Below are 57,671 nucleotides of genomic sequence, written 5' to 3'. Positions count from 1 at the left end.
CTCAACCTCTTCGTCTACGGAACCTGCAACCCGCAGGACACACAGGCCTGCAGCCTGTCCGCGGGCGCATGCAGCATCGACGCCGGTGCGGATGATTTCGGTTCGGCGCTCGGCAAGGGGGACGTCATCGGCGCGTTCGCCGCCGAGTTCCGCTCGCTCGGCAAGACCTTCGACGCGCTTCCGAGCCGGTTGAAGGACTGGGATGCGCGGGAGTACCTCCCCGAGGCGGCGAGCTACGCCGGCGGATACCGCGACGGGCTTCCGGTGGCGCTCGAGGTGATCGACCCGGGCTGCCGCTTCTGCGCCGAACTCTTCCGCAACATCGAGAGCGCGGGCTTCGCCGACGGACAGAACCTCGCCTACCTCCCATACCCCATCGGACCGGACGCCGCCCCGAAGTTCACGAACTCGCCGCTGATCACCGACTACCTCACCGCCATCCGCCTCACGGAGCAGGCCGACGTCCCCGCACGGGGAGGAACGGACTGGCAGATCCTCGAGCACATCTTCACGGGGGAGCGTTCCGACGGCGTCGCCTGGCAGACGTGGTTCAACGAGCAGGCGTCGGCGGAGCAGGCCGAGGCCCAGCTGCAGGAGTGGCTCGCGGATGCCGGCTACGACGCCGCTGGCATCCAGGACATCGCGCGGCTCGCCGCATCCGATCGGGTGCACGACATCGTCGCCGAGGGCAAGCGGATCGTCGAGGAGGAGATCCGCACGGCGACCGTCCCCACCCTCATCGCCGACGGCGCCCTGCACCCCGGTGTCGTGCCGGTCGACCAGCTCCAGGGGATGCGGTGAGCCGGACGCATTAGTCACGGCCGCCGCGTCTCGCGAGTCGGACCCCTCGCGCGCACACTGAGCGCATGAGCGTTCCCACCGCGCCCCCTTCTCGCGCGCTCGCCGTCTTCTGGATCATCGCCGGCCTCCTCGGCTGGGCGGTCTCGTTCCTGCTGTACCTGGAGTACATCGGGCAGCTGCGGGGCGTCGATCCGCTCGTGTCGTGCCAGCTGAGCGTGATCGTGACGTGCGGGCCCAACCTGCTCTCGCCCGGCGGCAACCTTCTCGGCTTCAGCAACTCGCTCATCGGGGTCGTGCTGTTCCTGGGGCCGATCTACGCCGGTGTGACGGCGCTCGCCGGTGCGACGGGCCTGAAGAGCTGGTACTGGCGCACCTACCTGGCCTTCATCGCCGGGGCGTTCGTGTTCGTGCACTTCCTGGCCTACCGGAGCGTCTTCGAGTACGGCTCGCTCTGCCCGTGGTGCATGGTCGTGTGGCTCGTCACCATTCCGCTCTTCTGGGTCACGCTCGGCTGGACGGCCCGCGCGGGGCTCTGGGGCAGCCGGATGCGGCCGGTCGGTCGATGGCTGGCGAGCTGGGCGCCGTTGGTCGCCATCCTCGACGTCGCGCTCATCGCCGTCGTCGCCCAGCTCAGACTGGACGTCCTGGGCTCGCTGTTCTGAGCGGCCCGCGTGCGTCGCGCGCTGTCCGCGTCGCGTTACAAACCTGTGAATTGTCTAAGCGATCGCGGCCGAATCCGGCTAGCGTCGGGCGCACCGGGGAAACGCGAGAGGACACCAGGTGACCACATCACGGCCACGAGCCACCCGTATCGGAATCGGAATCGGAATCGGCGCGGCTCTGGCGGTGACCGCAGGCATCGCGCCTGCGGCCGCCGTCGACCCCGCGGATCTGGAGGAGCGGGTGACGGTGGACGCCGTCGTCGGCCACCTGCAGCAGCTGCAGGACATCGCCGACGCCAACGGCGGCAATCGGGCGGCGGGCACCAGCGGCTATGAAGCCAGCGCGGTCTACATCGAGCAGACGCTGAGGGCCGCCGGATACGCGCCTGAGCGCCAGTACTTCGACGCGGACCTGCAGACGATCGACGCGTACACGCTGACGGTGGACGGGTACAGCGTCGCCGATCCCTTCGGCATCCCGATGGAGTTCACGCCGGGCACGCCCACGGGCGGACTCACCGACCTGCCGCTGATCGCACCCACCACGCCGCTGGGATGCACCGCGGACGACTGGGCAGGCACCGACGCCGCCGGCGCCATCGCTCTCGTCTCGCGCGGCAGCTGTTCCTTCGCGGAGAAGTCGGCGGCGGCCGCTGCCGCCGGCGCGGAGGCCGTGATCATCTACAACAACGAGGCAGGGCCCTTGGAGGGCACCCTCGGCGCGCAGACGCCCGACCTCGCACCGACGGTCGGCATCCTGCAGAGCGAGGGGCAGGACCTCCTCGCCGCGCTCGCCGACGGACCCGTCCTTGCGGATCTCGATCTGCAGCAGCACATCGACTCCGTCGAGACGTTCAACATCATCGCCGACACGCCCACCGGCCGCGACGACAACGTCGTCATGCTCGGTGCGCACCTGGACTCGGTCGAGGACGGCCCCGGTATCAACGACAACGGCTCGGGCTCGGCGGCGATCCTGGAGGTCGCGCTCCAGCTGGCCGCATCCGGTGAGCTGGAGAACACGGTCCGCTTCGCGTGGTGGGGCGCCGAGGAGATCGGCCTGCTGGGATCGGCCCACTATGTAGACGAGCTGTCGGACGCCGACGCCGATGCCATCGCGACGTATCTCAACTTCGACATGGTCGCCTCTCCCAACTACGTGATCGCCGTTTACGACGCCGACCAGTCCACGTACGAGGCGCCGGTCGAGGTCCCCGAGGGGTCGATCGCGACGGAGGCCGCGTTCACGAGGTACTTCGATGCGATCGGACAGCCCTGGGTGGACACCGCCTTCGACGCCCGCAGCGACTACAACGCCTTCATCCTGGCGGGCATCCCCGCATCCGGGCTGTTCACGGGAGCCGACGACGTCAAGACGGCGGATCAGGTCGCCCTGTTCGGCGGCACCGAGGGCATCATCATGGACCCGAACTATCACACGCCGGCCGATGACATGTCGAACATCAACACCGAGGCGCTCGGCATCATGCTCGGCGCGATGGCCAGCGTCACCGCGACGCTCGCGAACGATACGTCCGCCGTCAACGGCGTCGCGCCCATCGTCGACCCCGTCGCCCCGGCGCCCGAAGTGACCGAGGAGGGCGACCACCTGCTGGCCGCCTCCGGCTCGGAGATCTCCGGCGTGTGGCTCGGCGGCGGCGTCCTGGCACTGATCGCGGGTGCCGTCGTGCTGACCGCTGCCGCACATCGCCGGCACACCGTGTGAGTGCGGTTCGGGGAGGGGGCTCGGTGCGCCCTCCCCGAACCCGCCGCCTGCCGTCGCTAGAATCGATCGAACGACCAAGCAGAGCGGGAGTACGGTGGCGGAGCGCGCAGTGAAGCAGGCGGGTAAAGGCACGAAGGGCGATGTGCCCCTCGGCCCGACCGGTCGCCCCTATCAGGGGTTCGCGACACCGCCGGCGCTCGCCGCCCACGGCCCCGCGCGCATCATCGCCCTGTGCAATCAGAAGGGCGGGGTCGGCAAGACGACCACGACCATCAACCTGGCCGCATCCCTTGCGCACTACGGCCGTAAGGTGCTGGCGGTCGACTTCGACCCGCAGGGCGCGCTGTCTGCAGGCCTGGGCATCACCACGCACGACGTGCCCACGATCTACGACCTCCTGCTGGACACCAAGCGCGACCCGCGCGAAGTCATCGTGAAGACCTCGGTCGACGGTCTCGACGTGCTCCCGGCGAACATCGACCTCTCCGCCGCCGAGGTGCACCTCGTCAACGAGGTGGCGCGCGAGACGATCCTCGCGCGCGTGCTCCGTCACGTGGCGGGGGAGTACGACGTCATCCTCATCGACTGCCAGCCCTCGCTGGGTCTGCTCACGGTCAACGCCCTGACGGCGAGTCACGGCGTGCTGATCCCGCTCGAGTGCGAATTCTTCGCCCTGCGTGGCGTCGCCCTGCTGATCGAGACCATCGACAAGGTGCGCGACCGGCTGAACCCCTCGATCACGCTCGACGGGGTGCTCGCCACGATGTACGACCCGCGCACGCTCCACTCGCGCGAGGTGCTGGAGCGCGTGGTCGAGGCGTTCGGCGACGATGTGCTGGAGACCGTGATCGGGCGCACCGTGAAGTTCCCCGACGCGTCGGTGTCGGGGATGCCCATCACCGAGTTCGCTCCCGAGCATGCCGCGGCGCAGGCCTACCTGCGTCTCGCGCGGGAGCTGGTCGCCCGTGGCGCCGTCGCCTGAGCCGCAGGACGCGGCCACCGACGGATTCCGGGTATCGCTGGGCGTCTTCGACGGCCCGTTCGACCTGCTGCTGACTCTCATCTCGCAGCACGAGCTCGACATCACGGATGTGGCGCTCAGCGTCGTCACCGACGAGTTCATCGCCTACCTGCGCCAGCTCGGGCCGGATGCGGAGCTCGATGAGGCGTCGGAGTTCCTCGTGGTCGCGGCCACCCTGCTCGACATGAAAGTGGCGGGGCTGCTCCCGCAGGGCGAGCTCGTGGATGCGGAGGCCGTGGCTCTGCTCGAAGCGCGCGACCTGCTGTTCGCCCGGCTGCTGCAGTACCGGGCCTTCAAGGAGGTGTCCGCCTGGTTCGCGCGCTCGCTGGAGCGCGAAGAGAGACGGCATGCGCGCAGCGTCCGCATCGACGAGCGGTACCGCCAGGCTGCGCCGGAGCTGGTCTGGACGCTCAGCACCGAGGATTTCGCCGCGCTCGCCATGCTGGCGATGGCGCCGAAGGAGATCCCGACGGTCGGACTCGATCACCTGCACGCGCCGCTGGTCAGCATCCGCGAGCAGGCCGCGATCGTCGTGACCCTGCTGCGCCAGCGCGGCACGCTGACCTTCCGCGAACTGATCGCCGGAGTGGACGCCTCCGGCATCGTCGTCGCACGATTCCTCTCCATCCTCGAGCTGTACCGCCACGCGGCGCTGTCGTTCGAGCAGCTGGAGCCCCTCGGCGAGCTGACCCTGCGCTGGAGCGCGGAACGCTGGTCCGAGGAGAACCTCGCCACCCTGGGAGCCGACTATGACCGATGACATCCGCACCGAGGAATCGGAGACCACGGCCTGGCCGCAGGACGTGGGCTCTGTCGCGCGCCGTCTCGAGGCCGTGCTGCTGATCCTGGACGAGCCGCACAGCGTCGTCGCGCTCGCGGCCGCGGTCAGCGCGCCCGTCCCGGCGGTACGCAAGGCGATCGCGGCGCTCGTGGCCGACTACGACGGCGAGGACGGCGGCCCGCGCCGCGGGTTCGAACTGCGCGAGGTCGGCGGGGGATGGCGGCTTTATGTGCGCGAAGAGTACGACCGCGTCATCACCGAGTTCCTCGGCACCCAGCAGCCCGCTCGCCTCTCGCAGGCGGCGCTGGAGACCCTCGCGGTCATCGCCTACAAGCAGCCCGTGACCCGCGGGCAGGTCGCATCGATCCGCGCCGTCAACGTCGACTCGGTCGTGCGCACGCTCGTGGGCCGCGGCCTCATCACCGAGGTCGGCCACGACGGGGAGACCGGCGCCATCCTGTACGGCACGACCGATGCGCTGCTCGAGAAGCTCGGCATCAACACGATCGACGAGCTTCCCCACATCTCACCGCTGCTCGATGACGGCAGCACCGGCTTCGAGGAGATCGCACGATGACCGACACCGAGGGCGTCCGCCTGCAGAAGGCGCTCGCGAACGCGGGCGTCGCCTCCCGCCGCGTGGCGGAGCAGTACATCGTCGAGGGCCGGGTGCGGGTGAACGGCACCGTCGTGACCGAGCTCGGCAGCCGGATCGATCCCGAGGTCGACCTCGTCGACGTCGACGGCGTCGCGGTCGAGTTCGACCAGTCCAAGCGGTATGTCATGCTCAACAAGCCCACCGGCGTCGTCAGCTCGATGGGCGACGACCGCGGGCGCCGCGACCTCCGCGAGTTCACACGCGACTTCGAGGAGCGCCTCTACAACGTCGGTCGCCTGGACGCCGACACGTCGGGCCTGCTCCTGCTGACCAACGACGGGGAGCTGGCGCACGTGCTGGCACACCCCTCGTTCGGTGTCACGAAGGTGTACATCGCGAAGGTCGACGGCCGGGTGTCGGCGCAGACGATCTCAGCGCTCACGCGCGGTTTCGAGCTGGAGGACGGCTTCATCCGGGCGGACAAGGCGCGCCTGCTCGACGCCTCCGCCACGAGCAGCCTCGTGGAGCTGACACTCCACTCCGGCCGCAATCGCATCGTGCGGCGCATGATGGCCTCGGTCGGGCATCCCGTCCTCGAACTCGTGCGTCGGCAGTTCGGTCCTCTCCACCTGGGAACACTCCCGGCGGGGCGGATGCGGGAGTTGACTAAGATCGAGCGGGGTGCGCTTCTCACGCTCGCGCGCCGCGACCAGGTGTCCGACCCGCCCGGAGAGCAGGAGAACCAGTGAGCGAGTCGAACGGCACCAGCGCGCCCGCGCGGGTCGCCGCGCGCACCTCGGGCACGGTTCGTGTCGTCGGCGCGGGCCTGCTGGGCGCCAGCATCGGTCATGCCCTCCGTGCCCTGGACGTCGACGTCGTGCTCGACGACACCTCACCCGCCCAGCTCCGCCTGGCGATCGACTACGGCGCCGGTCGTGCCGCGGCGCCCGGCGACGCCCCCCGCCTCATCGTGGTCGCCGTGCCGCCGGATGTGATCGCCGACGTCGTCGAGCGAGAACTGGCGGCCTACCCCGATGCCGTCGTGACGGATGTCGCGAGCGTCAAGGGGCAGCCGCTGCGCGCGCTTCGTGCCCGCGACGTGGACCTCACGCGGTACATCGGCTCGCATCCCATGGCGGGTCGCGAACGCGGCGGCGCGATCGCGGCGCGCGCCGACCTGTTCGTCGGACGGCCGTGGGTGGTGTGTCGCGACGAGGAGACCGCCGCCGCCGATCTGGCGCTCGTGGAGGGCCTCGCACTCGACCTGGGTGCCACGCCGATCGAGATGGCACCCGAGGAGCACGACCGCTCGGTCGCCCTCGTCTCGCACGTGCCGCAGCTCGTGTCGAGCCTGCTCGCCGCGCGGCTCACGGCAGCGCCCGAGGACGCCCTGCGCCTGGCCGGGCAGGGCGTTCGCGATACGACCCGGCTCGCCGCATCCGCACCCGAGCTCTGGGTGCAGATCCTCGGCGCCAACGCCGCTCCGGTCGTCGATGTGCTCGACGCGTTCGCTGCGGATCTCGCCGCCGTCGCCGACGCGCTGCGGGAGCCGGATGCGCCGGGAGCACGTCGCGGTGTCGCCGATACGATCCTGCGCGGCAACCAGGGCGTCGAGCGCCTGCCCGGCAAGCACGGGCAGAACCGTCGCTTCGAGACCATCGTCGTGATGGTGGACGACACTCCGGGCCAGCTCGGTCGCCTGTTCGGCGAGCTCGGGGAGCTCGGGGTGAACGTCGAGGACCTGCGTCTGGAGCATTCGCCCGGCGCCCAGTTCGGTCTGGCAGAGATCAGTGTGGTTCCCGCGATCGCCGCACCCGCCGTGGCGGGCCTCGAGGCGCGCGGGTGGAGGATTGCGAGCAGTGCCAATGAGTGATTCCGACGTCGCCATCGTCGCCGTCGACGGACCCGCCGGCAGCGGCAAGTCCTCGGTCTCCAAAGAGGTCGCCCGCCGCCTCGGCTACGGCTACCTCGACACGGGCGCGGTGTACCGCTCGCTCGCGTGGCACGCCCTCGACCGCTCCGTCGACACCTCCGACGCCACCGCGGTGCTCGAGGCGATGGGCGACTTCGACGGCAGCATCTCGCTCGACCCGGACGACTACTGGGTGCGGGTCGGCGACACCGACGTCACCGAGGCGATCCGCGAGACCCGCGTGACCGAGGCGGTCAGCGGCGTCGCCCGCGTCCCCGTCGTGCGCCACACGGTGAACGCCCGCTTCCGTGCCCTCGTCGCCGAGTCGGGGCGCCCCGGTGTCGTCGTCGAGGGCCGCGACATCACCACGGTCGTCGCCCCCGATGCGCCGGTGCGCATCCTCCTCACGGCGGCACCCGAGGTGCGCGCCGCCCGGCGCAGCGCCGAGGTGAGCGGTCAGGATGCGGCGGCCGTCGCCGATTCGCTGCGGCGCCGGGACGCATCAGATTCCACCGTCGTCGACTTCATGTCGGCGGCTGAAGGGGTCGAGGTCGTGGATTCCACGCACCTCGACTTCGATGAGACAGTGGCGGCCGTTCTCGCGGTCGCAGAGAAAATGCAGGAGGTGCGCGATGCGCGCTGAGGACGAGTACGAAGCCGGACCAGATCAGCTCGAGGAGACCCTCGCCGGAATCGACGACACGCTCGCCGAGCAGCGCGCGATCGCGCTGCGGGCGTCGCTCGAGGATTACGACCTCGATGACGACGACGCCGAGGTGCTCGCGGGGCTCGTCGGCTCCGGCGACGGCATCGAGTACCTGCCGGCGCTGCCGGTGGTCGCGATCGTCGGTCGCCCGAACGTCGGCAAGTCCGCGCTCGTGAACCGCATCCTCGGGCGTCGTGAGGCCGTCGTCGAGGACACCCCCGGGGTGACCCGCGACCGCGTGACGTACAAGGCGGAGTGGCTCGACCGCCGATTCTCGCTCGTCGACACCGGCGGTTGGGAGCCCGACGCCAAGGGCATCGACCGGTCGGTCGCGGCCCAGGCCGAGGTCGCGATCGATCTCGCCGACGTCGTGCTGTTCGTGGTCGACGCGATGGTGGGCGCCACCTCGACCGACGAGCACGTGGTCAAGCTCCTGCGTCGCAGCGGCAAGCCCGTCATGCTCGTCGCCAATAAGATCGACGACGCGCGCCAGGAGCCGGAAGCGGCGGCGCTGTGGAACCTCGGGCTCGGGGAGCCGCATCCGGTCTCCGCCATCCACGGCCGCGGTGTCGCGGACCTCCTCGACGAGCTCGTGAAGGTGCTGCCGGACGTCTCCGCCGTCGCCAAGCACGAGATCGGCGGCCCGCGCCGCGTCGCGATCCTGGGCCGCCCGAACGTGGGCAAGTCGTCGCTGCTGAACAAGGCGGCCGGCGAGGAGCGCGTCGTCGTCAACGAGCTCGCCGGCACCACCCGCGACCCGGTCGACGAGATCGTCGAGCTCGGCGGCAAGCTGTGGCGTCTGGTCGACACCGCCGGCATCCGCCGCCGCGTGCACCTGCAGCAGGGCGCGGACTTCTACGCGTCGCTGCGCACCTCGGCCGCCCTCGAGAAGGCCGAGGTCGCCGTCGTCGTGCTGGATGTCTCCGCGCCGCTCAGTGAGCAGGACGTGCGCATCATCGACATGGTGCTCGAGTCGGGTCGCGCGCTCGTGCTCGCCTTCAACAAGTGGGACCGTCTGAACGACGACGACATGGCGAACATCGACCGTCGCCGGTACCTCGAACGAGAGATCGAGCAGGACCTCGCCCATGTCGCGTGGGCACCGCGCGTCAACATCTCCGCCCGCACCGGCCGCCACCTCGAGAAGCTCGTCCCGGCGCTCGAGACGGCCCTCGAGTCGTGGGATCAGCGCATCTCGACGGGCAAGTTCAATGCCTTCCTCTCCGAACTCGTCGCCGAGCACCCGCACCCCGTGCGCGGCGGCAAGCAGCCCCGCATCCTGTTCGGCACGCAGGCGGGCACGCGTCCGCCGACCTTCGTGCTGTTCACGACGGGCTTCCTGGACCCCGGCTACCGTCGGTTCATCCAGCGCCGCCTGCGTGAGCTGTACGGCTTCGAGGGCACGCCCATCGTCATCAACATGCGGGTGCGCGAGCGCCGCCAGCGCTGAACTCAGCGAACGGCGAACCGCGCGAACCGCTCACCCGGCACCGTGTCGAGCGAGACCTCGTAGGAGGCCTCGCCGACGCGGGGCAGGGGGATGCGGGTCCCTTCGCTGCGGAAGCGCTGGAGCGCCCAGCACGTGACGCCGGCGTCGGCGAGCCGGTGACCGAGAACAGCGAGCTCGGCCGCATCCGCCGCCTCGGGGTGCACCGTCGTGCGCACTTCGTAGTCGAGCGGGCGGTTCGTGCCGGCGCGCGCCGCGGACTCTGCCAGCACGACCGACAGTGACCCCCAGGAGCGCTCGGCGCTGTTCGAGTAGCCGGTGACCTTCTCGTAGAGCCGCTTGCTCGTCTTGATGTCCAGGCCCACCCAGTCGACGTAGGGCAGGATGCGGGCGAGTGCCGCCGGGTAGATCCCCGCCGTGTGGAGTCCCACCGCGAATCCGAGCTGCCGCACGGCCGCGATCGCCGCCGGCAGTGCGGGCTGCATGGTGGGCTCGCCGCCCGAGAACACGACGCCGTCGAGCAGGCCACGCCGTCTCTTCAGGAACGCCCGCAGCGTCTGCCAGCTCATCGCCGCGGGTGCGCGGGGAGCGCGCAACGCGGGATTGTGGCAGTAGAAGCAGTCCCACGGGCATCCCTGCAGGAAGACGGTCGCGACGAGCTTGTCGGGCCAGTCGACCGTGGAGAGGCGTGTGAGGCCGGCGATGCGCAGGGTGGCGGGGTCGATCGCGGCGGGGATCACCTCACACCGCCGCCGAGGCGAGGGAGCGCGACTCGGCGAACGCGACGCGCTCGGCGGCCTCGCCCTTCTTGCCCACGTTGAAGGACGACACCGGGCGGAAGTAGCCCATGACCCGCGTCCACACCTCGCAGTCGGCCCCGCACTCGGGGCACACGGTGTGCTCGCCCGAGCGGTATCCGTGGCGCGGGCAGATCGAGAAGGTCGGCGTGATGGTGATGTACGGCAGCCGGAACTTCTCGAGCGCGCGACGCACGAGCGTGCGGCAGGCCGCCGCGGAGGAGACGGCTTCGCCCATGTAGAGATGCAGCACCGTGCCGCCCGTGTACTTCTGCTGCAGGTCCTCCTGCAGCGAGAGCGCCTCGAACGCGTCGTCGGTGTAGCCCACGGGCAGCTGCGAGGAGTTCGTGTAGTACGGGTTGTCGTCGGTGCCCGCGTGGTGGATGCCCTCGTAGCGGGCGAGGTCGCTCTTCGCGAACCGGTATGTGGCGCCCTCTGCGGGCGTCGCCTCGAGGTTGTACATCGTGCCGGTCGTCTCCTGGAACTCCACCATCCGGTCGCGGATGTGATCCAGGATGCGGGCGACGAGGGCGTGTCCCGCATCCGAGGTGATGTCGTCGGCGTCGCCGGTGAAGTTGCGCACGAGCTCGTTGAGCCCGTTGACGCCGATCGTGGAGAAGTGGTTGTCGAGCGTTCCGAGGTAGCGCTTCGTGTAAGGGAAGAGTCCGCCGTCGATGTGGCGCTGGATCACCACGCGCTTGGCTTCGAGGGTGTCGCGGGCGATCTCGAGCAGCTCGTCGAGGCGTGCGATGAGACCCGCTTCGTCTGCCGGGTGCAGGTAGCCGAGGCGCGCGCAGTTGACGGTGACGACCCCGAGGGATCCGGTCTGCTCCGCCGACCCGAACAGGCCGTTGCCGCGCGCGAGCAGCTGGGTCAGGTCGAGCTGGAGGCGGCAGCACATCGACCGGATCATGTGCGGATCGAGGTCGGAGTTCACGAAGTTCTGGAAGTACGGCAGACCGTACTTGGCGGTCATCGCGAACAGGGCGTCGACGGCGGGGTCGTCCCAGTCGAAGTCCTTCGTGATGTTGTAGGTCGGGATGGGGAAGGTGAAGGCCCGTCCGTCGGCGTCGCCCGCGGTCATGACGTCGATGAACGCCCGGTTGATGATCGCCATCTCGGGCGCGAGGTCGCCGTAGGTGAAGTCGCACACCTGGCCGCCGATCAACGGTCGCTGGTCGGCGAGGTCGTCGGGGCACGTCCAGTCGAGGGTGAGGTTGGTGAACGGGGTCTGGGTGCCCCACCGGGAGGGGACGTTGAGGTTGAAGACGAACTCCTCGATCGCCTGCCGGACGGCCTCGGCGTCGAGGGCATCGAGGCGCACGAAGGGTGCGAGGTACGTGTCGAACGAGCTGAACGCCTGTGCCCCCGCCCACTCGTTCTGAAGCGTGCCGAGGAAGTTCACCATCTGCCCGAGAGCGCTCGACAGGTGCCGAGGCGGGGCGGATGACACCTTGCCCGGCACGCCGTTGAAGCCTTGCTCGAGCAGGGTGCGCAGCGACCAGCCGGCGCAGTAGCCGGCGAACATGTCCAGGTCGTGGATGTGGATGTCGCCGTCGCGATGCGCGGCGCCCGCCTCGGGGGCGTAGACCTGGTCGAGCCAGTAGTTCGCGATGACCTTGCCCGAGGTGTTGAGCATCATGCCGCCGAGGGAGTATCCCTGGTTGGCGTTGGCGTTGACGCGCCAGTCTCCGCGGGAGAGGTACTCGTCGATCGTGGGGGCGACGGGGATCGAGCGGGCGGTGGTGGACGTGGACATGCAGGCTCCTTCTAGCCGTGGGGTGAAGGTGATCTGCGGTGGTGTGACCACTGTATGTAGGGGTGTGGCACGGTGTCGAACCCATATGTTGTGGAATAACAGTGCTCGCCGGATTCCTTCACGACGGGCGTTGTGGGTGCTCACAGTCGCGCGCGTCGGTCCCGGAAACGACCCCGCTGCGGGTGTAGGAAGCGGGTCGACTGTGCCGAATATGTCGACGGGCGCGTCGGCGTCCTCACGGTGTGCGAGGCTGTCAGCGTGACGATCGAACCCCCCGCCCCCGGAGAGCCGCGCCGGCCGCTGGGCCCGCGGGATCCGGGGGATGCCTGGGTCGTCGCGCCGTCGGGGGAGCGCTACTGGGGCCGCTTCGGAGCCGCGGGGCTGCTCGCGGTCGACCCGGTGCGTGGCGTGCTGCTGCAGCACCGCGTGTCGTGGAGTCACCACGGCGGCACGTGGGCGCTGCCCGGAGGTGCGCGCCACGAGGGGGAGTCCGCTCTGGACGGTGCCCTGCGCGAGGCGGCGGAGGAGGCCGGCGTGCCGGACGGCGCCGTCAGGCCCCGGCTCATGAGTGTGTTCGACCTCGGCTACTGGTCGTATGCGACGGTCGTCGCGGATGTGGTGGACGCGTTCGATCCGGTTATCAGCGACCCCGAGAGCGTGGAGCTGTCGTGGGTGCCCGTCGCCGACGTCGACGAGTACCCCCTGCACCCCGGCTTCGCCGCATCCTGGCCTCGGCTGCGCGAGCTGCTGGCGGTGCGGCCGAAGATCGTGGTGGATGCGGCGAACGTCGTCGGCTCGGTGCCGGACGGCTGGTGGAAGGACCGCGCGGGCGCGGCCCAGCGGCTCGTCGAGCGGCTTCGTGACCTGGCCGTGCGCGGCATTTCCGGCGGTGCCCTGGGACTCGCGGAGGACCGCTGGTATCCGGAGATCAAGGTCGTGCTCGAGGGGAAGGCCCGCGAGGCCGCTCCGGGCGCCGAGGTGTTCTCCGCCGCCTCCTACCGGACGCCGGACGTGCTGGTGATCCGTGCCGAGGCCGCGGGCGACGACGCGATCGTCTGGACGGTGCGCGAGGAAGCGGAGTGGGGCGCCCGCGTCACGGTGGTGACGAGCGATCGCGAGCTCGCCGCGCGGTGCGAGGCGGTCGGTGCCTCCGTCCGCGGTGCGCGCTGGCTGCGGGACCTCCTCGAGGACTGAGCGCCGGTGAGTGCTCCGCGGGACTCGGTCTCCGTCGCACACGTCGTTGCGGCCGCGCCGGACGTCGTCTGGCGCGCACTCACCGTCGATCGGGCGGCGTGGTGGCCGGATCTGCGCTTCGACGCGGTGGTCGGCGCGCCGGTCCTCGAGACCTGGATCGAGGCGGGGCAGCAGCGGCAGGCTCACGGGCTCATCACGCGCTGCGAGGAGCCGGGGCTTCTTGCGTTCCGCTGGCGAGAGGACGGTTGGTCGGCGTCGCTCGAGGTGACATTCCGACTGGAGGCGCATGACTCGGCGACCTCCGTCACGATCGCGGAGACGGGCTTTCGTCACGCTGGTGTGCCGCCGACGCTCGCGGATGAGCACGAGGAGGGATGGCGCTACCACCTCACCCGGCTGGCGCGGGCGTGCGGAACCGGGTGATCGCGCCAGGCGCTGGCTGCGGGACCTCCCCGAAGACTGAGCGACTGCGGGCGCGGACTATGTCACCGTCGCTCGCAGCCGCCCACGCTCACGCGTTGTGTCGCAGAGCGGTCGCCGTGATGACCTCCGCCAGTTCGCGCGGCCGGCTCCACATCGGCCAGTGCCCGGTGGGAAGGTCGACCCACTCCGCATCCGTCACCTCGCCCACGGCGGCGAACATCGGGTGCCCGGCGCTGACGAGCTCCCGCACCTGCGCGGACGAGAGGGAGCAGCACACCATCGTCGTCGGTACGGCGTGACGCGCGGGGTTGCGGAGCGACGCCGGAGCGGTGAGCACGCCCGCCGGCTCCGACAGCGCCCTCGCGCGGAGCCTGTCCAGGACGTCCGGAGTGAGTCCCTCCAGACTCGCCTGCTGCGCGAGCTGTTCGAACGGAGGCAGCGGAAGCTCCTGCTGCGTCGGGGGAAGATCCGGAGCGAAGACGCTGCCGTCGCCGATCGGCCCCGAGTCGACCCAGATCACGCGCCGCACGAGCTCCGGGTGCCGGTCGAGAACGAGGGTGACGGGCGCGTTCGCGCCGCTGTGCGCGACGACCACGGCGGGTGCGTCCACGCGGGAGAGCGCGTCGGCGATCGAACGAGTCTGGTCCTCCAGCGTCCGCCGCAGGCGATCCGGGTCGGCGTCGTCGAGTCCGGGGAGCGTCAGGGCGGTTGGGTGGATGCCGGTCTCGCGCAGGTGGCTCAGGACGTCGTCCCAGGCCCACGCGCCCAGCCAATGGCCCGCGATGAGGAGGACGGGGGTGTGAATCTCGTTGGTCATGGGACGACTGTCGCAGCATGATCGGTCAACGGGATGTCACCGTTTCTGTCACGATTATGATTCGATCATGCGGGTGGCCGGGAGTGTCGGATGAGGCGGGCTGAGAGGCTCCATGCCATCTCCGAGATGCTGCGGCGGAGCGGAACGCGCGGCCGCACGGCGTCCTGGCTGGCGAGCGAGTTCGAGGTCTCGGAGCGCACGATCAAGCGGGATCTCGATGCGTTGGAGCGTAGCGGCGCCCCGCTCTGGTCGCGCCCGGGGCCCGGTGGCGGCTACGGGATGCTCGCGGGGAGTTCGTTGCCGCCCGTGACGTTGTCGCCGGCGCAGGCGGTGGCGTTGATGTCGGCTGTCGCCGCCGCATCCGATGCTCCGTTCTCGGATCTCGCGGCGGCAGGCATCCGCAAGATCGTCGACGTGCTGGACCCGGTGACACGCGCGCGAGCCACCGACCTGGCAGGCCGCGTCTGGGTCGACCGACCGCCGCGACCCTCTCGGGCCACCCGATCTGCGATCGAGGAGGCGATGGCTGAGCAGCGAGTCGTGCGTTTTCGCTACACGGCCGGAGACGGTGCGACGACGACACGTGATGTCGAACCGATCCTCTTCGCGTCGCGCGACGGCCGGTGGTATCTCGTCGGGTGGTGTCTTCTGCGCGACGCGGTGCGGTGGTTCACCATCTCGCGCATCGAGAACGCGCGCGTGACGCGGACGCCGTGCAGCGGGCGCAGCATCGCCGAGGTGGGTGAGCCTCCGGAGACCGCGAGCTCCGTGCATGCGTGACCCTCGCTAGAAGGGCGGGTCGGCCGCATCCGTGAAGACGACGCGGGATGCGGGGGAGTCGCGGTGGTGTCGGCCCTGTGGGCTGGTCCACTCGAGCACGCCGTCGGGCCCGAGCCTGACGCGCCACGGTGTGGCGTGTTTGAGCGAGTGATGTCGGCGGCACAGGTGCGCGAGATTGTCGACGTGCGTGGTTCCGCCGTGCGCCCAGTCGACCGTGTGGTCGATATCGCAGCGATGGGTGGGCATGCGGCATCCGGGGAAGCGGCACCGCTCGTCGCGCACCCGCAGCAGGCGCCGCTGGTCTTCGCTGGGTCGGTACCGGTCGACGCCCACGACGTTGCCGGTGACCGGATGGGTCAGCACGCGCGTCCACGCGACGGAGCCCCCGGCGAGGCGGCGGGCGGTCTCGGCGTCGACGGGGCTGACGCCGATGAGTTCGGCGCCCGCATCCGTCGTGCCGAGCAGCGTGGTGGCGGGGATCGTGACGCGCACGTGCGCGTGCACGGCGTCGATCCCCGCGTGCGGGGCGTCGGCGGTGTCGGCGGTGGTAGAGGTGAGCAGGAGATCGCTGAGGACGTCGGCGCGCAGTTGGTCGATCGTGCGCGGATCGGTCTCGGCGTCGTGGGCGTCTCGAACGAGGCGTGCCATCCGCGTGAGCCGGTCGTGTGCGCCGTGAGCTTCGATGACGGGAAGCACGGCCGTGAGCTCGGCCATGCCGTCGGGCAGGTCGCGCACGAAGACGCCGCGGTGCGTGCGGGCCTCGCGGTGGCGTTCGGTGAGCGGACGCTGCTGAGCCTGCTCGGCGAGCCGGCGGAGGACCGGGCGCAGACGGTTGACGGACATCTCAGAGGCGGCCGCCGCGGCACGCTCGTCGTAGGCAGTGAGCTCGGGGTCGCCGACCCCGGCGGACGCCTCATGGATCGCGCGCAGGTGGCGGCGCGAGATGCGGCCCTCGGCCAGGACGGCGAGGGAGCGCGGCAGCCGACGGGCGATGTCGGCGGCGTCGTGTAGCTCGTTCTGCATGCCGCGGTCGTTCGCGTGCAGGGCGGTCGCGAACTCCGCAGCGATGTCGCGCAGCGGCATCTCGTGCGCCCGGGCGGACGGATCGGACAGGCGGGAGGTGCGGTCGGCGGCGATCTGCCGGGCGGTCGCGAGCAGGTTGAGCTCGAGCGCTTCGAGGGCGGCGATGGAGGCGCGGGTCTTCTCGACGCCGGCGAGCAGGCCCTCGAGCATCGCCGCTTCGGCGTCCTCGGGGCTCATCGCCGCTGCATCCTTCATGCCTGAAGTCTGGCACCCACCTCCGACATCGCCGGGGTCCGATCAGTCGTCGGCGGAACGCCCCCGCAGCCGGTCGATATCGCGCCGTTCGCGCTTGGTCGGACGCCCCGCGCCGCGGTCTCGGACCGGCACGAAAGCGGTCAGCTCGCGAGGCGGAGGCGGGGGAGTCTTGTCTTCCGCGGCGAGGGCGGCGAGCGGTGCGCTGACGCGCTTCACGATGGTCTGGCGCACGACGAGGATGCGGTCGAAACCGGCGATCCGTATGCGCACCTCGTCGCCGGGGCGCACGAGCTGAGCCGCCTTCGCGCGGTCGCCGCCGATGCGGACGTGCCCGGCGCGGCAGGCGGTCGTGGCGGCGGATCGTGTCTTGTAGACGCGGACGGCCCAGAGCCACGAGTCGACCCGAACGGGGGATGCCGCATCCGTCATCCCTCCATCCTGGCGGATGCGGGCTCAGCCGAGGTCGAGTGCCACGATCGGCCGGTCGGCGCGGGGCCGCGCGGTCTCGACGAATCCCGCGTCGAGGAAGGTCGTGAGCGCGCCGTGGTAGAGCTCGTTCGACGAGGTCTTGGTGGCCGCGGTGTCGATCGGGTAGGCCTCGACGAGGCGGGCGCCGTTCTCGCGGGCGAACGGGACGGCCGCCTCGAGGAGTTGACGGGTGAGGCCCTGCCCGCGGAACTCCTTGCGCACGGAGAAGCAGCTGATCGCCCAGGTGCTGGCGTCGGTCCAGGGTTCGGGGGAGGTCTTGCCGTAGAGCTTGGTGCGCGCGAGCCGTTCGTGGTCGGGTCGGGGCCCCACGCGCACCCAGCCCGCGCCGACGCCGTCGACCGTGGCGACGAGTCCCGGCGGGACGGATGCGGTCGTCTCCGCGCGCAGGATCTCGGTCTTCTCCTCGACGCTGAGCGCGCTGAAGCGGCTGCCCGGCATCATCCACCATTGGCATTGACACGCCCGGCCGTCGCCGCCTCCGGTGAGGGCGTTCTCGACCTCGTCGAAGCGTTCGCTCGTGGCCGGAAGCACCTGGATCTGGCTCATGCCGTGACCGTACTCCCGGGTGCGGACACGCATCCACCGCTTGCGCCGCCGGACGCGTTCGCGGCATGCTCTCGGACCGGCTAAGATGGTTGAGTTGCCCGCGCGCGGGCGGCTCCGGGATGTGGCGCAGCTTGGTAGCGCACTTGACTGGGGGTCAAGGGGTCGCAGGTTCAAATCCTGTCATCCCGACCGGAACGAGAAAGGGTCCGCCTTATGGCGGGCCCTTTCTCGTTGCCGCGAGTGGATTGTTCAGGCGGGGTCCCCGCGGGCGGAGGCTCCGCGTCCCGCGCAGCGGGGCGTGGAGTGCCCGTGGGGCGCATCCCGACCGGAGAGGGTCGGAATCTCAAGGGATTCCGGCCCTTACTCATTGGTCGGACAGTCTTCTGTAAACGGTTACGTACACATTTTCGCGCTCAGAACGTCTCCATGTCGTCGTCCCACACCGGGTCGTTCGACCCAGCATCAGCCTTGTCAGTGGCCGAACGTGCGTGGAATCCGCCCAGTCCTTCTGGGTCCGGCGCTCGAACGACACGATTCGCGGCCTCGGCCTCGGCCCAGGCCTCCGCCTCCGTACTCAGCAGCAGCCCCGCGGCAATGGCTTGACTGATTGCCGGGTCTACGAGAGGCGCGTCACGGCGCAGGTAGTGCTTCCGGGGCGTCTCGACCGACGTGTGGCGGAGGAACTCCCTGGCCTTCTCGTCGCCGAGCTTCGTCGCGGCCCAGGTGCCGATGGATGCACGGAACGCGTGAGGGCTGACCTTGCCTGCCCACTCGGTGCCTTCGAGTGCTCGGCGGAGCTGCGTTGCAATCTGGTTCAGGGAGACCGGTCTTCCGTTCCGCGATTGGAAGACGAGTTCGTCGTCGGCCTTGCCTTCGCCGAGCGCGATGAGCTGAGCGGCAACGTGGGGGGCTGCGGGCACGCGTGCTTCCGAGGACTCCGTCTTCGGCGCCTCCTGACGCTTCTGCGAAGAGCCGTTCGGAACGATGGGCCGGTCACATCCAACTCGGCAAAGCCATCTTCGCGAATCAGCACATCCGCTTGCGCAACGCGAGCACCTCGCCGATTCGAAGTCCGGTCACAGCCATCGTGTCGATGGCGGCGAGTAGATGCTTACCTGGCTTCGGTCCGCCGCGGCGCTTCTTCTCAGCGTCGCTCGGCGAAATCCACTCTGCGACCTGACGGTGAACCGCGATGAGGTCGGTGTCTCCGAGCGCGCGGTCCTTCGTTCGGACGACCTTGCGGAGGGGTGTCTTCGTCTCTCGCCAGGGGTTATCCGGGACGGCGCGACGCATCTGCGCGTCATGCCAGATTTGCCCTGCCAAGTCCCGAACCTTCTTCGGGCGGTCGAGCAGCCCTTCACGAGCGAGGGTGTCGAGTAGGTGCTGAGCGCGCGGCGCCGTCACTTCGTACAATCGCAGCCCACCGACTCGCTTCGTGAGAGATGCCGCAATCTGCGCGACCTTCGGACGGCTCTGTTCGCGCACATCCTTCAATGGCAACATCCCTTCCAGCCACCAGGTGACGAGGTCATCGACGGTGCGAGCCGCGTCGAGCGTTGTCCCCCCAGCGCGATTTCGACGAGCTACCTCCTCGTTGAGCGCGGCCAGTGCCTCGGCCTGCGTGCGCCCGAAGCGTCGAATCTGCCGGGTCGAGCCGAAGTGGTCTCGGTGCCGCACGTCAGCAACCCACGCGCCCCGCTCCATCCAAAGCTCCGCCCGTGCGACTGCCGCTTCACGCTTGTCCTCGGGTTGCTTCTTGGCTCGGGCGAGCGCATTCGATGTTTTCTGCGCTCGAACCCGGGCGCGCCAGGGTCGAGCATGGGCCTTCGCGTCATGTGCACACCTTGGGGTGTGCTCGCACGTCGTGCCGCCAGTTACGTCACAATCGAGGAGGAATGGGGGACGAATGAGAGCTGGGTTGAACGGGTCCGTCAGCTATCAGGACTTTCGCGCTGCGTGCAGGCGGTACGACCGCGACGAGCTACTCCGGCTGCTCAGCGAGCTGTCCCGTGGTTGGGACGGTTCTACCCAAGATGAGCGGGGGAGAACTCGACCGTTTCTCCCGTGGGACATCGCAGGCATCGCCGCGACGACCCTTCAATGGGGGACGCCCGGTGGGCGGGTCGCGACGCCGGATGATGTTCACGGGCTCTGTTCGAAGCACCTCAACCTCGAACACCCAGGAGAGCACGACGACGACTTCGCGACGAAGAGCGTGCTCCGGCTGCTCTATCAGCAGATTCCGTACCAACGCTCCGCCAAGCTAGCGAGCTGGGCGCGTCCCGTCGCGCTTTTCGAACAGACGCCGTTACTCGACAACTACAAGCCGGAGGCGATGGAGTCCGGGTGGGAGGATGACCTGCTCGGCTGCTCTGTTGGTGTCTGGAGTTCCGTCGGCTTCGCACTGCACTCCGCGGCCGTTCACCAGGCGAGTCGCTATCCGTTCGGCTGGGAACCAGGAATCGCTGCTGCCCTGACAGCGCTCGGCGGCGAAGCCGTCTTCGATGCTGTCGTCCGTCGAGGGTTCTCGACGGAGTTGAGCGCCTTCCAGCAAGCCCGACGAGACATCACGGCGAAGTATCCCGGCTCACTGGTGCAGCAGTTCGTCCGCGAGCCGTTCGCCTACAACCCGATTCACACCTCGCCCCTTATCGGAGGAATCGACGAGCTATTCCTCTCGCCTTGCGTACCCGCCATCGAGGTGCGGTCCACGGTCTACGGCATCGCGTACGAGGGCATCGAGCGATGGGGCGAGGCATTCACGCATGATGTCGGGCACCTTTTCGAACAGTACGTGGGGCGCAATCTGCGTCTCATTGACGGCGCCGAGGTCGTGCCGGAAGTGGAGTACGGTCCGCGAAAGAGCCGTCTGAAATCGGTTGACTGGTTCATTGTCTTGCCGCACGTCGTACTCCTCGTCGAGTGCAAGGCGATGATGCCGCGGCGGGACATGCAGGAAGGCATCGGCTCGCTCGCTGAGATGCACGACCGCCTGGAGAAGCCGCTGAAGCAAATCAACCGGTCGGCTGCGGCTGTGAAAGCCCAGCCTGAAGGGATGCAGGTCATCCCATCCGACAGGCCGCTAGTTGGCCTCGTGGTGACGCTCGGCAACTTCGACCTCGCGAACGCACCTGACGTACGCGCCCTCTTTACGACCGCAAGTATCCCCACGGCGTTCATAGGTGTGGACCTCCTGGAAGAAATAGTCACCGCGCCCGCCACAGAGCTGGATAAGTTGTTCACCGACGCGCCGAACCAGCTCACAGGGCCGGGCGTCCTTGCGGTAGGCGGTTGGAAGCTGACTCTGTCCGAGAACGCTGTCCTTGAAGAAGCCTGGTCCTCTATCCCGCTCATCAAGTTCATCGACGAGTACCGCGAAACCGCAGACGCTTCCGGGACCGGACCTGCGTAGACATCGTCAGATAGCCGCTGCCTCGCGCTCCGGACATAGCCATGCGGTGAGCCGGCAGTCCTGAGGGAGTTAGCCTTAGGCTCTGGACATGGCATCTCCCGTAGTCGTGGACGGTCGTCTCGACCGCGAGAAGCTCCTCGAACTGCTCGCCATCGGCGCGGAGCATGACGAGCTGGACTTCAAGGGCACGCTCGACCTCCAGGACGCGAAGCAACGTCTGGGACTCGTCCTCGACGTTGTCGCGATGATGAACACCACTCTGGGCGGCTTCATCGTCATCGGAGCGCACGATGACGGCACGCCCGCACACGACCTGGCCATGGTTGAGACGGCCCGCTTCGACTCCGCTGCGCTTGGGGCGCTCGTTGCTCGACACATCGCCACTCAGCCGCGCGTGACCTCGCAGATTCACGAGGTCGAGTCCCGCGCCCACGTGCTCATTCACGTCGCCCCAACGGCCTCGGGGCTACCCGTCATCATCAGCACCACGGGGGAGTACGACCGTGGCGACGGCCGCATGAAGACCGTCCTTCACGAGGGAGTCCTCTATGTGCGGGAAGGAACTCGCAACGTCGCGGCCTCCGATGCGCACTGGGACACGATGCTAAGTAGGTACCGCGCGAGCATCATTGCCGAGGCACGTGAAGGCCTCGACGCCCTCATCCGCCGTGTGGTCGAGAGCACTGCCGCGCCGACTGTCGGTGGCCGCACTCTGCCTCCGCTCCTCATCGACATGGATGACGCGTCGTTCGTCGAAGCACTGAGACAACATGTGGACTCTGACAGCGATGCGGGTATCCGACGCCTATTCCGAGATGCCCGGACCGCCGCTACCTACAAGCCGGACATCGACCGCACGAAGCGCGGCCTCGCTCTCGACAAACTCGCTCTCGCCGCCATCGAGGCTCGGCGCTCTCAACGTCCCGAGACTCTAGAAGCCGCCCTCGACACGCTTCACCGGGTCTACCTCTCCGCGGGGAGCGTTAACGAGTACGCGACGAACCTCTCGTCCCGTCACGAAGTGTCGGTCGCTGAGCACTGGCTCGCAGTGCTCGTCCGCGTCTGGCTCATCGGAGCCGCAGCAGAGCGAGAGCAAGAGTGGGCTGCGCTGGCGAGCATCGCGAACCGTCCGGTCGGGTTGGGCAGCGACGAGCGCTACCCGAGTTGGCTACGGCACGGCATCGTGTACGCATCGCGAGCGAATCTGTTCGCGAAGGAGAATCACGGCGGAGCGCTCATTCTCTCGATGGCTAGAGAGCACGCTACGTCGGCGCCTTCGTTCGTGGACGATGTCGCCGCGACCGACGAAGTTGGAAGCACCAATGACGAAGTGCTCAACTCACTGACACGCTTCGACATCATGTGGTGTCTCGTGATGGCCGTAGGTGCAAAAGGCGACCTCGCGTACCACCTGTACCCGAGCGCCGCGGCGCTTAACGAGGCTCGTTCGACTCCAGCGTTGCATCTCGTGGCTGCGCGCGAGGACGTACGCGATGCGCTCGTGCCTGGAGCGACAGACGCCGAATGGGCAGTTGCTATTGACGAAGTGCTTGACCTGGCCGTCGGCCAGTCCCGTCAACACGGTACGTTCTGGCGCGGCGTGCAAGCAGACCACGCTGTTTCTGCGTTCGTCGTCGCTAATGCGTCGAATGCGTGAGCAGTCGTGGCCGAAACTCGTTCCCTCGGTAGCGCGGCGGGGTTGCAGTCTGCTGGCCGAAACTCGGGCGGATGCTCGGTCGCTATTGTGAAGGCTATGGGGAGTAGGTCGGGGGAGAAGGCAGAACGGCGCGGACCGTGGCTATGGGAGGTCGTCGTCTACGTCATCGGCGTAGCGTTTCTAGCGCTCGCTGGCTATGTGTGGCTGTTGCGGGCTAATGCGGAGGGCGATTGGTCGTTCCGACTGTCGCAACTCTGGGACTCCATCGGCCTCATCTCGCTGGGCCTCGCCATCGTCGCGATTGGTCTCACGCTGACCATCCTCCGCGTGCAAAACCGTGAAGCCGCACGGGCTGAAGCGGAGACGAAGAAGCGACAGGGCCAGCACCAATACCTGCTCGATAAGGTCAAGGAAATCGCGGAGCGGACCCACGTGACCGTGACTAAGACGGACAAGCGTGTAGAGCAACTCCTCGGTTCACAGATTGCATCAGCACAGGCCGCGAGCCGATCTGAGCCGGAGGCGGAGCCTGCCGCGACGACAGGGCTTGAGCCTGACCCGCTCGATGAGGAACTGGACGACCTATCGCTCGAAGGTGTCCGCGATGGCGATATCTCGAACCTTCCGCTCGCCACCCATGCTCTCGCAGACGAGAAACTGCTCGCCGAAGTGAAGACGCGCGAGGGCATCTTCTACCCCGTCGGAGCTGTACCCATCGGTGTACTTGCCGATGTCTTCGACGGTTGGGAAGCCGCGTACCCCGACTCAAAGGCGCAGTGGAAGGTAGGTGCGCTGGTCGGCGCTTACCGCTCGTACTCAGCGAAGGCTCTGGCCGAAGGGCGCCAGACGTTACAGGGCGCACCTTGGTACGTGACCTTTCGTCGGTCGGACGACACGCTAGTCACTTACTACCTGTCCCGGACCGGTCGCCTCCGGCGCGGCCAGACTGAGCGGACTCCCGTTGTGAAGCGCCTGGTCGGCGAAGGCGCAGAGGCGCGCTGGGTGCCTCTGGGCGAGGTTCCCGACTTCGCCTGATGGCGGACTATTCGCCGAAGAACGCGACCGCGGGGCGGTTCGGCCCCGCTGCCGACAGGAGGTCCGCTCTGGCGAGCGTCGCGATGACCTTGCTCTGGGCGAATCCGGCACGACACAGCCCGGCGACTAACTGCGCGGCCCGGTCGCGGAACTTGTGGTCGCTCAGGTCGACGCTGAGTACCGCATCAGCCGACCGTTTCACAGCGTCCGTGTTGACCAGCCGAAGCGGGAGGGCGCGCTGAGCCTGCCGCTCTTCCTTGGCCCGGCTACCACTCATGGCACGACGCTATCGCGCTGTACGCGCGGCATGCGCAGGAGTCCGCGCTCGCGGGTGAGGGCCGTGAAGGCGTTAAGGAATCCGACCGCTGTCTCGACCATCTCGACGACCAGTTCCTCGTTCGTCTCGACATCGACGGTTCCGCCGTGCGGCGTGTCGATATGCGCCCGCCGCGCGCGCAGTATCGCCGTCAGGCTCTGCGCGTGGGCGTATCGCGAACAGATGGTCCACCAGTAGGAAAGGTCACGTCCCGCGCCGCCGAGGTCTTGCTGCGCGGCCGTGACTATCGCGCCCGGACGGACACGCCTCTTCTCCAGGGCGGCGACCTCCCACCCCATCCGGTCGCCAACCCGCTCGATGATGCGTCGCAGTTCGGTTTTCGTTCGCTCCGCTGCTTCATCGGCGGGATGCCTCGGACGCTCGACCGGTCCGGTCGCCGCCCACTCATAGAGGGCGTCGCACGCCGCGTCGAATGCGCTCATCGGAATCAGAAGGCGCAAGCAGCCAGATGGCGTGTGGCGTGAGGGGTTCGAGAAGGGCATCGCCGTGGAGTACCTCGGAGCGCTGTCATGAGCGCTATCCGCTACGCGCGTCGAGTCTCCGCGGCGGAGAGCGCCCTCGTGGCGGTGCCCGCCGAGTTCATCGAGGCGCGCCGCTGGACCCGCAGCCCGGAACTGTTCGACCTGAGTCTCGTCGAGCGATGGCTCATCCTCCGCTCGTACGCGAAGGGAGCGCGCCGTGCGGACGCGTGAGCGACTGCGCCGCGCAGCCACAACGGACCGCGTTGTGAACATCACGACCGTGTTCCGGGCCTCGTTCCCCGAGGTGCCCGCCGAAGTCGTAGCCGGGCACTTCAGGGGAGAACGGATGCTTTCGCTCACCCCGCACAGGCCGCCGCATCCTCGACCTTCACGCCGCCGACTACGACGCAGCTATCGCCCTGCTCATCGCAGGGCAGTCAGTGACGGTCGCCGGGGTCCGAGCTGACGACTTCGATGCAGATGCCGTAGCCCGCTCCATCGAGCGGCAGACCGCGGCTCCTTCGTCCATAATGCTCGGCCGCATCGTATCCAGCCTCGCCAACGACCAGCCGGTCCCACGCTGACGGGCAAGATGAGTATGTGAACAGCGACCGAGTGCTTCAGAGTGGAGACCGCATCTGTGTTGCGCATCTCGAAGACGCTTACCTCCGGCGCGATGTGGGTGCCGCTTCGAGTGCCGCCGACTGCTCGGTGTGTGCTGCAGAGGAGGTGGAGGCGGTTCCGCTGGAGCACCTGGCGCGAGTCGTCCTCGCGGCTGCCAGGAAACGGTATGACCACGTGGGTTTTGTGCCTGACGGCGAACAGGTGCTTCCGACGGTTCCGCTTCGCGATGTACTCGCAACGACGCTGGAGGATGCCGTTGAGAGCGACGCTCACGAGCCTCTCGTTGCTGCCATCGAGCCGCTGGTTCGCTCCTCCGGGCCTTGGTACGAGACCTTCGATGAGGACACTGCCGTGAGCACCCACTTCTCCTGGCATCACTTTGACTATCGTGTCAAGCATCAATCCCGGCTCCTCATCGCGCCGACCGGCGAGAAGCCCGTAACGCCACCCGAGTGGAACTACGTGCTTGCCCGCGAGATGGTCGATTTCGCGGCGGAGAACTCCGTCCCTCTGATACTCGCTCCCGGAACACTCTTGTACCGCGCACGCGTGGGGCGGGATGCGGGCGATTTGGCGAAGCGAGTTCGAAGCGACCCGAGCAGAGAGATGGGGCCGCCGCCGACCGACTCTGCATCCGCAGGACGTCTCAGCGCAGCGGGGATGCCGATGTTGTACACCGCGCGAGAGCCTGAAACAGCATGCGCCGAAGTGGCCTCGCACAGCCCGTACGACGACTGCGTGGTCGCCACGCTCGAAGTGAGGCAACCTCTGCGGCTCCTTGACCTGACGGTGATTCCGAAACTCCCAAGCATCTTCAGCCCGACCTACAGTCACTTCGCGAGCAGTCGTACCGCCTTTGAGTTCTATCGCGACAGGATGATGGACTTCATTCCGGGCGACGACCGGCAAACAATGGAATACCTGCCCTCGCAACTCTTGACGGAGGCATTCCGTTGGTTCAGCGTGCCGACAATCCATGGCATCGCATATCCATCCGCCGCGGGCACCGGCGGGACGAACATCGCGCTGTTCTTTGAGGACAACGAATGGATCACCGAGCCGGGTGCGCAGCCCAACTACCTCGCATCTCCGAGCAAGCCGAACACGTACGCGCCTGACGAGTGGGAGTTCCGGGGCGTTCTTGAGGTCTCGGCGGATTCTGTGCGCCAGTACAAGGTGGAAAAACGAACCGCCGTACATCCCGTGTGACAGTGAGACACTCGGTGGTGTTTCGGCGCCGCGCTAATCCTCCAACGTCGGGTCATCGTTCTGTACACGTTTTCGGAAACGTTTTAACGGCGAGCACTGTGGTTAGAGAGTCCTGAAATCGGCGTTATCCAGCGGATAGCAAGGTTGAACCAGGTGCAAGGGGTCGCAGGTTCAGATCTCTTGTCATCCCGATCGGAGACGAGAAGAGGATCTGCAACAGGCGGGCCCTCTTCTCGTTTGCCGTGAGTGATCACCGGCGAGCCGCTGCCGCCGAGGTCTTGCGCGGCGGCAACGTAGGCTTGTGAAGCGGTAGGGCGCGTCCCGGCCGGAGGCGAGAGAGGATTCGCCGGAGGGTGGCCTTCTCTCTCCCACCTGCCGTTGAGGATCACAGGTGGGCCACATCAGCCGATGCTCTGCGTCCCGCGCAGCGCATCGTCGAGGTGCGGTAGGTCGACCCCGACGGAACGACGGATGAGAATGAGTCTGGAACAGTTGTTTCTCGCGCAGCGCCATGAGCGAAGCGACGCTCAGTTCCGACAGTGATAGCGCGTCCCGTTCGATCGCTCCTGGGATAAGCAGAGCCGCAATTGTCGGCCGCTCGCGTTCGCAGCGTCCTTTTTCGAGAAGCGGAGCTACTCCCGGTTCGACATCGAAGACGCGACCGGAGTAGCTTGCGTCGAACGCGGGTTCGACGCAGATACCTGCCGCCGTGATGGCGAGGTGCCTCCTTGGGAGGCCACGCGGTGCCGAGTCGCTCTACACGGTTCCGCCACGTAGTCGGGGCACGGCCATTTGTTGGGGATTGTTATCTGCAGTACGTGCGCCCCGCAGCCGGGCTAGGCAGCCTTCACCACTAGAGCTCTCGGATCGAGGTGTAGGGCTACTCATCCGCGTAAAGATACAGGGGTGCTCGGGTTGATACGACGCGGAGGCCGTGCGTCGACACCGCAAGTCGAATGACTTTCGCGATCTTACGGACACTAGGCATTCTTAAGTCCACGACATCGCCACTACGCGACGACCTCGATGTGAAGCCGATGAGCTGGGCCTTCGACATTCCGTGGGGCGGTGGAACAGGCAGGGCGGCGACTCGCAGCAAGCGCGACCGCTTGCGTAGCGCAAGCCAGATTCGTGCCGCGATCCATTCGTCAAGCTCTCGGAGACCGGCCTCATCGACTACCAGCGGAAAGAACGACATGACACCCTCGAACGACATTGGGGGAATCGCGCCTGCCTGAAATCTCCTGATGTCCTTCTCCGTCAACGGGCCATATAGGTAGCGACGGAGCTGCCAGATTAGGGTTGCGTAGTCTCTATCCACCCCACTGAGACGACCCGGTTCTTGCGTCCCATTGAGCGGTTCCAGAAGAAGGTTGGTGAAGACCAAATCGGTGACTCGAGACTTGATCCGCTCGATGGATGCATCCTTCATGCGCACGTCTCGCAATCCGAGCCGGTGTCCGAGGTAGTCCACGCTTCTTGTCGACGACATCTCAACGTGCAGAGTCTCTTGCTTGGCGAGCAGCCGTATGCCAAGACTCTTCTCGGAGTTGATTGGAGAGCCGATGTGGCTTGATGCTTCGTGGAGTATGGACGCAGCCTCGCCGATTCGCCCATAGTCCTTGCTCCAGATGAGGGTGTCATCTGCATAGCGGACAAATCCCACCCCTACCCGCTCTAGAGCTCGATCGAGCTCCGACGCAGCGACGTTGGCAAGGAAGAGGCTCAGGGACGTCCCTTGCGGAATGCCCTTCGTGCGTCGAGCCTTGACGACTCGCTTTTCCTCTGCCGAAAGGTATGGCTCAGGTGCCTCAAGAAACCGCTCGATAATATATTGCTCAAGCGGCGTCCTCGTGATTCCCATGGTGTCGAGTGTTGCCAATAGAAACCCGTGGTCGAGGGTATCGAAGAACTTGCTGAAATCGTACTCTGCAACGAAGAGACGATGCTCCCGCGCGAACTCTGTCGAAACGTAGGAGATTGCATCGTGTGGACCGAGATCGGGGCGATAAGCGTATGCGCGAGCGCTGAATCGGGGCAGGTTCTTTCGCGTCAGCGACCGCAGCATGCGATTGGAAACCACCTCGTCCGCGATCTGGAAGGTGTTCACGACTCGTTCGCCGCCTGAGGATTTTGGCACGCGGAACCCGGCGGGAGGGCGGGGCGAGTAGCTCCGATCGCGAAGTTGCTCTGTAATTGCATAGGCGATGCGCTTATGGCGAGAGCGGACCAAGTATGGGTTAAATCCTGGGTCGAGATCCCAAGTTTCGGGTTGGCGGACTTCGAGTTCATGCGGAGTGCCCGTGCTACGCCTGCGTCGTCGAACATTCTCGTCGTGGACAGATTTTGCGTGCGTCTCGTGCTCCACAATGAGTCGAACGGATGCCTCGCGGATCCGCTGATCCATCTCCCACCACATCAACGTGCCCTTCATCGCTGAGGAAGGCTGGGGCTGAGCGCGTGCTCAGCCCCAGCCGCGGCTTCGAGTCCAGGCAAAATGTGCTTCACGCGGGCCGCCAACTTGCGATGGTGGCCCCAGTGGAGGCAGGCGGTGATCAGCCGCGGTCTGCTCCAAATCGGCTCGATGCCTAGTCCCACTGAGGACCTGGGCAAAACTCTATCGGTGGCTGAGTGGTGTCAATCGAACGCGCCCAACGGTCCACAGCGCTCCACACGCAGCGTGGCCCACGGGTCGCGGCCCTCCATCGCGAGAACGCCCGCACCGCCTCAGGTGCGGGGGCAAGACGCATCTGCGTTAACAAGATGGTTCGACATACACCCTTCCCTGTCGACTTCAAGCTCGACGGCACCGGTGCGGATGTGTAGCGCCCGCTCGGCAACGCTGTCCCGCTGGGGACTCGGTACGGCTGCAGTCCGAGCGGGTCTATCAGCTCGGATACATTGATCACTAGCAAACCGATCGCGAGGCCGCGTTCGCCTGAGCCGATGGTTGTTGTTGGCCAGCTTTAAAGAGAGCTGATGCTGCTAGGGGTGTGAGCATGCTTCGTCGACTGGATCTGAAAGACCCGTGGCGGTCTCTTGACCGGGGATTCTGGCCGGATGACCTTCCGTCGGGCGGTCGCACAGTCGTGTACGGCCACAACGGCAGCGGCAAGTCGACGCTGTCGGAGCTTCTGCTCAGCCTCGCCGAGGGAGCTTGCGCTTCGGGCATCGTTTGGGAGGACGAGCAGAAGCGCCGCATCAAGATCAGCGAGGGCGGCGCGAGTCCGTCGGTGGCAATGGCGGTGTTCACGCGCAGATGGGTAGAGGCGAATCTCTCTGCCTTCCTCGACGGCGCTAGCGCGTCTGCCATCGTGACATTGGGCAAGGAAGCCATTGACGCGAAAGATGAAGAGAACCGGCTCGTCGAGGAGATCGTCAAGCTGCGGGACGAGGCCAAGGAAGCTGCCAAGCAGCGGAAGGTGGCCGACGAGAAGGTCGAGAAGCTGGCCCGTGGCGTTCAGGACCGTATCGTGGCTGAGCTCAAAGAGTTTGACTACAGCCACTTCACGAAGAACCGCTACTCCATACCCAAGGTCCAGGACGACCTACGCAAACACAAGGGTGAATTCCCCGACAGTAATGCGCACGCCGAAGCGCTCAAGCGGCTTGGGGAGGACGCGCCGTCGCCTGTGCCAGGTATTGTCGCTCCGCCCGCTGGCATCGTCGCCTTGTTGGCAGACCTCCCCGAGACGCTGGCCGAGACGCCCACTCGAATCGCCATCCAGGCCCTAGAGGGCAATCCATCGGCTCAAACCTGGGTCGAACAAGGCCTCGTACTGCACGACGGTCTCGATCACTGCCTGTTCTGTGCAGGCGAGATCGTCGACATTCGCCGTGTCGAGCTGGCTCGTCACTTCGATGAGAGTTGGCTCCAGATACGCGGGGCGGCGAAGAAGTTGGCAGATGCGGTCACGGGCGAGAAGCGAGAGCTTGCCGCGTGGCACGCTGCGCTGCCCGCCGCCGCGAGCTTGGCGAGCGAACTGCAGCTGGTCTACTCGGACGCCGTGAAGCGAGCTAAGGCAGACGTGGAGGACCGCGTCGCTGCGCTCGCGGCCATTGAAGCGGTGCTCAATGAAAAGATCGCAGACCCTAACGCCACGCCTCATGCCCCAGAACGGGCTTTGCTCAACACAGCTCCGTCTACAACCGTGCTCGCCCAGGCTGTCACGGAGCACAACGACCAGGTTCGACGCCATGCAGAGGTCACAGCGGAGCGGAAGCAGACGGTTCTCGATCATCTGGTCGGCGCAGAGAGCGAAGCCTTTCGCACGCTTGAGGCACAGGCCAACGATCTCGCAACCAAGAGTCAGACCACCAAGGACGCGGCCGACCTGGCGGAGCGGCGCCTAGACGAGGTGCGTCAAGCTCAGTTCACCACCAAGCACATGGCCGAGACCCTGACGCGTGATCTGGCCCGCGTCTATGGCAAGGACCACCTCAGCGTCGCGGTGACGCCGGACGGCAAGTCATACGCGTGCCGCCGTGGAGACAAACCGGGCACTGACCTCAGCGACGGCGAACGTACAACACTTTCATTGTTGTACTTCCTACGAAAGTTGGAGGACGAGCAGGCTCCCGGTGGAGACCGTTCGCAGCGCATCGTGGTGATCGATGACCCGTCCAGCTCGCTCGACCGAGAAGCTCTCTTCGCGACACATCAGTGGCTAATCGACACGCTCAAGGGCTTCGGCCAGTACATCATCCTCACTCACGACTTCAGCCTGCTGCGCCTGTTCATCAAGTCCCACAAGAACGTCTGGGGCAAGTCGATGAGTCAGCTCAAGAGCGGCGACGCCGATGAGGCCCGCTTCCCGAGAGTGTCCTTTCTGGAGATGTACGCTGCATCGGTCAACGGCGAGCGTCATACCCGTGTTGGCAAGCTCCCACGCGTCCTGCTCAACAACACCTCGGAGTATGCCTACTTGTTCTCGATGGTCATGGCCGGAATCGCCGACTCCGAGGATCACGATCGCCTCTTTCTCCTCCCGAACGCCGCACGCCGTGTCCTTGAGGTCTTCGCTAGCTACAAGGCGCCCCACCGCACCGACTTCCTCCAGCAACTCGAGATCCTGGTTGAATCTCAGCAGGGCGAGCCCTATCGCGACGTCTATGACTTCTGCAATCGGTTCTCGCACGGCGAGGGCAGCGAGAGCATCGATGTGCTCGACGCGCGAGCGGTTCACGGTCAGATCCGCAGATGCATGGAGTTCTTGCGCGCAATCGACGGCGAGCACTTCGAGCGCATGTGTACGGCGACCGGCGGCAATGCAGACCTGCTTCCCTAGTGCCCCAATGGTTAGCCTCAGCCTGTCTCGGCGTGAAGCGGACCAGTGCAGTGACCAACAACATGCAACTTCTGCAAGAGGAGTGGAGCTCACCTCTGGAAAGCGGAACCCTGGTCCACTGAGATATGTGCCCTACTCCGGCATCTGGGGGTCAAGGGGTCGCAGCTTCAGATCCTGTCATCCTGGCCGGAGCCGTCGAAGGTATCTATCGATTCAATCCCAAATCCTGGAGCTCCCCAAACGCCCCCGACCGCAAGGCCGCCGTCCCGGCAGCCTCACGGTCGACGAACGTCAGAACGCGCCGGTCGTGATCCCTGCCGAGCCGTACGGTGGCGTGTTCAGGATGTTGTTGCCGCCGGGTTCCCAGGCATCCGCGGTGTTCGGATTGCCTGCTTCCTGACGCTTGATGCACTTCCACTCGATCGCGCTCGACGGCGGGAGGTCGCCGATCACGCCGGTCCAGGTGGGGTACGCGCTCGGGGTGAGCTTGATCGCGCTCGCGGGCGACCAGTTGCCCAGCTGCGGGATGTTGCCCACGACGTACACCGACTGGCCGAAGGTCGTGGTCGCGAACTCGCACGCGAACGTCGCCCACACGGCTTCCTCACCGAGCGTGAACGCGAACGTCTTGGCCGATGCGACCGAGCTGCTCGCCGCCTTCGCGATCACCGTGCTGCCGCCCGCGTTGTACCAGCCACTGCTGGCGGCGTCGAACGCGGCCTTGTTCGCATACTCGGTGAGCGTGCTGCCGCCCAGCGTGACGGATGCGGCCTGCGTCCCGTCCGTGACGAGCTTGACGACCGTCGGGCGCGAAGACGGGGCTCCCGCGTACGTTCCCGATGCGGCGCCCACCGTCACGGTCGCGACGCCGCCGGACGTCGACTGGCTGATGGGTGTCGTACGCACGGCGCCGCTCTCGTACGCGGTGCTCGTACCGTCGTCTTCGTACAGAGTGAAGGTCGACGCCGTGTCGCTCGCGTACACCGTGGTGATCTGCTCGTCGTGGACGACCGCGTCGGAGCGCAGTCCCGTGATGTCCTTCGTCTCCGCATCGACGAACGCCTGCGGGATGATGGCGCCCGCACGGGCGTACGCGGGGAGCGTGAAGACCCCGTTGCGCCACAGGGGCACGTCGGCGATCCACTGGCCCGTGCTGACGATCCGCTCGTTCGTGTGGATGTCGATCCATTCGCCCGCGGGGAGGTACACGTCGCGCTCGCGCTCTCCCGAACCCGCCACGATCGCGACCATCAGATCGCGGCCGAGCATCTTCTGGTGGCCCATCTCACGGACGTTGTCGTCGTTCTGGTAGTAGTACACGAGCGGCGGGGCGACAGGCTCTCCGTAGAGGTTCGCGCGGTGCGCGAGCGAGTACGTGTAGGGGGCGTTCTCGTATCGGCGCACGAGGTTGGCCCGGTTGCTGGCGACGTCGCCGATCGCGTCGGGGGTCGTCTCCAGGCAGTTGCAGAGGTTCTCGGTGTGCGGGCGCAGCGGCGTGTCGAACCAGGCACTGTCGGCGAACCACTGCGTGTACAGCTCGTCGGCATTCGCATCGAGCATCTCGCGGCGGAAGCCGCCCACATCCGATCCGTAGTAGTCGATGCCCGACATCGACATGTGCATCTGCGTGTTCTGCTGCGAGGCGAGCGCCTTCATCGTCGAGCCGATGTCGGCCGACCACATGGCCGTGCCGAAGCGCTGGATGCCGCCGGCCGCCGCGCGCGAGAGCAGGAACGGGCGTGCCGTCTCATCGTTTCGCTCGTACCCGTCGGCGATGCTCTGCGCCCAGAGCAGGTTGTAGGCGTTGTGGTAGTCGGCGTGCGCGTGCTTGCCGGGGAGAACCCCTGCGGTCCAGTCGTTCGCGTCGTACATCTCGGGTTCGCCGAGGTCGAGCCAGTGGCCCATGACGCCTTCGTCGACCAGGTGCTGGCGCTGCTCGTCGTGCCACGCGGCGCCGGCCGCGGGCTGCGTCCAGTCGATCATCCCGCCCTTGCCCCACCACGGGTTGCCGGTGAGGTACGTCGGTGCGCACGTCGAGCATCCCGACCGGACCAGGTATCCGTCCGCCGCCATGTCGGCGTGCTCGGGGAGGTTCTTGCCCACGTACGACTCCTCGATCGGGATGATCCCGACGCCGTCGGCCTTGAGCGAGGCGATCTTGGCTGCGGGGTTCGGGAACTTCGTGGTGTCCCAATCCAGCGTGCCCATGCGGGTGTCATCGGAGTCGGCCGTCACACCGCCGAACCACTGCACGTCGAGCATCGCCCCGTCGACCGGGAAGTCGGCGGCGCGAAGCCCCGCGAGCGTGCTGTCCAACTCCGACCAGTCGTCGTACCCGAACTCCGACACCCACAGGCCGAACGCCTTCTTGGGCGGCACGGGCGGGGTGCCGGTCAGCTCCATGTAGTCCTGGCGCAGGTCGGGCAGGTCGGAGCCCGACATGAGGTACCAGCGCACCTGGTCGCCCCACGTGCGCATCGTCCACGGGTCGCCCGTCAGGTTCCACTCCTGCTTGTAGAGCTGGTCGACGAACAGCCCGTAATTGGCGTTGTCGTCGCCGACCGCGAACAGCACCGGGATCTGCGTGTTGCCGACCGGGCCGTTCTCGGCGTCGTAGACCATCGCGTTGCCGTACGTGCCTCCGGGGGAGCGCACGCGCCCCACCCAGTCGCCGTCGGCGCTCGCGCCGGTGAAGAACTGCTGACCGAGGCCGTACGCGTTCTCCATCGACGACTTGGTGATGTTCAGGCCCTTCCAGGCCTGGGTGAGATCGACCGGGCACGTCGTCTGCAGCACCAGGTTGGGAGTGCGCGTGATATCCGTCGACGTGACGCACAGCGTCGAGGTGTCGACCTCGAGCCGCAGTCCCGCGGTCTGGATCGTTCCGCCACTGCGGGTGTACGTGTTCGGGCCCGCGTAGTCGGTTTTCGCGACCTGCGGGGTCGTGAACAGGGGGTTCGTCGTGCCGGGCGCGGTCCCGGCCCCGGCGAGCTCGAAGTGCACCAGGTCGTCGTCGAGGACTTCGACGACGAGGTAGCTCGAGCCCGAGGTGAACTGGGCGCGTTGCACGCCCAGGGGTGCGGCGGCGGCGGGCGCAGCGTCCGCCCATCCGCCGATGGCGGTGAGCGATGCCGCGGCGATGGCCGCGATCGCGACGCTCGCGACGCGTCGTCGCAGGGTCAGGTTGTTCATGCGTGTTCTCCGTGGAATCCGGCTCAGCGTGCGAGCACGAGGTTGTCGAGGTTGATGCCGCCCGCGCTGCCGCTCGCGTACTCGATGCGCACGGTGTGCCGGCCGGGGGAGAGGGTCGCGCCGATCGACGCGGTGCCCCAGGTGTCCCACGATCCGGTCGAGGGCAGGGTGAGTGTTCCGATGGACGTGCCATCGACGCGGATGCTGCGCACGGCCGAGGTCGTCGCGCCGTTGCCGTAGCGGAAGCGCAGCTGGTGCGTCCCGCTCGCGTCGGCCCACACGTCGAACTGCACGGCGTCGCCGCTCTCCGCGAATCCGTCCACGAAGCCGACGCCGGTGTAGCCCGCGTGGTCGGTGTTCGTGCTGACCGCGGTCTGCGCCGCGAACTCGGCCTCGTAGGCGGCCTTGTCGACGCCGCTCAGGACGATCGCGCGGGCCGAGGTGCTCGCGCCGACCTTGACGTAGGTCAGCTGCTGCACGGAGTCCCAGAACCACCCGGTGCTCGCCGACGCGAGCGCCGAGACCGAGGCGACCTCGGAGAGCGCCGAGCCGGCCACGGTGACGCCGGACGGCTTCGTCCCCGACACCTGGTAGGTCGCCGCGGCGGTCAGCGACGGTGCCGAGACCGACACGGTGCGTGCCACGCGGTCGGCGGTGACCGAGATCGCGCGGTGGGCGTTGGCCGAGTCCTCGAAGTAGTCGTAGGTGCTCGACGTCGACGGGTAGATGCGGAAGGTCAGGTTGTCGTAGGTGTCGACGTCGTTGCCGATGGTTCCGCCCAGCTGGTACGCGTCGTTGAGGTTGAGCGGCACGACCGCGCCCGCCTTGGCGTACACGGGGATGCTGTCGGTGCCGGCGTAGTACTGCTTCACGCCGTTGCCGATCGCGCGCCCGCCGTTCCAGAAGTCGTACCACTCGCCCGCGGGCAAGTAGACATCCTTCGTGGTCTGGCCCTGTGTCGTGATGGGGGCCACGAGCAGCTGCGACCCGAAGAGGTACTGCTGGTCGTAGGCGGCGGCCGCGGCGTCGCCGGGGAACGCGAGGCTCATCGCCCGCATCATCGGCACCCCGGTCGTGGCGCTGTCGTCGGCCTCCGTGTAGAGGTAGGGCACGAGGTTCATACGCACGTTCGCGAACTTCGCGAATGTCGGAACGACGCTCGTGTCGCCCGTCCGCGCCTGAACGTTCCAGGGCGTACGTGCTTCGGACGGGCTCGGGTCGGACTTCTCGGAGTGGTACTGCATGATCGGCGAGAACGCCGCCTGCGACGTCGAGCGGAGGTACAGTTCGGAACTCGGGAACGAACCGGTGAAGCCCGCCAGATCCCACGCCCAGAAGGGCACGCCCGATTGTCCCGCGCTCTGGCCCGCCCGGACCGCCTCCTGGAAGGCGCCGAACGTGGAGGCCTGGTCGCCGGCCCAGAAGATGGACTGGCTCTGGCCGCCGGAGGTGCCCGCCCGGCTGAAGATCGTGCCGTCGCCGTCGGTCTTCGCCTGGATGTAGTCGTTGTAGGCGCGCGTGTACTCGTTGGGGTACGCGTTGTGCATCTCGTCGCCGCGGCGTCCATCGGCCACCTGCAGGTCGCGTCCGAAGAGCGCCTCGCTGCCGTCGGTCTTGAAGCCGTCGACGCCGAGGTCGTCGAGCAGGTACTGGCGCTTGCTCATCCACCAGTTGGTCGCCGCGGTGCTGGTGAAGTCCGGCACGGTGCTGTCACCGAACCACTGACCCGTCGGGATGCGGTACGGCTGGCCTGCACCGTCCTTCACGAGGTAGTTCTGCGCCTCGGCGTAGGCCTTGTCGTTGAGGTGCTGTTGCGGGGCGGTCGACGGATTCGAGGAGAAGTTCTCCTTCAGTACCGGGATCTGCCACAGGATGACCTTGACGTTCTGATCGTGCGCGTCCTGGATCATCTGCTTCGGATCGCTCCACGCGCCTCCGGCGGGGAAGGTCAGGTCGGCGTAGTCGAGCGAGCCGCTTCCCGCGGTGGGCGTGTACTGCGCGTCCTTCCACAGGTAGAAGGTCGCCTCGTCGCTCCACTGCTCGAGCACGAGCACGCTGTGCGGGATGCCGGAGCTGTCGACCTGATCGAGCCATGCGTCGACCTCGGCCTGCGTGTTCCATTCGTTGGCCGACCCCCAGAGTCCGAACGCCCACTTGGGCGGCAGCAGCGGGCGCCCGGTCACAGCGGTGTAGTCGTCGAGCATCGCGGTCTGATCGCCCGTGAAGAACTGGTAGGTGAGCGTCGAGTTCAGCGCGCCGCCGGTGTCGACGGTGAATCCGGCCATGTCCGAACGGTGGGTGGCGAGGTTGAAGATCGCGTAGCGGGTGCTCGGGATGTGCACGCCGTAGCCCGCGGAGTTCGCGAAGTAGGGCACCGAGTAGTACGTCCGCCCGGTCGCACCCTGGTCCTGGTACTGGTTGTAGACGTAGTTGTGCACGTCGGTGCCGCGGTGATCGAGCCGGTCGTAACGCTCGCCGAAGCCCTCGAACCGCTCGCCGGCGGGCGTGAGGTAATGGTCTTCGATCTTCGTCACGGTCGAACTGCCGTCACTGGCCCAGCCGATGTTGCGGAACTGCGCCGGGTCGTACTGCCGGGTGATCAGCGTCGTGCCGTCGCCCTTGTACACCGAGAGACGGTAGGGGTTCTTGTCGATCTTGAGCACCAGCTGACTCGTGGCGATCGTCACCTGAGAGGCGCCGTCGGTGAGCGTGTATCCCGTCGGTCCGCTGAGGTCCAGCCCCGAGCCGGTCGGCGCGATCTGCACGTCGTAGCCATCGGGACGGGGGAAGGCGAAGCGCACCTTCGGCGTGAAGTCTCCCGCGCTGTCACCCGTGACGATGTCGACCGAGGTGCCGTTGTCGATCACGTCGGTCACGTCGGTCACGGTGCTCCACGAGGTGGTCGCGAACGAGAAGGGGCCGACATCGCGCTGCCCGCCGCCGTTCACGTCGGCGTGGACGGTGTACTGCACGTCGTCGCCTCGCGAGAAGGATCCGAGATCGACCTTCCAGTACGTGTTGTTGCCGGAGTTGTAGTCGTAGCTCGCGCCGCGCGGGGTCTGCGCGACGCCGTTGACGCTCCATGTCACCCAGACCGACTGGCCCGAGGCGATCGGCCAGGTCGTCGCCCTGACCGTGACGTTCTCGCCCGCCATCGGATCGCGCGGGGAGCGCTCGGTCGGCTGCGAGGCGTACAGCTCGTCGTCGCCGTACGGGTCGTGCCACACGCCGTTGAGCGTGTCGGCGTGGGCCGGAACAGCGGTGAGGAGCGCGACGACGAGGGCCGCCACGAGCCCCGCGGCGAGCACCATCGCGCGGCGCGGTCCCGCATGCAGCGCGGTGCGGGCGGTCGCGAGCAGCGGTGCCTGCGTCGTGCGGGCAGCGTCAGACATGGGAACCCCTTTGTTCAGGTCTGTATTTAGTGGAGAATATGGACCACCTATGCCCCGCAGGTCAAGAGCATGTATCAAACTGTCTGGCTCGGAACATTGGAGAGAGCCATCGACATGTGTCGAGTTGACGTCCGGCTTGAGTCCGCTCTAGAGTTCGTTCAGACCTGAACAAAGGGGTTCTCTTGCCGTCATCCTCTGCCCGCGCCGACGTCACCCGCTCGGCTGTGCTCGCCTTCATAGGCGGCAGCGGTCCCACCTCCCGCGCCGATCTCGCGCGCGAACTCGGCGTCTCGCCCGCCCTCATCACGCAGCACACGCGTCAGCTGATCGCCGACGGACTGCTCGCCGAACTCGACCACAGCCCGTCCAGCGGCGGTCGCCCCGCGCGCCTCCTCGGCCTGGTGGCCGACGCGGGTCGCGCGATCGGCGTCAAGGTCGTCGCCGACCACATCACGGTCGTCGAGGTCGGGATCGATGGAACCGTCGTGCGATCGGCCACCGAGCCGTTCGACGCGGCCGCCGGAACGGCCATCACGCGCCTGAGCGAGAAGCTGCGTGCCTTCATCCGCGGCGGAGACGACGCGCCGCTGCTCGGCATCGGCGTCGGCGTGCCCGGCAACGTCGACGAGCAGGCCGTGGGAACGGTCGACTCCACGCAGCTCGGCTGGCAGCGCGTCCCGCTCGGTGAGGCGCTGCGCCGCGAGCTGGATCTGCCGGTCCTGGTGGAGAACAACGTCAACGCGCTCGCGATCGCCGAGGCGCTGCACGGCCAGGCGCGCGGGCACGAGAACGTGCTCGTCCTGACGATCGGCACCGGCATCGGTGCGGGACTCGTGACCGACGGACGGGTGCTGCGCGGACGCAGCGGGGGAGCCGGTGAGATCGGTCACGTCCCGGTCGAGGAGGACGGCCCGCTCTGCCAGTGCGGTGGGCACGGATGTCTCGAAGCCCTCGTGGGCCAGGCGGCGCTCGTGCGTCGCGCGCGCGCCGAGGCGCTGATCGGTCCGGATGCCGGTATCGCCGCGCTGCGCTCGCTCGCGGATGCCGGCGACGCCGGCGCGCAGAGGCTGTTCTCCCACGCCGGGCACCTGCTCGGTCGCGTGCTGGCCGGCGTCGTGAACGTCGTCGACCCGGAGATCGTGATCGTGCTCGGCGAAGGCGTGGAGTCGTGGCGGCACTGGTCGTTCGGGTTCGAGCCGACGTTCCGCGCGGGCCTGATCCCGCGCAACCGTGCCGTGCCGGTGGCCGTCGAGACCTGGCAGGACGACCGCTGGGCCCAAGGCGCGGCGTCTCTCGTCCTGTCGACGCCGTTCGACGACCAAGGACGATCCGGCGAGCAGGGGCGGCTCGTTCGAGAGCGTCTCGCGGTCGCCCGTGCGACCGAGCCCGGCGAGAACGGTCAGTCGACATGACCCTGACCTTCCGGCCCCTCTCCGCCGAAGAGGGGCGCGAGGCGATCGTGACTCCGCCCGTGCGCCGCCGCAGGGGGCGCGTGCGCTACGCACTCCTCGTCCTCGCCTTCCTGCTGCCCAGCGCCGTCCCGCTCGCGATGTTCACGATCTATCCGATGTTCGGGGCCCTGTGGACGAGCCTGCACAAGTGGAACCTGCTCGCCCCGATGACCTGGGTCGGGTTCGACAACTACGTGCATCTCGCCCAGGATCCGGCCACGCAGCGCGCCTTCTTCAACACCTTCTACTACCTCGTCGGCTACCTGCCGCTGGTCTACGTCGGCGGACTGGCGCTCGCGCTCGCGCTCAACGTGCGCCTGCGGGGCCGCAACATCCTGCGCGGCGTGTACTTCCTGCCCGTCGTGACGAGCTGGATCGTGGTCGCGCTCGTATGGCGCTGGCTGCTCAACCCCTCGGTCGGCATCGTCAACGCCACGCTCGCGGTGTTCGGGATCGATGGCCCCGGATGGTGGACGGATCCGGCGTGGTCGATGCCGTCGATCATCCTCGCGTCGGCATGGAAGGACCTGGGCTTCGTGATGATCATCCTGCTCGCCGGTCTCCAGGCCATCCCGACCGAGATGTACGAGGCGGCGAAGGTGGACGGCGCGGGCCCGTGGCGGCGCCTGTTCAACGTGACCCTGCCGCTGCTGTCGCCCTCGACGTTCTTCGTCGTCGTGATCTCGCTCATCAACGGGTTCCAGGTGTTCGACCAGGTGTACGCGATGACCGGCGGCGGCCCGGCCGGATCCAGCACGGTCGTCGTGCAGCAGATCTACGACCTGACCTTCCGATACGGCGCCGCGGGCGAAGCATCCGCCCTGTCGTGGATGCTGTTCATCCTCGTGCTCGGCGTCACCGTCGTGCAGATCGTCGGGCAGAAGAGGTGGGTGACCTATGCGTGAGAGAACCCGACGCGGACTGCTCACCGCGGTGCTGATCCTCGGCGCCCTCGTGATGTTCTTCCCGTTCCTGTGGACCCTGTCCACGTCGCTCTCGCCGGGGGCGGGACTGGATGCGACGCCGCAGCTCATCCCCGACGAGCCCTCGTTCTCGGCGTACCAGACGCTGTTCGCCGAGCTGCCGTTCGCCCGGATCATCGCGAACTCGATCGGACTCGCCGTCGTCACGGCCGTGCTGCAGCTGGTGACGAGCTCGCTCGCCGCTTACGCGTTCAGCCGTCTGCCGTTCCGCGGGCGCGGCGTCGTGTTCGCGCTGTACCTGGCGACCATGATGATCCCGATCCAGGTGCTGATCGTGCCGTTGTTCGTGCAGATGCGAGACCTCGGGCTCGTCGACACCTATCTCGGTGTGCTGCTGCCCGGCGTCGCGAGCGCGTTCGGCGTCTTCCTCCTGCGTCAGGCGATGAACGCCGTGCCGCGCGAGCTCGACGAGGCGGCGACGCTGGACGGCGCGGGGCACTTCCGCATCTTCGGCACCGTGGTCCTGCCGCTGGTGGGCCCTACCCTCGCCACGCTCGCGGTGTTCTCGTTCATGAACAGCTGGAACAGCTTCCTCTGGCCGCTCATCATCCTGCGCTCGGCCGAGCTGAAGACCCTGCCGCTCGCGCTCGCCGGGCTCCAGGGTCAGTACACCACCCAGTGGGACGTGATGATGGCCGGTTCCGTCGTCAGCATCCTTCCCATGCTCGCCATCTATCTGTTCGCTCAGCGCTACGTCGTCCAGGGCGTCGCATCGAGCGGCATCAAATGACCCGCACCACTCCCACCCGCATCCATATCGAAGGAGATATCGCATGAACCGCACAGCACCCCTCGCCGGGATCGGCGTCCTCGCCGTCGCCGGCCTCGCCCTGACCGGATGCTCCGGCTCGACGACGCCGTCGGACGGCGGAGCCGTCACCATCACGTACACCAACTTCATCTCGGCCGGTGGCAACGAAGACAACCTGCAGAAGATCGTCGACGCGTTCGAGGCGGAGAACGCCGGCATCACGGTCGAGGTCACGACGCTGCCGTACGCCGACTACTTCACGGCGCTGCAGACGGACCTCGCGGGCGGCACCTCGTCGGACGTGTTCGACATCGAGTTCGCCAACTACGCCGCCTACCAGCAGAGCGGAGTGCTCGCGCCTCTCGAGGGCGTCGACACGAGCGCCTACCAGACCTCGCTCGCCGACGCGTACGCCACCGACGGGACGCAGTACGCGCTGCCCAGCTCGTTCTCCAACGTCGTGCTGTTCTACAACACCGACCTCTTCGATGCGGCGGGCCTGGAGTACCCGACGTCGGACTGGACGTGGGCGGATGAGAAGGCCGCAGCCGAGAAGCTCACCGATGCCTCCGCCGGGGTGTGGGGCGACTACCAGCCCATCTCGTACCACGAGTTCTACAAGGCCGTGGCGCAGGCCGGCGGCGAGTTCCTGACCGCCGACGGCGAGCTCGGATTCAACAGCCCCGAGGGGATCGCGGCAGCCGAGTGGCTCGTCGGCAAGAGCGGCACCACGATGCCGACCGCCGAGCAGGGTGCGGGCACCCCCGACTTCGACAGCGGCCTGTTCGCGGGGGGCAAGCTGGCGATGTGGCACAGCGGCATCTGGATGTTCGGTACGCTCGCCGACGCCTCGATCGGCTGGGACATCGCCGTCGAGCCGGGCGACACCCAGCACGCGAGCGCGCTGTTCTCGAACGCCGTCGCCGTCTCGGCAGGCACGAAGAACAAGGAAGCGGCGACGAAGTTCGCCGAGTTCCTGACGAGTTCGAAGACCACGGTCGACACGCGCCTGGAGGCCGGATGGGAGCTCCCGCCGATCGCCGACGAGACGGCGCTGTCGGCCTACCTCGACATCACTCCGCCGACCAACCGCCAGGCCGTGTTCGACTCGCTCGAAGAGGTCGCCCTCGCGCCCTCGATCGGCGACGGCCAGGCGGAGATGCAGGACATCGTCACCGAGGAGCTGACCGAGGCTGCCGCCGGCCGCAAGACGGTCGAGCAGGCGCTCACCGACGCCGAGACCCGCATCACGCCGCTGCTCGGCTGACACCCGCCCTCTGACCGGGGGCGGAGCGCCCGCCCCCGGTCACCGCGACTTCCACGGAACGGACCCATGACCACGACACCCCGCGTCGATCTCGGCGCGCTCCTCGACCGCTCTCGCGCCGTCATCACCTCGCTCCAGGAGCCCAACGGCGCCTACCCCGCCTCGCCGTCGTTCTCGGCGTACCGCGGGTACTGCTGGTTCCGCGACGGATCGTTCATCGCCGACGGCGCGTCGGCCGCCGGCGAGGTGGCTTCCGCATCCGCGTTCCACGACTGGTGCGCGATGGTCGTGGACCTGCACGCCGACCGCATCCGCGACATCGTCGAGGCGGCCGACGCCGGTACGCCGCTCCCGGACGAGCACATGCTGCCCGCGCGCTTCACCTTCGACGGCGGTCTGGGCGCGGACGACTGGTGGGACTTCCAGCTCGACGGCTACGGGACGTGGCTCTGGGCCGCCGCCGCGCACGCGGAACGTCACGCGATCGACCCCGCGCGATGGGGCGATGCGGCCGCACTCACGGTCGAGTACCTGCTCAGCTCCTGGGAGCGCCCGTGCTACGACTGGTGGGAGGAGCACGACGAGGCTGTGCACGGCTCGACGCTCGGCTGCATCGCGGCAGGTCTGCGCGCCGCCGCGGACGCGGGCCTGGTGACCGGGGAGCGCGCCGAGCGCGCCCGGGCGGGAGCCGAGGACGTGACCGCGCGCCTCGAGCGCGACGCCGTGGTCGACGGGCACCTCGTCAAGTGGATCGGTTCGGACGCCGTGGACGCGAGCCTCAGCTCGCTCATCGCCCCGCTCGGCGTCGTGGATCCGGCCTCGCCGCTCGCAGCGGCGACACTTCAGGCGGTGTCGGATCAGCTCGAGGTCGACGGCGGCGTGTACCGCTTCCGCGCCGACACCTTCTTCGGCGGCGGCCGTTGGCCTCTGCTGTCATGCTTCCTCGGCCTCGCCTACGCCGCGGTCGGCGATCGCGCCGAGGCACGGCGCCTGCTGGAATGGGCGGCGTCCACAGCCACCGACGCGGGAATGCTGCCCGAGCAGGTCGACGGGCACCTCCTCGCTCCCGAGCACCGCCAGGAGTGGATCGACCGGTGGGGACCGGTCGCGACGCCGCTGCTGTGGAGCCATGCGATGGTGCTGCGCCTGGCCGCAGAACTCGGCGTCGACCGTGCGGAGATCGCGGCATGATCCGCCATCGGCCCTCCGGTTCGGGGCATCCGTACTCCGACGACACCGAGCAGCGCAGTCCGGTGCAGCCGGTCGCGGGCCAGAGCCTGCGGCTCGGTGTGCGCACGTCCGGCGACATCGACGACGTGACCCTCGAGCTGCATGTGGACGGCGAGGACGCCCGCTCGGTGCCGCTCACGCGCGTCGCGCGATCGTCGCGCGGCCAGGCCGTCGACGGCGGTCATCTCGCCTCGGCGCAGGCCCGGACGGCCCGCGCGGCCGGGGGCTGGCAGGTCGAGCTCGATGCCCCCGCTGCGCACACCGTGCTGCGCTATCGATTCGCCGCCACCGGTGCGGACGGTCGCATCCAGCGCACGCGCTGGTTCGAGACCCGCGTCGCCGGATGGCGCCCCGCCCCCGCGGGCGCGCTCGCGATCGAGGGCTCTGCGGTCGCGGTGCACGAGGGGATCGAGGTCCTCGACGACGGCGTGCGTGTACACCGCGTGCGCTTCGTGCTCCCGCTCGAACCCGGCGAGCACGTCACCGGGTTCGGTGAGCGCTATGACGCGCTCGATCACCGCGGCACGCGCCTGGACTCGGTCGTGTTCGAGCAGTACAAGAGCCAGGGCGCACACCGGCGCACGTACCTGCCGATGCCGTTCGCGCACGTCGTGGGCGGGCAGGGGTGGGGATTTCACGTCCGCACGTCGCGTCGCGTGTGGTTCGACATCGGCGAGACGTCGCCGGAGCGTCTGACGGTCGAGGCCGAGGTGGATGCGGCCTCCACCGACAGCGACGTGCTCACGCTCGCGCTGTATGCGGGCACGCCCACCGCGGTGCTGGATGCGTTCCTCGGTGAGACCGGGCGTCCCCGCGCGCTGCCGGACTGGGTCTTCGGGCTCTGGGCCAGCGGCAACGAGTGGAACACGCAGTCCGAGGTCGAGCGGCAGATGGCGCTGCACCGCGAGCACGGAGTTCCCGTGCGTAACGTGGTGATCGAGGCGTGGAGCGACGAGAAGAGCTTCACGATCTTCCGCGACGCCGAGTATCGGGTGCGCGAGGACGGCGGCCCGATGCGCCTGGCCGACTTCACGTTCCCCGCCGAGGGCGCATGGCCCGACCCCAAGGGCATGGTCGACGCGCTGCACGCGCACGACGTGCGCGTGCACCTGTGGCAGATCCCGCTGATCAAGCTCCGCCCGCATCCGAGGGGACAGGCCGCCGCCGACGCCCGCGCCGCGCTCGCGCACGACGTGCTGATCCGCGAGACCGCGCCCGATGGGACGCTGCGCCCGTATCGCAATCGTGGATGGTGGTTCCCGCTCTCCCTCATGCCCGACCTCACCGACGACTGCGCCGCCGACTGGTGGACCGAGAAGCGTCGGTATCTGGTGGAGGAGGTGGGGATCGACGGCTTCAAGACCGACGGCGGCGAGCACGCGTGGGGCGAGGACCTCGTGTACCTCGACGGCTCGTCGGGCGGCGCATCGAACAATCGCTTCCCCGTGGTGTACGCCGCGGCCTACGGCCGGCTCCTGGAGTCGGCGGGCAAGGCGCCCGTGACGTTCAGCCGCGCGGGCTTCACGGGCTCTGCGGCGCACGGCGCCTTCTGGGCAGGCGACGAGAACTCCACGTGGGAGGCGTTCCGCTGGTCGATGCTTGCAGGCCTGTCGGCCGCCTCGTGCGGGATCGTCTACTGGGGCTGGGACATCGCCGGATTCTCCGGGCCGATTCCCGATGCCGAACTCTACGTCCGGGCGATGGCGGCGAGCGTGTTCGTGCCGATCATGCAGTACCACTCGGAGTTCAACCACCACAAACTGCCCTCCAACGATCGCACGCCGTGGAACATCGCCGAGCGCACGGGTGACGCCGACGTGATCGGAGAGGTACGCGGGCTCGTCGAGCTGCGCGAGCGCCTGATCCCCTACCTGGCAGCCTCCGCCGCCTCCGCCGTCGAGACGTCGGTGCCGCTCATGCGCCCGCTGTACTTCGACCACCCCGACGACCCGCGGGTGTGGGAGCACCCGCTGCAATGGATGCTGGGGCCCGACCTGCTCGTCGCCCCGGTACTCGAACCCGGCGCGACGGCATGGGACGTCTACCTTCCCGTGGGCGAGTGGATCGAGGCCCGCACGGGCGCGTCGTGGACGGGGGGTCGAGTGGTCACGGCGGACGTATCGTCGCGTACCTCCGTCCCGCTGTTCGTCCGCGCCGCCGCGTGGCCCGCGCTGTCCGAGGTTCTCACGGGCCGGGGCTGACTCGCGGGAGACGGACGCCGGTGGGCTCGGCGGACACAGACTCCGGGGTTCACCCCAGGGAGTACCGGCGAGGGCTCGGCGCCGGCTGATCGACGCCGGCTCTCGCCGTCACGGCCGGAGCGACGCGACGAAGTCGAGCTTCTCGAGCACCGGTTCTGGCAGGGCGAACGGGTAGAAGTCGCTCTTGCCCATCGAGCGGTTGATCATGTTGAGCGCGGTGGCCAGCGGCATCCAGACCTCGGTCACGACGTCGCGGAACGTGTTGAACGCGTCGAGTCCTGGGAACGTGACTAGGCCGTACTGGTCGGCGGTCTCGAGCGTGTCCGTGATGTGCAGGAAGTGGGCCCACGTCTCGGCGAAGTCCTCGTAGGGGTGCATGGTCGCGTACGTCGAGATGTAGCGCGCCTGCCAGTCGGCCGGCGGCCCCTCGGAGTAGTGACGGTCGATCTCGGCCTGGTAGTCGGCGCGCTCGTCGCCGAACAGCGCGCGGGCCTCGGCGGAGCGGTCGGTGTTCTCCACGAGCAGCCACTCGATGTAGTGCCCGACCTCGTGTCGGAAGTGTCCGAGCATGGTGCGGTAGGGCTCTCCCAACTGTTTCTGCACCTTGACCCGGTACGCGTCGTCGCTCTCGGCCAGGTCGATCGTGATGACGCCCGCGTCGTGGCCGATGACGACGTTCTCCTGCACGCTCGAGAGCAGATCGAAGCACAGCCCCTTCTCGGGGTCCTCGGCCTTCCCGATGACCGCGAACCCCAGTCGGTCGAGCTCGAAGAGCAGCCACCTCTTCGCGCGCTCGGCCACCGGGTACTGGGAGAGACCGACGAGGTCGGCGTCGTTGGGTCGCACCCGCGTCAGCTCGCACGCGGAGCACTGACCGCCCTCGACTGCGGCCAGCCACGTGCAACCGGACAGGTCGAGGTTGCGGCACACCTGCCACACGGTCCCGGAAGCATCCACGTACCGGCCCGTGTCGTCGACCGGGACGATCTCGCCCTCCGTGCGGGAGAAGCCGAGCGGGGTGCCGCACGACGTGCAGACGGAGTTCTCGAAGTACAGGGCGTTTCCGCACACGCGGCATCGGAAGGCTTTCACCCGGAAAGCGTGGCAGAGCGAACAGCCCGGTGGCGCGGGCTTGCGGTCCCGAACCGCGGTCCTCGTGAGGGGGACTCCGGGCCTCAGCGCACGAGCGCGAAGCCCCCGGTCCAGCTGAGCTTCTCTCCGGCGGCGAGGGTGAGCTGCAGGAAGCCCAAGGCCTCGAGCTCGTGCGCGCGAGACAGCGAGCCGGCGTCGATGGCGCCCACGCCGCCGGCCTCGACGGCAGAGGACAGGGTCTGCTTCGCTGCGGCGTCGTCGCCCGCGATGAGGACGGTCGTCGCCTGGTCGCCGATCTTCTTGGAGGTGAGCGTGCCGGCGAACGTGGTGTTGAACGCCTTCAGCACGCGCGCGTTCGGCAGCTTCGCCTGGATCTCGGCGGCGGCCGAGCTGCCGGCGGGAACGGTGAGCGAGTCGAAGGTGTCGAAGTCGAGCGGGTTGCTGATGTCGACCACGATCTTGCCGTCGAACTGTGCGCCGTACGCGTCGAGGATGCCCGCCACAGCGGGGTAGGGCACGGCCAGCACGACCACGTCGCCGGAGAGCGGGGCGGCGCCGATCTGATCCTTGGCGATGTACGTCACGCTGCTTCCGCCGTCCGCGAGCACGCCGCCGATCGCGTTGGCCATGTTGCCCGTGCCGATGATGCTGAACTCCGTCATGAGATGTCCTCTCCTCGCACCTACGGCACCGACGATCGTCCCATCCGGCCGCCGGCGCAAGCGTCTCCGCGGCATTCATACGCACTCGATCGGCTCCGCGGCGCAGACCTGCACGTGAGGTGCCGGATGCAATCCCGTCATCCCATGCCGACGGGATTGACGTGCCCGAGTCGTCCGCTAACCTGAACCCACACACACGACACGGGGTGCCCCACGGGGCTGAGATCACACCCGTCGAACCTGATCTCGTCAGTACGAGCGGAGGGATGTCGCACATGACGCGCGCGCCAGAGAACCTGATCGAATCCACCATCCAGGCCTGGGGGGCGGTGCGCGAACGCGGCCCGCTCGTGCAGTGTCTGACCAACGCGGTGGTCACGGGCTTCACCGCCAACGTCCTTCTCGCCCTCGGAGCCGCGCCCGCGATGGTCGACATCCCGGATGAAGCCGGAGCGTTCGCGCGCATCGCTTCGGGGGTCCTGGTCAATCTCGGCACGCCCGGCTCCGAGCAGCGTGAGGCGATGCGCGAGGCCGTGGCGGCCGCGCGCGACGCGGGCACTCCCTGGGTGCTCGACCCGGTGGCGATCGGTGTGCTTCCGGTGCGTACCGCGCTCGCCGCCGAGCTCGCCGCCGCGGGTCCCGCGGTCGTGCGCGGCAACGCTTCCGAGATCATCGCGCTGGATGGCTCGGGCGCCGGCGGCCGCGGAGTCGACGCGACGGACGGCGTTGAGGATGCGGTCGCCGCCGCCCGGCGCATCGCACAGGCCACCGGTGCGATCGTCGCCGTCTCCGGCGCGGTGGACGTGGTCACGGACGGCGCCCGCGAGGTGCGGCTCGGTAACGGCGACGCGTTGCTGACACGCGTCACCGGTGGCGGATGCGCCCTCGGCGCCGTCATGGCCGCGTTCGCCGGCGTCGACGAGGACCGTCTCGCGGCGGTGATCGCCGCGGTCACGGTCTACAACGTCGCCGCCGAGGTCGCCGCGGAGCGCTCCGCGGGACCGGGTGGCTTCGCCGTCGCGTTCCTCGACGCGCTCGCCGGCCTCGACGCCGACATGGTGCGGAGCCGGGCGGTGATCGCGTGAACGCGGATCTCTCGCTGTACCTCGTGACGGATGCGGGCATCGCCGCGGCGGCGGGCCACGACATCGTCGACGTGGTGCGCCAGGCGACGGCGAACGGTGTCACGGCGGTGCAGCTGCGCGAGAAGGACGCTTCCGCGCGCCATTTCCTCGACACGGTGACGCGGGTGTCGGATGTCCTGCCCGAGGGGGTCGCGCTGCTCGTCAACGACCGCGTGGATGTCTTCCTCGCCGCCCGTCAGGCGGGGGTGCGCGTGTCGGGAGTGCACGTGGGACAGACCGATCTTCCGCCGGGCGCGGTGCGCGCACTGATCGGCGATGACGCGATCCTTGGTCTCAGCGCCGCCACTCCCGAGCAGCTCGCCGCCGCATCCGGCGGCGACGCCGTGGACTACGTCGGCATCGGTGCGCTTCACGCGACCGCCACGAAGCGCGATGCGCCGCCACCGTTGGGCCATGAGCGGTTCGCGCGGCTCGTCGCGGCGAGCGCGCTGCCGGCGGTGGCGATCGGCGGAGTCTCGGCGGCCGACCTGGGTCCGCTGCGTCGAGCCGGCGCCGCGGGCGCTGCCGTCGTCTCTGCGATCTGCGGAGCGGGCGACCCCGCGGATGCCGCTCGTATGCTGCGCGCGGCATGGGATGCGGCATGAGTGCCGTGCGCGCCGTTCCGCGGGTGCTGAGCATCGCGGGAACCGACCCGACGGGAGGTGCCGGCATCCAGGCGGACCTGAAGAGCATCGCCGCGAACGGCGGGTACGGCATGGCGGTCGTCACCGCGCTCGTCGCGCAGAACACGCACGGTGTGCGTTCGGTGCACGTGCCGCCGGTCGCGTTTCTCGCCGAGCAGCTCGATGCCGTCTCCGACGATGTGCGGATCGATGCGGTGAAGATCGGCATGCTCGCCACCGCAGAGGTGATCGAGACGGTGGGCGCATGGCTCGGCCGCGTCCGCCCGCCGGTCGTCGTGCTGGACCCGGTGATGGTCGCGACCAGCGGCGACCGCCTGCTGGATCCGGATGCGGAGGAGGCCCTCCGGCGCCTGCTGCCGCTCGTCGACCTCGTGACCCCGAACATCCCCGAGCTCGCGATCCTCTCGAGCGCGCCTGCGGCCACCGCCTGGGTCGACGTGCTCGCGCAGGCGGGCGCCGTCGCGCGCGAGCACGGCGTGCGCGTGCTCGCCAAAGGCGGACATCTGTCGGGGGAGCGGTTGCCGGACGCGCTCGTCGAGATCGTCGACGGCGAGGTCGCCAGCACCGAGTTCGCCGGTCTCCGCATCCGCACCCGCAACACGCACGGCACCGGATGCTCGCTGTCGTCCGCGGTGGCGACCCGCGCGGCCGCGACCGGGGACTGGGTGCGGGCGACGGCGGAGTCGAAGAGGTGGCTCACCGAGAGCATCCGCCACGGCGTCGAGCTCGGTGTCGGATCGGGCAACGGGCCGATCAGTCACTTCGCGGGGCTCTGGGAACGCGGCGGTCTCGACACCCGACCGAGCACGCACGAGGTCGAGGCCACGTGGTGGGCGGACATCGCCGGCATCCGTGCCGAGATCGATGAACTGCCGTTCGTGCGGGGGCTGGGTGAGGGCACCCTCGAGAGGGACGCGTTCCTCGGCTATCTCGCCCAGGATGCGCTGTACCTGCGCGACTATGCCCGCGTCCTCGCCGATGCCGCGCGCCGTGCGCCGGACTCCGCGGAGCGCGCGTTCTGGGCAGGAAGCGCGCAGAATGCGATCGTCGGCGAGCTGCAGCTGCACGATCACTGGCTCGCGGGCGAGCCCGGCGTCGGGGCGCGTCCCGATGCGGTCACGACGGCCTACCTCGACCACCTGCTGGCGACCTCCGCCCGCGGCGACTACCGCGTGCTCATCGCGGCGCTGCTGCCCTGCTACTGGATCTACCAGGACGTCGGAGAGCGATTGCAGACGCGGTCGCACGAGGGGCATGCGTATCGCGCCTGGCTCGACACCTACGCAGATCCGGACTTCGCGCACGCCACGCGCCGGGCGATCGAGATCGTCGCCGGGTCCGCCGCGGGAGCCGATGCGGCGACCCGGGCGGCGATGCGCGACGCGTTCCTGGCATCCGCCCGTCACGAGCTCGCTTTCTTCGCTGCGGACAGAACGGCGGCCCGCGGCGACGGAGCATCACCCGGTTGAGGACCGGGTCACCGCGATGCGGCGGCGACGAGCCGAAGAGCCGTCAACCGGTCCGCGGCGCGGGCGACCGCCTGCAGGGTGGCCGCGAGTGTCGAGCGGTCACGTCCCGCGACCCACGCCGAACCGTTCGCGGCTCGGTACTCGATGAGCGTGACCGCTTGGGCATCCGCTCCCGATGTGAGCGAGCTCTGGTGGAGCGAGAGGATCTCTACTGAGATGCCGCAGTCGGCCAGCGCGCGCACGGCGGCCTCGACCGGCCCGAGGCCGGTGTGGGAGCAATGGTGCACGTGGTCGTCGACGCGCACGATCATCTCGGTCGAGGCTGTCCCCTCGTCGATGTGCACGGCCTCGAGCTCGATGCGCGATTGCTGCGGATCGCTCAGGTAGACGTCGGTGAACAGCGACCAGATCGCCTCCGCCGTCACCTCTTCGCCCGTGGTGTCGGTGTGCCGCTGCACGTGCCGCGAGAAGTCGATCTGGAGGCGGCGCGGCAGGATGACGCCGTACTCCGTCTCGAGCAGGTAGGCGATGCCGCCCTTGCCGGACTGCGAGTTGACGCGGATGACCGCGTCGTAGCTGCGTCCGATGTCCGCGGGGTCGATGGGCAGATAGGGGACCCGCCAGGCGATCTCGCGCTCGTCGCGCCCCTCGGCCGCAGCTCTGGCGCGGTGCTCCGCGAAGCCCTTCTTGATCGCATCCTGGTGGGTGCCGCTGAACGCGGTGTGCACGAGGTCGCCGACATACGGATGGCGCGGATGCACGTCGATGCGGTTGCAGTATTCGACCGTACGGCGGATCTCGTCGATGTCGGAGAAGTCGATCATGGGGTCGACGCCCTGCGCGTGGAGGTTCAGGGCGAGAGTTGCGATGTCCACGTTGCCCGTGCGCTCGCCGTTGCCGAAGATGCAGCCCTCGACGCGCTGGGCGCCGGCGAGGACGGCCAGCTCGGCGCAGGCGACGCCGGTTCCACGATCGTTGTGCGGGTGCACGGAGAGGATCACCCCGTCGCGGCGGGCGAGGCGCGTGTGCATGTACTCGATCTGGTCGGCGTAGACGTTGGGGGTGGCGATCTCGACGGTGGCGGGCAGGTTCAGGATGACGGGGCGCTCGCAGCTCGCCTGCCACAGCTCGGTGATCGCGTCGCACACCTCGATGACGTAGTCGGGCTCCGTCAGGTTGAACACCTCGGGGGAGAACTCGAAGCGGACGTTCGGCAGGTGGCCCGCGAGTTCCCACACGTCCCTGCCGCCGGCGAGGATCAGCTCGCGCAGCTCGTCGCGGTCCTTGTCGAGCACGGTCGTGCGCCAGACCGGCGCCGTCGCCGTGTACATGTGGATGACGACCTCGTTGCGGATGCCGCGGATCGACTCGACGGTCCGTTCGATCAGATCACGCCGCGCCGGCGTGAAGACGACGATCGTGACGTCGTCGGGCGCGAGGTCGGAGTCGGCGATGAGGCGCACGAAGTCGTAGTCCGTCTGGGAGGCGGACGGGTAGCCGACTTCGATCTCGGTGTAGCCCATGCGCACCATGAGCTCGAAGAACCGGCGCTTACGAGCCGGGTCCATCGGTTCGGCCAGGGCCTGGTTGCCGTCGCGCAGGTCGACGGGGACCCACAGCGGTGCGGTGGTGATGCGGCGGTCCGGCCAGCGGCGTTCCGCATCGGTGAGGGGCACCTCGACGCGCGAGTAGGCGTCGGTATAGCGATGCGACGGCATGCCCGAGGGGCGCTGTCGGTTCCAGGCGGGGGCGGAGATGGTCATGGTCGGAGGTCCTCAGGTCTGGGGGAGGCAGACCGGCGCGGTGTTCGGCTCCACGACGGGAAGCCGGTCTGGCTACGCCCCGCCGTGGCGGCGAAGAAGAAGGAATCCGAGCAGGGACATGTCGGGGACGTTACCATAGTCCTCAGACAAGTTGAGGAGTTGGGATGACTCAGGTGTCGCGGACGCCACTCGCCGACCAGGCGGCGGACCTGCTTCTGACGCGCGTGCGTGCGGGGGAGTGGCTCCTGGGGGGCAAGCTCCCCGGTGAGACGACTCTCGCGGCGCAGCTGGGTGTCGGGCGCTCGACCGTGCGCGAGGCGATCCGGCGTCTGGCCGGACGCGGCGTTCTCGACGCACGACAGGGGTCGGGTGTCTATGTGACCGCCCTCGACGTTCCCGACGAGTGGGGAGATGTCCTCCGGCGTGCCGACATCGTGACCGTGATCGAGGCACGCACGGCGATCGAGGTCGAAGCCGCCATGCTGGCCGCGCAGCGGCGCACGCCCGCGGATCTCCGGGCGATCCGGCGCGCGCTCGACGCGCGGACTCTGCCCGGGCAGAGCGTCCAGGAGCATGTGGATGCCGACATGGCCCTGCATCGGGCGATCGTCGTGGCATCGCACAATGAGGTACTGGTCGAGTTGTTCGACGGTTTCGTGCCGCGCGTCCGGCGCACCATGATCGAGATGCTCCGCATCCGGCCGACGGCTTCCGAGCGACAGGATCAGGACGCGCACGCCGCGGTTGTCGAAGCGATCGCGAAACGGATGCCGGATGCGGCGGTCCGCGCGAGCCGCACGCACCTCGACGCGCTGAAGGCGGCGCTGTCCTGAGGTGCGGTCAGCCGCCGCCGGAGAGCACGAGGGCGATCGCTGCCGCCCGGTCGCGGACGCCGAGCTTGGCGAAGATCGTGTTGATGTGGGACTTCACGGTCGCGACCGAGACGAACAGCTCGGCGGCGATCTCGTGATTGTTCCTGCCACGAGCGACGAGAGTCAGGACGTCGCTCTCCCGCGCCGTCAATGCGGGGAACCGGTCGCTCAGACGCCGCGCGGGCGGCGGCACCGTCCCGGTGGCGGCTCGCACGAGGCGGGCTCCTACGTCGGATGCGAAGACCGACTGCCCTCGAGCAACGGATCGGATCGCCGCCTCGAGCTCCGCGCGCCCCGCATCCTTCGTGAGATACCCGCGGGCGCCCGCGCGCAGCGCGTCGGCGATCGAGTCGTCGTCGGCGTATGTCGTCAGCACGAGCACGGCGATTCCCGGCGCATCCCGTGTCAACCGCGCCGTGGCGTCGGCGCCGCTGAGCCCCGGCATCCGCAGGTCCATGAGCACGACGTCCGGGCGCTCGGAGAGGGCGAGGGCGATCGCCTCGACGCCGTCGGTCGCCTCACCGACGACCGACACGTCGTCGAGTAGACCGAGGATCATCACGAGACCGTCCCGCACGATCGCCTGGTCGTCGGCGACGAGCACTCTGACCGGCTGGGGACTCACCGGTGCACCTCCATCCTCACCTGGAAGCGTGACCGGTCCCGGCTGATGTCGACACGACCGCCTCGAGGGAGGGCGGCGACGCGCTCGCGCATCCCGCGCAATCCGAACCCGCCGGAAGGGGCACCGCCCGCGTCGGTCACGTCATTGGAGACGGTGAGCAGCACACGATCGGTGCTCCACCGGATGCTGACATCGACCGGATGCCCGGAAGCATGGCGCCGTGCGTTGCTGAGGGCCTCCTGCGCGGCCCGCACCAGGGCGGCTGTCTGAGCGTCGGATGGCTCCCACGGCGTTCCGTCCGTCTCGAAGGTCGCGGATCCGCCGAGGGAGCGATGCGTGCGAACCAGATCGTCGACGGCATCCATGACCGCCTCCGGCCGCGCGTGGTCATCGCGTCCGTCACCGCTGCGCAACGCCGCGACCGCCCGCCTCGCCTCGTCCAGCCCTTCGCCCGCCAGTCGCCGGGCGAACCGCGAGCGTACGAGCGCGGCATCCGTGTCGCCGCGCTCGATGAGTGCCTCGGTCGCATCGAGCTGGAGGACGAGTCCGCCGAGGGTGTGCGCGAGGACGTCGTGCAGATCGCGAGCGACGGCTGCGCGAGCGGCCTGCTCTGCGGACTCCTGCTGCTGCTGTCGCAACGTCGCCGCCTGACGCAGGAAGCGGCGCGTCTGGCGCCGGCTCGCACCGGCCAGCGAGGCGATGACCATGCCGCCGCCGAGAGCCAGCAGGGTGGGGACGCCGGGTGCCTGCCCGATCGCGCCGACCGCCAACAGTGCCGGCGCCGCGATGGAGCCCGTGATCGCGGCCCAGGCGGGAAGGGCGTCATCGGCCCACAGCAGGAGCAGGGCGACGACGACGGGCGTGAGGGCGATCCCGCCGGTGGAGATGACGGCGACGGATGCGACCACGAGCGCGACGGCCGCGAGTGCCGCGGACACCCATTGGGCGCCGCGCAGCAGCGCCGCGCCCAGCCAGGCGAGCACCGCGAGCACCCCGATCCAGGACCAGGCATCCGCGGGTCGCTCGCCCGCGAATAGCCAGAACGTCACCAGGGCTGCCCCGACCAGATGCAGCGCTGCCCGCGCCGACCGGCGCCCCGTGTTCATGACCCCATGATGGACCGCGCGGTCGGTGCTGCCGTACCGGAGCCGCCCTCAACGAGTCGGCGCGTCCGGGACTCGAGCACCAGCACCCGCATCGCACGGTTGGCAGCCAGCAGGAGCAGGATGACGCCGGCCGAGGAGGCGACGAACGCCCCGTTCGCCGCTGCGGCGACATCGATGGCGATCCGACTGGCGATCACGACCAGCCACAGCGCCATGCCCCACCATCCGGTCCGAGATTCCAGCGATGCGCCCTCCGTCCGCGCGGACGGCTGCACGACCGGCCGGATGCGGGCGATGCGTCCCATCGCCGCTCCGACGCCGAGAGAGATCGCCGCCTCGACCGTCAACGCGATGATGTCAAGGGTCGTGACGTGATCGACCGTCTGGGCGAGCACGGCGACCCCGGCGATGCCGAGCAGGATCGGCATCCGCCACATCCGACCGGATCGGATGGGCCGCCACGTCGACTGGCGGTATCCCAACCAGACGACGAGGACGACAAGGAGAAGGATGTTGAGGATCGTGGAGAAGGTCATGACCTCAGCGTCGTCGCACGCGCGGCGTCGAACGACCACCCACGGGTGGAAGCCGGGTGGAGATCGTGTGCGCTCAGACGTCGCGCACGCGGAGCGTCGTCACGGCTGCCACCGTCATCCAGGCGGTGAACACGGCCATCACTGCCAGGCCGAGCAGTGGCGGCACGCCGGTGCCGGCGGCCGTGTAGGACGCCTGGCCTGCGGTCGTCGGCCAGAAGGTCCCGGCGAACCGGCCCGCGATCCCCGGAAGGCCCGGTGCGAGGGCGGGTATCAGGAGACCGACGGTCACGACGACCGCCAGCGCCCCCGAGGAACTGCGGGTGAGTGTGCCGAACGCCAGGCCGAGCAAGGCCGACAGGACGAGGTACGCGACGGCGCAGACGAGGGCACGCACGGTGTCGCCGTCATTCGTGCTCGCCGTCGGCAGGGCGGCGGCGGCGAGCGCCGCCTGACCGGCGACGAAGCTCACCCCTACCGTGCCGACCGCCACGACCGCGGCGACAGACGCTGTCACGAGGGCCTTCGCGGTGAACAGCCCGGCGCGCCGGGGAGCGATCGCGAGGGTGCTGATGATCTGCCCCGAGGCGTACTCGCTGGTGACGGCTTGCGCCCCGAGCATGGCCATGAGCAGCTGCCCGACGAGGATTCCCTTGAAGCTGACGCCGACGGGGTCGAAGTCTCCGGGCAGCGCGGTCAGCCAGTCGGCGCTCAGGCCGCTGATGCCCAGCAGGCTCACGAGCGCGGTGACGACGACCGTCGACGCGGCGAGGATCCAGGTGCTTCGCACGCTCCGGGTCTTGATCCACTCCGATGCGAAGAGGTTCATCTCACGCCGCCTTCCGGTCGGGGGCCGTCATGCGCAGGAATGCGTCCTCGAGGGAGTCGCGCATGAGCGAGAGTTCGGATATCTCCGCACCCGCGGTGGCGGCCAGGCGACCGACCTGATCGGTGGATGCGTCTCGAACGCGCAGGGCGTCCGAATGGTCGGGATCCACCGTCGTCGGCAGTCCCGCGCCCGCGAGGATCCGGGCGAGACCGGCGGTGTCGGGTGTGCGAACGCGAACCCAGGCTGCCGTCCGGGTGGCGATGAACGTCGGCAGCGGTTCGTCGGCCAGCAGCGTCCCTCGATGGATGACGATCAGATGGTCCGCGGTCAGCTCCATCTCGCCCATGAGGTGACTCGAGAAGAGCACGGTGCGTCCCTCATCGGCGAGGTCGCGCATGAGTGCGCGCGCCCAGCGGATGCCCTCGGGGTCGAGTCCGTTGAGCGGTTCGTCGAAGATCACGATCCCCGGTGCGCCGATCAAGGCGCTCGCGATTCCCAGGCGCTGCTTCATGCCCAGGGAGAACGCTCCGGCCGGTCGGGTGCCGGCGTCGGCGAGCCCGACCATCTCCAGCATCTCGTGGGCGCGCGACCGAGGGATGCCGGCTGCGCGGGCCGTCGCCCAGAGGTGCGCGCCCGCGGAGCGTCGCGGGTGGACGGCTCGGGCATCGAGCATCGCCCCGACCACGCGTGCGGGATGAGGCAGCTCGGCCGCACGGAGGCCGCCG

The 57,671-nt window shown here is 68.4% G+C and carries 50 protein-coding genes, 1 tRNA gene and 1 riboswitch (2 of these 52 only partly in view); of the genes, 30 read left to right on the top strand and 21 right to left on the bottom strand.

The genetic code is table 11. The features are described from left to right. The 10 genes from SK224_RS11060 to der all read left to right on the top strand — a co-directional run. Positions 1–801: the 3' portion of a hypothetical protein gene (locus SK224_RS11060; protein ID WP_320434707.1), read on the top strand. It extends 279 nt beyond the left edge of the window; 801 of the gene's 1,080 nt are visible here — the last part of the coding sequence; the start codon falls outside the window, past its left edge; its stop codon occupies positions 799–801. Between the two features lie 65 nt (positions 802–866). After that, on the top strand, positions 867–1,463 hold the full coding sequence (locus tag SK224_RS11055) for a vitamin K epoxide reductase family protein (RefSeq protein ID WP_320434706.1): 597 nt from the start codon (positions 867–869) through the stop codon (positions 1,461–1,463). A 118-nt stretch (positions 1,464–1,581) separates the two neighbouring features. Next, on the top strand, positions 1,582–3,189 hold the full coding sequence (locus tag SK224_RS11050) for a M20/M25/M40 family metallo-hydrolase (protein ID WP_320434705.1): 1,608 nt from the start codon (positions 1,582–1,584) through the stop codon (positions 3,187–3,189). 94 nt (positions 3,190–3,283) lie between these two features. After that, positions 3,284–4,171: a ParA family protein gene (locus SK224_RS11045; protein ID WP_274287816.1), complete on the top strand. Its 888-nt coding sequence runs from the start codon at positions 3,284–3,286 to the stop codon at positions 4,169–4,171. Beyond that, entirely contained in the window at positions 4,155–4,970 is an 816-nt protein-coding gene (locus SK224_RS11040) for a segregation and condensation protein A (RefSeq protein WP_137416645.1), read from the top strand. The genes SK224_RS11045 and SK224_RS11040 overlap by 17 nt, the downstream gene beginning before the upstream one ends. Further along, positions 4,960–5,568, top strand: a complete 609-nt coding sequence (scpB, locus tag SK224_RS11035) for an SMC-Scp complex subunit ScpB (protein WP_234073166.1) — start codon at positions 4,960–4,962, stop codon at positions 5,566–5,568. Before SK224_RS11040 ends, scpB begins: the two co-directional genes overlap by 11 nt. Continuing rightward, a complete protein-coding gene (locus SK224_RS11030) occupies positions 5,565–6,338 on the top strand; it encodes a pseudouridine synthase (protein ID WP_320434704.1) in 774 nt (257 codons plus the stop codon). The genes scpB and SK224_RS11030 overlap by 4 nt, the downstream gene beginning before the upstream one ends. Continuing rightward, positions 6,335–7,462: a prephenate dehydrogenase gene (locus SK224_RS11025; RefSeq protein ID WP_320434703.1), complete on the top strand. Its 1,128-nt coding sequence runs from the start codon at positions 6,335–6,337 to the stop codon at positions 7,460–7,462. Before SK224_RS11030 ends, SK224_RS11025 begins: the two co-directional genes overlap by 4 nt. After that, positions 7,455–8,144: a (d)CMP kinase gene (gene cmk / locus SK224_RS11020; RefSeq protein WP_309732218.1), complete on the top strand. Its 690-nt coding sequence runs from the start codon at positions 7,455–7,457 to the stop codon at positions 8,142–8,144. The genes SK224_RS11025 and cmk overlap by 8 nt, the downstream gene beginning before the upstream one ends. Next, positions 8,134–9,657, top strand: a complete 1,524-nt coding sequence (gene der / locus SK224_RS11015; RefSeq protein ID WP_309732216.1) for a ribosome biogenesis GTPase Der — start codon at positions 8,134–8,136, stop codon at positions 9,655–9,657. Before cmk ends, der begins: the two co-directional genes overlap by 11 nt. A 2-nt stretch (positions 9,658–9,659) precedes the next feature. On the opposite strand, the gene SK224_RS11010 is transcribed toward der, so the two are convergent. Together SK224_RS11010 and SK224_RS11005 are read right to left on the bottom strand one after the other, a co-directional pair. Then, positions 9,660–10,394, bottom strand: a complete 735-nt coding sequence (locus tag SK224_RS11010) for an anaerobic ribonucleoside-triphosphate reductase activating protein (RefSeq protein WP_320434702.1) — start codon at positions 10,392–10,394, stop codon at positions 9,660–9,662. Between the two features lies 1 nt (position 10,395). Then, positions 10,396–12,210 (bottom strand): ribonucleoside triphosphate reductase, encoded by a 1,815-nt coding sequence (locus tag SK224_RS11005; protein ID WP_320434701.1) that lies wholly within the window; start codon positions 12,208–12,210, stop codon positions 10,396–10,398. Positions 12,211–12,468: 258 nt separating this feature from the next. Here SK224_RS11005 and SK224_RS11000 point away from each other — a divergent pair, with 258 nt between their 5' ends. Next, positions 12,469–13,404 (top strand): NUDIX domain-containing protein, encoded by a 936-nt coding sequence (locus tag SK224_RS11000; protein WP_320434700.1) that lies wholly within the window; start codon positions 12,469–12,471, stop codon positions 13,402–13,404. Positions 13,405–13,410: 6 nt separating this feature from the next. Next, positions 13,411–13,827: an SRPBCC domain-containing protein gene (locus SK224_RS10995; protein WP_320434699.1), complete on the top strand. Its 417-nt coding sequence runs from the start codon at positions 13,411–13,413 to the stop codon at positions 13,825–13,827. Between the two features lie 88 nt (positions 13,828–13,915). On the opposite strand, the gene SK224_RS10990 is transcribed toward SK224_RS10995, so the two are convergent. Next, positions 13,916–14,644, bottom strand: a complete 729-nt coding sequence (locus SK224_RS10990; protein WP_320434698.1) for an alpha/beta hydrolase — start codon at positions 14,642–14,644, stop codon at positions 13,916–13,918. Between the two features lie 90 nt (positions 14,645–14,734). Here SK224_RS10990 and SK224_RS10985 point away from each other — a divergent pair, with 90 nt between their 5' ends. Continuing rightward, a complete protein-coding gene (locus tag SK224_RS10985; RefSeq protein WP_320434697.1) occupies positions 14,735–15,424 on the top strand; it encodes a YafY family protein in 690 nt (229 codons plus the stop codon). Positions 15,425–15,430: 6 nt separating this feature from the next. Here the strand turns inward: SK224_RS10985 and SK224_RS10980 are convergent, their stop codons facing one another. Genes SK224_RS10980 through SK224_RS10970 form a run of 3 tightly spaced genes read right to left on the bottom strand, consistent with a single transcriptional unit; the run spans position 15,431 to position 17,737 of the window. Then, on the bottom strand, positions 15,431–16,702 hold the full coding sequence (locus SK224_RS10980) for an HNH endonuclease signature motif containing protein (protein ID WP_320434696.1): 1,272 nt from the start codon (positions 16,700–16,702) through the stop codon (positions 15,431–15,433). A gap of 42 nt (positions 16,703–16,744) precedes the next feature. After that, the gene (locus SK224_RS10975; RefSeq protein WP_320434695.1) at positions 16,745–17,131 is read right to left on the bottom strand and encodes an RNA-binding S4 domain-containing protein; all 387 of its coding nucleotides are present in this window, start codon (positions 17,129–17,131) and stop codon (positions 16,745–16,747) included. A gap of 24 nt (positions 17,132–17,155) precedes the next feature. Continuing rightward, on the bottom strand, positions 17,156–17,737 hold the full coding sequence (locus tag SK224_RS10970; protein WP_320434694.1) for a GNAT family N-acetyltransferase: 582 nt from the start codon (positions 17,735–17,737) through the stop codon (positions 17,156–17,158). A gap of 115 nt (positions 17,738–17,852) precedes the next feature. Between SK224_RS10970 and SK224_RS10965 the strand changes: the two genes are divergently transcribed. After that, positions 17,853–17,926 (top strand) — tRNA-Pro (locus SK224_RS10965). A 224-nt stretch (positions 17,927–18,150) separates the two neighbouring features. On the opposite strand, the gene SK224_RS10960 is transcribed toward SK224_RS10965, so the two are convergent. Together SK224_RS10960 and SK224_RS10955 are read right to left on the bottom strand one after the other, a co-directional pair. Continuing rightward, a complete protein-coding gene (locus SK224_RS10960) occupies positions 18,151–18,657 on the bottom strand; it encodes a tyrosine-type recombinase/integrase (protein WP_320434693.1) in 507 nt (168 codons plus the stop codon). 106 nt (positions 18,658–18,763) lie between these two features. Next, a complete protein-coding gene (locus tag SK224_RS10955) occupies positions 18,764–19,441 on the bottom strand; it encodes a hypothetical protein (protein ID WP_320434692.1) in 678 nt (225 codons plus the stop codon). A gap of 202 nt (positions 19,442–19,643) precedes the next feature. Between SK224_RS10955 and SK224_RS10950 the strand changes: the two genes are divergently transcribed. The 3 genes from SK224_RS10950 (at position 19,644) to SK224_RS10940 (ending at position 23,841) form a co-directional block, all read left to right on the top strand. After that, on the top strand, positions 19,644–21,149 hold the full coding sequence (locus SK224_RS10950) for a hypothetical protein (protein ID WP_320434691.1): 1,506 nt from the start codon (positions 19,644–19,646) through the stop codon (positions 21,147–21,149). An 88-nt stretch (positions 21,150–21,237) separates the two neighbouring features. Further along, the gene (locus SK224_RS10945) at positions 21,238–22,806 is read left to right on the top strand and encodes a helix-turn-helix domain-containing protein (protein WP_320434690.1); all 1,569 of its coding nucleotides are present in this window, start codon (positions 21,238–21,240) and stop codon (positions 22,804–22,806) included. A gap of 96 nt (positions 22,807–22,902) precedes the next feature. After that, entirely contained in the window at positions 22,903–23,841 is a 939-nt protein-coding gene (locus SK224_RS10940) for a hypothetical protein (protein ID WP_320434689.1), read from the top strand. A gap of 7 nt (positions 23,842–23,848) precedes the next feature. On the opposite strand, the gene SK224_RS10935 is transcribed toward SK224_RS10940, so the two are convergent. Beyond that, a complete protein-coding gene (locus SK224_RS10935) occupies positions 23,849–24,118 on the bottom strand; it encodes a hypothetical protein (protein ID WP_320434688.1) in 270 nt (89 codons plus the stop codon). Continuing rightward, positions 24,115–24,600: a hypothetical protein gene (locus tag SK224_RS10930; RefSeq protein ID WP_320434687.1), complete on the bottom strand. Its 486-nt coding sequence runs from the start codon at positions 24,598–24,600 to the stop codon at positions 24,115–24,117. Before SK224_RS10930 ends, SK224_RS10935 begins: the two co-directional genes overlap by 4 nt. 87 nt (positions 24,601–24,687) lie before the next feature. On the opposite strand from SK224_RS10930, the gene SK224_RS10925 reads away from it, so the two are divergent. Continuing rightward, positions 24,688–24,870: a hypothetical protein gene (locus tag SK224_RS10925; RefSeq protein WP_320434686.1), complete on the top strand. Its 183-nt coding sequence runs from the start codon at positions 24,688–24,690 to the stop codon at positions 24,868–24,870. A 369-nt stretch (positions 24,871–25,239) separates the two neighbouring features. Further along, complete coding sequence (locus SK224_RS10920) at positions 25,240–26,472, top strand: RES domain-containing protein (RefSeq protein ID WP_320434685.1); 1,233 nt, start codon at positions 25,240–25,242, stop codon at positions 26,470–26,472. Positions 26,473–27,352: 880 nt separating this feature from the next. Here SK224_RS10920 and SK224_RS10915 read toward each other — a convergent pair. Then, positions 27,353–28,879, bottom strand: coding sequence for a reverse transcriptase domain-containing protein (locus SK224_RS10915; protein ID WP_320434753.1), 1,527 nt, complete (start codon positions 28,877–28,879; stop codon positions 27,353–27,355). 592 nt (positions 28,880–29,471) lie between these two features. Between SK224_RS10915 and SK224_RS10910 the strand changes: the two genes are divergently transcribed. Then, positions 29,472–31,760 (top strand): AAA family ATPase, encoded by a 2,289-nt coding sequence (locus SK224_RS10910; RefSeq protein WP_320434684.1) that lies wholly within the window; start codon positions 29,472–29,474, stop codon positions 31,758–31,760. A 291-nt stretch (positions 31,761–32,051) separates the two neighbouring features. Here the strand turns inward: SK224_RS10910 and SK224_RS10905 are convergent, their stop codons facing one another. Then, the gene (locus SK224_RS10905; RefSeq protein ID WP_320434683.1) at positions 32,052–34,952 is read right to left on the bottom strand and encodes a TIM-barrel domain-containing protein; all 2,901 of its coding nucleotides are present in this window, start codon (positions 34,950–34,952) and stop codon (positions 32,052–32,054) included. Between the two features lie 23 nt (positions 34,953–34,975). Next, positions 34,976–38,344, bottom strand: a complete 3,369-nt coding sequence (locus SK224_RS10900) for a TIM-barrel domain-containing protein (protein WP_320434682.1) — start codon at positions 38,342–38,344, stop codon at positions 34,976–34,978. 182 nt (positions 38,345–38,526) lie between these two features. Here SK224_RS10900 and SK224_RS10895 point away from each other — a divergent pair, with 182 nt between their 5' ends. The 6 genes from SK224_RS10895 to SK224_RS10870 all read left to right on the top strand — a co-directional run bounded on the left by SK224_RS10895 (position 38,527) and on the right by SK224_RS10870 (position 46,227). Continuing rightward, complete coding sequence (locus SK224_RS10895; RefSeq protein WP_320434681.1) at positions 38,527–39,756, top strand: ROK family protein; 1,230 nt, start codon at positions 38,527–38,529, stop codon at positions 39,754–39,756. Next, positions 39,753–40,700 (top strand): sugar ABC transporter permease, encoded by a 948-nt coding sequence (locus SK224_RS10890; RefSeq protein ID WP_320434680.1) that lies wholly within the window; start codon positions 39,753–39,755, stop codon positions 40,698–40,700. The genes SK224_RS10895 and SK224_RS10890 overlap by 4 nt, the downstream gene beginning before the upstream one ends. Next, the gene (locus tag SK224_RS10885; RefSeq protein ID WP_309732186.1) at positions 40,693–41,508 is read left to right on the top strand and encodes a carbohydrate ABC transporter permease; all 816 of its coding nucleotides are present in this window, start codon (positions 40,693–40,695) and stop codon (positions 41,506–41,508) included. Before SK224_RS10890 ends, SK224_RS10885 begins: the two co-directional genes overlap by 8 nt. 43 nt (positions 41,509–41,551) lie before the next feature. After that, the gene (locus SK224_RS10880) at positions 41,552–42,796 is read left to right on the top strand and encodes a sugar ABC transporter substrate-binding protein (RefSeq protein ID WP_320434679.1); all 1,245 of its coding nucleotides are present in this window, start codon (positions 41,552–41,554) and stop codon (positions 42,794–42,796) included. Between the two features lie 66 nt (positions 42,797–42,862). Beyond that, entirely contained in the window at positions 42,863–43,987 is a 1,125-nt protein-coding gene (locus SK224_RS10875) for a glycoside hydrolase family 15 protein (RefSeq protein ID WP_320434678.1), read from the top strand. Further along, a complete protein-coding gene (locus SK224_RS10870) occupies positions 43,984–46,227 on the top strand; it encodes a TIM-barrel domain-containing protein (protein WP_320434677.1) in 2,244 nt (747 codons plus the stop codon). The genes SK224_RS10875 and SK224_RS10870 overlap by 4 nt, the downstream gene beginning before the upstream one ends. 108 nt (positions 46,228–46,335) lie before the next feature. On the opposite strand, the gene SK224_RS10865 is transcribed toward SK224_RS10870, so the two are convergent. Continuing rightward, on the bottom strand, positions 46,336–47,319 hold the full coding sequence (locus SK224_RS10865) for a putative zinc-binding metallopeptidase (protein ID WP_320434676.1): 984 nt from the start codon (positions 47,317–47,319) through the stop codon (positions 46,336–46,338). A gap of 83 nt (positions 47,320–47,402) precedes the next feature. After that, a complete protein-coding gene (locus SK224_RS10860) occupies positions 47,403–47,981 on the bottom strand; it encodes an NADPH-dependent F420 reductase (protein WP_320434675.1) in 579 nt (192 codons plus the stop codon). Between the two features lie 192 nt (positions 47,982–48,173). Next, a riboswitch (TPP riboswitch) is annotated at positions 48,174–48,265 on the top strand. Here SK224_RS10860 and thiM point away from each other — a divergent pair. The 3 genes from thiM to SK224_RS10845 all read left to right on the top strand — a co-directional run bounded on the left by thiM (position 48,257) and on the right by SK224_RS10845 (position 51,218). Further along, entirely contained in the window at positions 48,257–49,066 is an 810-nt protein-coding gene (thiM, locus tag SK224_RS10855; protein WP_320434674.1) for a hydroxyethylthiazole kinase, read from the top strand. Its footprint overlaps the riboswitch before it by 9 nt. Beyond that, on the top strand, positions 49,063–49,710 hold the full coding sequence (thiE, locus tag SK224_RS10850) for a thiamine phosphate synthase (RefSeq protein ID WP_320434673.1): 648 nt from the start codon (positions 49,063–49,065) through the stop codon (positions 49,708–49,710). The genes thiM and thiE overlap by 4 nt, the downstream gene beginning before the upstream one ends. Continuing rightward, positions 49,707–51,218, top strand: a complete 1,512-nt coding sequence (locus SK224_RS10845) for a bifunctional hydroxymethylpyrimidine kinase/phosphomethylpyrimidine kinase (protein ID WP_320434672.1) — start codon at positions 49,707–49,709, stop codon at positions 51,216–51,218. Before thiE ends, SK224_RS10845 begins: the two co-directional genes overlap by 4 nt. A gap of 8 nt (positions 51,219–51,226) precedes the next feature. Here SK224_RS10845 and SK224_RS10840 read toward each other — a convergent pair whose 3' ends face one another. Next, positions 51,227–52,981, bottom strand: a complete 1,755-nt coding sequence (locus tag SK224_RS10840; protein WP_320434671.1) for a 2-isopropylmalate synthase — start codon at positions 52,979–52,981, stop codon at positions 51,227–51,229. 164 nt (positions 52,982–53,145) lie between these two features. On the opposite strand from SK224_RS10840, the gene SK224_RS10835 reads away from it, so the two are divergent. Next, positions 53,146–53,814 carry a FadR/GntR family transcriptional regulator gene (locus SK224_RS10835; RefSeq protein WP_320434670.1) on the top strand — a complete coding sequence of 223 codons (669 nt, stop codon included), beginning with the start codon at positions 53,146–53,148 and terminating at the stop codon, positions 53,812–53,814. Between the two features lie 7 nt (positions 53,815–53,821). Here SK224_RS10835 and SK224_RS10830 read toward each other — a convergent pair whose 3' ends face one another. The 5 genes from SK224_RS10830 to SK224_RS10810 all read right to left on the bottom strand — a co-directional run. Further along, entirely contained in the window at positions 53,822–54,478 is a 657-nt protein-coding gene (locus SK224_RS10830) for a response regulator transcription factor (protein ID WP_320434669.1), read from the bottom strand. Continuing rightward, positions 54,475–55,584, bottom strand: coding sequence for a sensor histidine kinase (locus SK224_RS10825; RefSeq protein ID WP_320434668.1), 1,110 nt, complete (start codon positions 55,582–55,584; stop codon positions 54,475–54,477). Before SK224_RS10825 ends, SK224_RS10830 begins: the two co-directional genes overlap by 4 nt. Continuing rightward, the gene (locus SK224_RS10820; protein WP_320434667.1) at positions 55,581–56,120 is read right to left on the bottom strand and encodes a hypothetical protein; all 540 of its coding nucleotides are present in this window, start codon (positions 56,118–56,120) and stop codon (positions 55,581–55,583) included. Before SK224_RS10820 ends, SK224_RS10825 begins: the two co-directional genes overlap by 4 nt. Positions 56,121–56,193: 73 nt before the next feature. Next, positions 56,194–56,946 carry an ABC transporter permease gene (locus SK224_RS10815; RefSeq protein WP_320434666.1) on the bottom strand — a complete coding sequence of 251 codons (753 nt, stop codon included), beginning with the start codon at positions 56,944–56,946 and terminating at the stop codon, positions 56,194–56,196. A 1-nt stretch (position 56,947) separates the two neighbouring features. Then, positions 56,948–57,671, bottom strand: partial view of an ATP-binding cassette domain-containing protein gene (locus tag SK224_RS10810; protein ID WP_320434665.1) — the 3' portion only. 200 nt of this gene lie beyond the right edge of the window; the window shows 724 of its 924 coding nt (coding positions 201–924); its start codon lies off the right edge, out of view — the gene reads right to left on this strand; it ends in the stop codon at positions 56,948–56,950.

It is taken from the genome of Microbacterium sp. BG28, assembly GCF_034044005.1.
Taxonomy (GTDB): Bacteria; Actinomycetota; Actinomycetes; order Actinomycetales; family Microbacteriaceae; genus Microbacterium.
This window is presented reverse-complemented; position numbering and strand designations above follow the sequence as displayed.

Coding starts and splice junctions, on each gene's coding strand:
- SK224_RS11055 (WP_320434706.1), top strand. CDS start 867: ATGAGCGTTCCCACCGCGCCCCCTTCTCGCGCGCTCGCCGTCTTCTGG.
- scpB (WP_234073166.1), top strand. CDS start 4,960: ATGACCGATGACATCCGCACCGAGGAATCGGAGACCACGGCCTGGCCG.
- SK224_RS11030 (WP_320434704.1), top strand. CDS start 5,565: ATGACCGACACCGAGGGCGTCCGCCTGCAGAAGGCGCTCGCGAACGCG.
- cmk (WP_309732218.1), top strand. CDS start 7,455: ATGAGTGATTCCGACGTCGCCATCGTCGCCGTCGACGGACCCGCCGGC.
- der (WP_309732216.1), top strand. CDS start 8,134: ATGCGCGCTGAGGACGAGTACGAAGCCGGACCAGATCAGCTCGAGGAG.
- SK224_RS11005 (WP_320434701.1), bottom strand. CDS start 12,210: ATGTCCACGTCCACCACCGCCCGCTCGATCCCCGTCGCCCCCACGATC.
- SK224_RS10990 (WP_320434698.1), bottom strand. CDS start 14,644: ATGACCAACGAGATTCACACCCCCGTCCTCCTCATCGCGGGCCATTGG.
- SK224_RS10985 (WP_320434697.1), top strand. CDS start 14,735: ATGAGGCGGGCTGAGAGGCTCCATGCCATCTCCGAGATGCTGCGGCGG.
- SK224_RS10980 (WP_320434696.1), bottom strand. CDS start 16,702: ATGAAGGATGCAGCGGCGATGAGCCCCGAGGACGCCGAAGCGGCGATG.
- SK224_RS10975 (WP_320434695.1), bottom strand. CDS start 17,131: ATGACGGATGCGGCATCCCCCGTTCGGGTCGACTCGTGGCTCTGGGCC.
- SK224_RS10970 (WP_320434694.1), bottom strand. CDS start 17,737: ATGAGCCAGATCCAGGTGCTTCCGGCCACGAGCGAACGCTTCGACGAG.
- SK224_RS10955 (WP_320434692.1), bottom strand. CDS start 19,441: ATGGAGCGGGGCGCGTGGGTTGCTGACGTGCGGCACCGAGACCACTTC.
- SK224_RS10950 (WP_320434691.1), top strand. CDS start 19,644: ATGAGAGCTGGGTTGAACGGGTCCGTCAGCTATCAGGACTTTCGCGCT.
- SK224_RS10945 (WP_320434690.1), top strand. CDS start 21,238: ATGGCATCTCCCGTAGTCGTGGACGGTCGTCTCGACCGCGAGAAGCTC.
- SK224_RS10940 (WP_320434689.1), top strand. CDS start 22,903: ATGGGGAGTAGGTCGGGGGAGAAGGCAGAACGGCGCGGACCGTGGCTA.
- SK224_RS10935 (WP_320434688.1), bottom strand. CDS start 24,118: ATGAGTGGTAGCCGGGCCAAGGAAGAGCGGCAGGCTCAGCGCGCCCTC.
- SK224_RS10930 (WP_320434687.1), bottom strand. CDS start 24,600: ATGAGCGCATTCGACGCGGCGTGCGACGCCCTCTATGAGTGGGCGGCG.
- SK224_RS10925 (WP_320434686.1), top strand. CDS start 24,688: ATGAGCGCTATCCGCTACGCGCGTCGAGTCTCCGCGGCGGAGAGCGCC.
- SK224_RS10915 (WP_320434753.1), bottom strand. CDS start 28,879: ATGGATCAGCGGATCCGCGAGGCATCCGTTCGACTCATTGTGGAGCAC.
- SK224_RS10910 (WP_320434684.1), top strand. CDS start 29,472: ATGCTTCGTCGACTGGATCTGAAAGACCCGTGGCGGTCTCTTGACCGG.
- SK224_RS10905 (WP_320434683.1), bottom strand. CDS start 34,952: ATGAACAACCTGACCCTGCGACGACGCGTCGCGAGCGTCGCGATCGCG.
- SK224_RS10900 (WP_320434682.1), bottom strand. CDS start 38,344: ATGTCTGACGCTGCCCGCACGACGCAGGCACCGCTGCTCGCGACCGCC.
- SK224_RS10890 (WP_320434680.1), top strand. CDS start 39,753: ATGACCCTGACCTTCCGGCCCCTCTCCGCCGAAGAGGGGCGCGAGGCG.
- SK224_RS10885 (WP_309732186.1), top strand. CDS start 40,693: ATGCGTGAGAGAACCCGACGCGGACTGCTCACCGCGGTGCTGATCCTC.
- SK224_RS10880 (WP_320434679.1), top strand. CDS start 41,552: ATGAACCGCACAGCACCCCTCGCCGGGATCGGCGTCCTCGCCGTCGCC.
- SK224_RS10875 (WP_320434678.1), top strand. CDS start 42,863: ATGACCACGACACCCCGCGTCGATCTCGGCGCGCTCCTCGACCGCTCT.
- SK224_RS10870 (WP_320434677.1), top strand. CDS start 43,984: ATGATCCGCCATCGGCCCTCCGGTTCGGGGCATCCGTACTCCGACGAC.
- SK224_RS10860 (WP_320434675.1), bottom strand. CDS start 47,981: ATGACGGAGTTCAGCATCATCGGCACGGGCAACATGGCCAACGCGATC.
- thiM (WP_320434674.1), top strand. CDS start 48,257: ATGACGCGCGCGCCAGAGAACCTGATCGAATCCACCATCCAGGCCTGG.
- SK224_RS10845 (WP_320434672.1), top strand. CDS start 49,707: ATGAGTGCCGTGCGCGCCGTTCCGCGGGTGCTGAGCATCGCGGGAACC.
- SK224_RS10840 (WP_320434671.1), bottom strand. CDS start 52,981: ATGACCATCTCCGCCCCCGCCTGGAACCGACAGCGCCCCTCGGGCATG.
- SK224_RS10835 (WP_320434670.1), top strand. CDS start 53,146: ATGACTCAGGTGTCGCGGACGCCACTCGCCGACCAGGCGGCGGACCTG.
- SK224_RS10825 (WP_320434668.1), bottom strand. CDS start 55,584: ATGAACACGGGGCGCCGGTCGGCGCGGGCAGCGCTGCATCTGGTCGGG.
- SK224_RS10820 (WP_320434667.1), bottom strand. CDS start 56,120: ATGACCTTCTCCACGATCCTCAACATCCTTCTCCTTGTCGTCCTCGTC.
- SK224_RS10815 (WP_320434666.1), bottom strand. CDS start 56,946: ATGAACCTCTTCGCATCGGAGTGGATCAAGACCCGGAGCGTGCGAAGC.